46 protein-coding genes and 2 pseudogenes are annotated in these 57,671 nt (G+C 60.9%); 16 read left to right on the top strand and 32 right to left on the bottom strand.

The window, feature by feature from the left end:
* Nucleotides 1-30: 30 nt before the first annotated feature.
* Together C7401_RS09695 and C7401_RS09690 are read left to right on the top strand one after the other, a co-directional pair.
* Entirely contained in the window at nucleotides 31-1,395 is a 1,365-nt protein-coding gene (locus C7401_RS09695; RefSeq protein WP_112171177.1) for a dihydrolipoyl dehydrogenase family protein, read from the top strand.
* A 284-nt stretch (nucleotides 1,396-1,679) separates the two neighbouring features.
* The gene (locus tag C7401_RS09690; RefSeq protein WP_244314849.1) at nucleotides 1,680-2,819 is read left to right on the top strand and encodes an L-dopachrome tautomerase-related protein; all 1,140 of its coding nucleotides are present in this window, start codon (nucleotides 1,680-1,682) and stop codon (nucleotides 2,817-2,819) included.
* A gap of 247 nt (nucleotides 2,820-3,066) precedes the next feature.
* Here the strand turns inward: C7401_RS09690 and C7401_RS09685 are convergent, their stop codons facing one another.
* The 8 genes from C7401_RS09685 to C7401_RS09650 form a co-directional block, all read right to left on the bottom strand.
* Nucleotides 3,067-4,758 (bottom strand): FAD-dependent oxidoreductase, encoded by a 1,692-nt coding sequence (locus C7401_RS09685; RefSeq protein ID WP_112171176.1) that lies wholly within the window; start codon nucleotides 4,756-4,758, stop codon nucleotides 3,067-3,069.
* A gap of 169 nt (nucleotides 4,759-4,927) precedes the next feature.
* Nucleotides 4,928-5,935, bottom strand: coding sequence for a zinc-binding alcohol dehydrogenase family protein (locus C7401_RS09680; protein ID WP_112171175.1), 1,008 nt, complete (start codon nucleotides 5,933-5,935; stop codon nucleotides 4,928-4,930).
* Between the two features lie 38 nt (nucleotides 5,936-5,973).
* On the bottom strand, nucleotides 5,974-6,828 hold the full coding sequence (locus C7401_RS09675; protein WP_244314847.1) for an alpha/beta fold hydrolase: 855 nt from the start codon (nucleotides 6,826-6,828) through the stop codon (nucleotides 5,974-5,976).
* A 40-nt stretch (nucleotides 6,829-6,868) separates the two neighbouring features.
* Nucleotides 6,869-7,588 (bottom strand): hypothetical protein, encoded by a 720-nt coding sequence (locus C7401_RS09670; protein ID WP_112171173.1) that lies wholly within the window; start codon nucleotides 7,586-7,588, stop codon nucleotides 6,869-6,871.
* A gap of 10 nt (nucleotides 7,589-7,598) precedes the next feature.
* Complete coding sequence (locus C7401_RS09665; RefSeq protein ID WP_112171172.1) at nucleotides 7,599-8,630, bottom strand: alcohol dehydrogenase catalytic domain-containing protein; 1,032 nt, start codon at nucleotides 8,628-8,630, stop codon at nucleotides 7,599-7,601.
* Between the two features lie 8 nt (nucleotides 8,631-8,638).
* Nucleotides 8,639-9,358, bottom strand: coding sequence for a hypothetical protein (locus C7401_RS09660; protein ID WP_112171171.1), 720 nt, complete (start codon nucleotides 9,356-9,358; stop codon nucleotides 8,639-8,641).
* A gap of 89 nt (nucleotides 9,359-9,447) precedes the next feature.
* Nucleotides 9,448-10,323 (bottom strand): alpha/beta fold hydrolase, encoded by an 876-nt coding sequence (locus C7401_RS09655; protein WP_112171170.1) that lies wholly within the window; start codon nucleotides 10,321-10,323, stop codon nucleotides 9,448-9,450.
* 36 nt (nucleotides 10,324-10,359) lie between these two features.
* Nucleotides 10,360-10,821 carry an SDR family NAD(P)-dependent oxidoreductase gene (locus C7401_RS09650; RefSeq protein ID WP_112171169.1) on the bottom strand — a complete coding sequence of 154 codons (462 nt, stop codon included), beginning with the start codon at nucleotides 10,819-10,821 and terminating at the stop codon, nucleotides 10,360-10,362.
* Between the two features lie 116 nt (nucleotides 10,822-10,937).
* Between C7401_RS09650 and C7401_RS09645 the strand changes: the two genes are divergently transcribed.
* Nucleotides 10,938-11,903: a GlxA family transcriptional regulator gene (locus C7401_RS09645; RefSeq protein WP_112171458.1), complete on the top strand. Its 966-nt coding sequence runs from the start codon at nucleotides 10,938-10,940 to the stop codon at nucleotides 11,901-11,903.
* An 875-nt stretch (nucleotides 11,904-12,778) separates the two neighbouring features.
* Here C7401_RS09645 and C7401_RS09640 read toward each other — a convergent pair.
* The 6 genes and pseudogenes from C7401_RS09640 to C7401_RS09610 all read right to left on the bottom strand — a co-directional run bounded on the left by C7401_RS09640 (nucleotide 12,779) and on the right by C7401_RS09610 (nucleotide 26,220).
* Nucleotides 12,779-13,695: pseudogene (locus C7401_RS09640) on the bottom strand (DUF72 domain-containing protein).
* A gap of 10 nt (nucleotides 13,696-13,705) precedes the next feature.
* Complete coding sequence (locus tag C7401_RS09635) at nucleotides 13,706-16,852, bottom strand: error-prone DNA polymerase (RefSeq protein WP_112171168.1); 3,147 nt, start codon at nucleotides 16,850-16,852, stop codon at nucleotides 13,706-13,708.
* A 14-nt stretch (nucleotides 16,853-16,866) separates the two neighbouring features.
* A complete protein-coding gene (locus tag C7401_RS09630) occupies nucleotides 16,867-18,342 on the bottom strand; it encodes a Y-family DNA polymerase (protein WP_112171167.1) in 1,476 nt (491 codons plus the stop codon).
* Entirely contained in the window at nucleotides 18,263-18,979 is a 717-nt protein-coding gene (gene imuA / locus C7401_RS09625; protein ID WP_112171166.1) for a translesion DNA synthesis-associated protein ImuA, read from the bottom strand. The genes C7401_RS09630 and imuA overlap by 80 nt, the downstream gene beginning before the upstream one ends.
* A gap of 349 nt (nucleotides 18,980-19,328) precedes the next feature.
* Nucleotides 19,329-22,991: a VPA1269 family protein gene (locus C7401_RS44310; RefSeq protein ID WP_116611087.1), complete on the bottom strand. Its 3,663-nt coding sequence runs from the start codon at nucleotides 22,989-22,991 to the stop codon at nucleotides 19,329-19,331.
* A 757-nt stretch (nucleotides 22,992-23,748) separates the two neighbouring features.
* Nucleotides 23,749-26,220, bottom strand: a complete 2,472-nt coding sequence (locus C7401_RS09610; RefSeq protein ID WP_112171163.1) for a VPA1269 family protein — start codon at nucleotides 26,218-26,220, stop codon at nucleotides 23,749-23,751.
* 1,821 nt (nucleotides 26,221-28,041) lie between these two features.
* Here C7401_RS09610 and C7401_RS09605 point away from each other — a divergent pair.
* Nucleotides 28,042-30,186, top strand: a pseudogene (locus tag C7401_RS09605) (error-prone DNA polymerase); the annotation flags it as partial.
* A 14-nt stretch (nucleotides 30,187-30,200) separates the two neighbouring features.
* On the opposite strand, the gene C7401_RS09600 reads toward C7401_RS09605, so the two are convergent.
* Both C7401_RS09600 and C7401_RS09595 read right to left on the bottom strand, forming a co-directional pair.
* On the bottom strand, nucleotides 30,201-31,130 hold the full coding sequence (locus C7401_RS09600; protein WP_112171162.1) for a dTDP-4-dehydrorhamnose reductase family protein: 930 nt from the start codon (nucleotides 31,128-31,130) through the stop codon (nucleotides 30,201-30,203).
* 11 nt (nucleotides 31,131-31,141) lie between these two features.
* Nucleotides 31,142-31,348: a heavy-metal-associated domain-containing protein gene (locus tag C7401_RS09595; RefSeq protein WP_112171161.1), complete on the bottom strand. Its 207-nt coding sequence runs from the start codon at nucleotides 31,346-31,348 to the stop codon at nucleotides 31,142-31,144.
* A gap of 162 nt (nucleotides 31,349-31,510) precedes the next feature.
* Here C7401_RS09595 and cueR point away from each other — a divergent pair, with 162 nt between their 5' ends.
* From cueR to C7401_RS09580, 3 genes are all read left to right on the top strand, one after another.
* Nucleotides 31,511-31,936, top strand: coding sequence for a Cu(I)-responsive transcriptional regulator (gene cueR / locus C7401_RS09590; RefSeq protein ID WP_112171457.1), 426 nt, complete (start codon nucleotides 31,511-31,513; stop codon nucleotides 31,934-31,936).
* A gap of 292 nt (nucleotides 31,937-32,228) precedes the next feature.
* The gene (locus C7401_RS09585) at nucleotides 32,229-32,378 is read left to right on the top strand and encodes a DUF3563 family protein (protein WP_112171160.1); all 150 of its coding nucleotides are present in this window, start codon (nucleotides 32,229-32,231) and stop codon (nucleotides 32,376-32,378) included.
* Between the two features lie 274 nt (nucleotides 32,379-32,652).
* Nucleotides 32,653-32,949: a hypothetical protein gene (locus tag C7401_RS09580; RefSeq protein WP_258396961.1), complete on the top strand. Its 297-nt coding sequence runs from the start codon at nucleotides 32,653-32,655 to the stop codon at nucleotides 32,947-32,949.
* Nucleotides 32,950-32,995: 46 nt separating this feature from the next.
* Here the strand turns inward: C7401_RS09580 and C7401_RS09575 are convergent, their stop codons facing one another.
* Together C7401_RS09575 and C7401_RS09570 are read right to left on the bottom strand one after the other, a co-directional pair.
* Nucleotides 32,996-33,841, bottom strand: coding sequence for a 23S rRNA (adenine(2030)-N(6))-methyltransferase RlmJ (locus tag C7401_RS09575; RefSeq protein WP_112171158.1), 846 nt, complete (start codon nucleotides 33,839-33,841; stop codon nucleotides 32,996-32,998).
* A 194-nt stretch (nucleotides 33,842-34,035) separates the two neighbouring features.
* Complete coding sequence (locus C7401_RS09570) at nucleotides 34,036-35,007, bottom strand: potassium channel beta subunit family protein (RefSeq protein ID WP_112171157.1); 972 nt, start codon at nucleotides 35,005-35,007, stop codon at nucleotides 34,036-34,038.
* A gap of 279 nt (nucleotides 35,008-35,286) precedes the next feature.
* Here C7401_RS09570 and C7401_RS09565 point away from each other — a divergent pair, with 279 nt between their 5' ends.
* Together C7401_RS09565 and C7401_RS09560 are read left to right on the top strand one after the other, a co-directional pair.
* Nucleotides 35,287-36,090 (top strand): 3-hydroxybutyrate dehydrogenase, encoded by an 804-nt coding sequence (locus tag C7401_RS09565; RefSeq protein ID WP_112171156.1) that lies wholly within the window; start codon nucleotides 35,287-35,289, stop codon nucleotides 36,088-36,090.
* 29 nt (nucleotides 36,091-36,119) lie between these two features.
* Nucleotides 36,120-37,373: a DUF3734 domain-containing protein gene (locus tag C7401_RS09560; RefSeq protein ID WP_112171155.1), complete on the top strand. Its 1,254-nt coding sequence runs from the start codon at nucleotides 36,120-36,122 to the stop codon at nucleotides 37,371-37,373.
* A 94-nt stretch (nucleotides 37,374-37,467) separates the two neighbouring features.
* Here C7401_RS09560 and C7401_RS09555 read toward each other — a convergent pair whose 3' ends face one another.
* A complete protein-coding gene (locus C7401_RS09555; protein WP_112171154.1) occupies nucleotides 37,468-38,667 on the bottom strand; it encodes an amino acid aminotransferase in 1,200 nt (399 codons plus the stop codon).
* Between the two features lie 260 nt (nucleotides 38,668-38,927).
* Here C7401_RS09555 and uvrB point away from each other — a divergent pair, with 260 nt between their 5' ends.
* The 6 genes from uvrB to C7401_RS09525 all read left to right on the top strand — a co-directional run bounded on the left by uvrB (nucleotide 38,928) and on the right by C7401_RS09525 (nucleotide 45,174).
* A complete protein-coding gene (uvrB, locus tag C7401_RS09550; RefSeq protein ID WP_112171153.1) occupies nucleotides 38,928-41,009 on the top strand; it encodes an excinuclease ABC subunit UvrB in 2,082 nt (693 codons plus the stop codon).
* A 274-nt stretch (nucleotides 41,010-41,283) separates the two neighbouring features.
* Nucleotides 41,284-41,832 carry an iron transporter gene (locus C7401_RS09545; RefSeq protein WP_112171152.1) on the top strand — a complete coding sequence of 183 codons (549 nt, stop codon included), beginning with the start codon at nucleotides 41,284-41,286 and terminating at the stop codon, nucleotides 41,830-41,832.
* A 114-nt stretch (nucleotides 41,833-41,946) separates the two neighbouring features.
* On the top strand, nucleotides 41,947-42,300 hold the full coding sequence (locus tag C7401_RS09540; protein WP_181565541.1) for a cupredoxin domain-containing protein: 354 nt from the start codon (nucleotides 41,947-41,949) through the stop codon (nucleotides 42,298-42,300).
* Nucleotides 42,301-42,375: 75 nt separating this feature from the next.
* Nucleotides 42,376-43,221, top strand: coding sequence for an FTR1 family iron permease (locus tag C7401_RS09535; protein WP_112171151.1), 846 nt, complete (start codon nucleotides 42,376-42,378; stop codon nucleotides 43,219-43,221).
* A 20-nt stretch (nucleotides 43,222-43,241) separates the two neighbouring features.
* Entirely contained in the window at nucleotides 43,242-44,645 is a 1,404-nt protein-coding gene (locus tag C7401_RS09530) for a 4Fe-4S binding protein (RefSeq protein ID WP_112171150.1), read from the top strand.
* Nucleotides 44,646-44,766: 121 nt separating this feature from the next.
* Nucleotides 44,767-45,174, top strand: coding sequence for a GlcG/HbpS family heme-binding protein (locus tag C7401_RS09525; RefSeq protein WP_112171149.1), 408 nt, complete (start codon nucleotides 44,767-44,769; stop codon nucleotides 45,172-45,174).
* Nucleotides 45,175-45,474: 300 nt separating this feature from the next.
* Here the strand turns inward: C7401_RS09525 and hemP are convergent, their stop codons facing one another.
* From hemP to C7401_RS09505, 4 genes are all read right to left on the bottom strand, one after another.
* A complete protein-coding gene (gene hemP, locus C7401_RS09520; RefSeq protein ID WP_112171148.1) occupies nucleotides 45,475-45,747 on the bottom strand; it encodes a hemin uptake protein HemP in 273 nt (90 codons plus the stop codon).
* Between the two features lie 162 nt (nucleotides 45,748-45,909).
* Entirely contained in the window at nucleotides 45,910-46,395 is a 486-nt protein-coding gene (locus C7401_RS09515; RefSeq protein WP_112171147.1) for an SRPBCC family protein, read from the bottom strand.
* Nucleotides 46,396-46,433: 38 nt separating this feature from the next.
* A complete protein-coding gene (locus C7401_RS09510) occupies nucleotides 46,434-46,832 on the bottom strand; it encodes an OsmC family protein (protein ID WP_112171146.1) in 399 nt (132 codons plus the stop codon).
* 197 nt (nucleotides 46,833-47,029) lie between these two features.
* Entirely contained in the window at nucleotides 47,030-47,911 is an 882-nt protein-coding gene (locus tag C7401_RS09505; RefSeq protein WP_112171145.1) for a pirin family protein, read from the bottom strand.
* 121 nt (nucleotides 47,912-48,032) lie between these two features.
* Here C7401_RS09505 and C7401_RS09500 point away from each other — a divergent pair, with 121 nt between their 5' ends.
* Nucleotides 48,033-49,118 carry a LysR family transcriptional regulator gene (locus tag C7401_RS09500; protein WP_224042433.1) on the top strand — a complete coding sequence of 362 codons (1,086 nt, stop codon included), beginning with the start codon at nucleotides 48,033-48,035 and terminating at the stop codon, nucleotides 49,116-49,118.
* Between the two features lie 416 nt (nucleotides 49,119-49,534).
* Here C7401_RS09500 and C7401_RS09495 read toward each other — a convergent pair whose 3' ends face one another.
* The 9 genes from C7401_RS09495 to C7401_RS09455 all read right to left on the bottom strand — a co-directional run bounded on the left by C7401_RS09495 (nucleotide 49,535) and on the right by C7401_RS09455 (nucleotide 57,257).
* Nucleotides 49,535-49,954, bottom strand: a complete 420-nt coding sequence (locus tag C7401_RS09495; RefSeq protein ID WP_112171144.1) for an ExbD/TolR family protein — start codon at nucleotides 49,952-49,954, stop codon at nucleotides 49,535-49,537.
* Nucleotides 49,955-49,972: 18 nt separating this feature from the next.
* Nucleotides 49,973-50,719 (bottom strand): MotA/TolQ/ExbB proton channel family protein, encoded by a 747-nt coding sequence (locus C7401_RS09490; protein WP_112171143.1) that lies wholly within the window; start codon nucleotides 50,717-50,719, stop codon nucleotides 49,973-49,975.
* 47 nt (nucleotides 50,720-50,766) lie between these two features.
* Nucleotides 50,767-51,498 carry an energy transducer TonB gene (locus C7401_RS09485; protein ID WP_112171142.1) on the bottom strand — a complete coding sequence of 244 codons (732 nt, stop codon included), beginning with the start codon at nucleotides 51,496-51,498 and terminating at the stop codon, nucleotides 50,767-50,769.
* A gap of 279 nt (nucleotides 51,499-51,777) precedes the next feature.
* A complete protein-coding gene (locus C7401_RS09480; RefSeq protein ID WP_112171141.1) occupies nucleotides 51,778-52,026 on the bottom strand; it encodes a (2Fe-2S)-binding protein in 249 nt (82 codons plus the stop codon).
* A 325-nt stretch (nucleotides 52,027-52,351) separates the two neighbouring features.
* Nucleotides 52,352-53,212: a glutamate racemase gene (gene murI / locus C7401_RS09475; protein WP_373864430.1), complete on the bottom strand. Its 861-nt coding sequence runs from the start codon at nucleotides 53,210-53,212 to the stop codon at nucleotides 52,352-52,354.
* A 71-nt stretch (nucleotides 53,213-53,283) separates the two neighbouring features.
* Nucleotides 53,284-53,763: a bacterioferritin gene (bfr, locus tag C7401_RS09470; RefSeq protein WP_112171140.1), complete on the bottom strand. Its 480-nt coding sequence runs from the start codon at nucleotides 53,761-53,763 to the stop codon at nucleotides 53,284-53,286.
* A 201-nt stretch (nucleotides 53,764-53,964) separates the two neighbouring features.
* The gene (locus C7401_RS09465; protein WP_112171139.1) at nucleotides 53,965-55,488 is read right to left on the bottom strand and encodes a fumarate hydratase; all 1,524 of its coding nucleotides are present in this window, start codon (nucleotides 55,486-55,488) and stop codon (nucleotides 53,965-53,967) included.
* Nucleotides 55,489-55,557: 69 nt separating this feature from the next.
* Nucleotides 55,558-56,199, bottom strand: a complete 642-nt coding sequence (locus C7401_RS09460; protein ID WP_112171138.1) for a TIGR00645 family protein — start codon at nucleotides 56,197-56,199, stop codon at nucleotides 55,558-55,560.
* 161 nt (nucleotides 56,200-56,360) lie between these two features.
* Nucleotides 56,361-57,257 carry a DMT family transporter gene (locus C7401_RS09455; protein ID WP_112171137.1) on the bottom strand — a complete coding sequence of 299 codons (897 nt, stop codon included), beginning with the start codon at nucleotides 57,255-57,257 and terminating at the stop codon, nucleotides 56,361-56,363.
* Between the last annotated feature and the right edge of the window lie 414 nt (nucleotides 57,258-57,671).

Genomic DNA, 57,671 nt, shown 5'->3' with positions numbered 1-57,671 from the left:
GAGCTCGCGCTCTTCATTGAGGAGCTGTACATGCCTGATATCAAACATTTCGAATATTTATTTCTCGGCGGCGGCAAGGGTGGCAAGTCGCTGGCGATGGATCTGGCGCGTAAAGGCAGGCGCGTCGCGCTCATTGAGCGGGGAATGATCGGAGGGTCATGCATCAACGTCGCGTGCATTCCCAGTAAGACGCTGATCCAGAACGCACGAAACATGCAGGTCTGGCGCACAATGTCTGCCGAGCCTGACCTGCGGGTGGACATGACGAAAGTGCATGCGAACGTTCGTGCTGTTGTGGACGGCATGGTTGGCATCAATCGTCGCTCGTTTGAGCAGTCCGGGCTCGAGCTTGTGCTCGGAACAGGCCGGTTCGTCGCACCGCGACGAATTCTCGTTCGCCTGAATGACGGCACCGAACAACTCTTCTCTGGCGACCAGGTATATATCAACACGGGAACCGTCGCGGTGATTCCGGACATTCCAGGATTGCGCGGCTCCCGGCCAATGACCCATATCGAGGCACTGAACCTGGAAAGTCTGCCGGAGCATCTAATCGTGCTCGGGGGCGGCTATATCGGCCTGGAAATGGCTCAAGCATTTCGTCGTCTTGGCAGTCAGGTTACGCTCGTCCACAATATGCCGCGCGTCGCAATGCGTGAGGACGAGGACGTCAGCCGCGAGATTCAGAGCGCATTCGAGGAGGATGGAATCCGCCTGTCGCTGGCCACGACAATCACCCGCGTCGATGGAATTTCCGGCGAGAAGGTCACTATTGAATTCGATGATGGCGGTTCGATCGAGGGCAGCCATCTCCTCGTCGCAGCCGGTCGACAACCGGTGACCAACGACCTCGGGCTGGATCTCGCTGGAGTAGATCTCGATGAGCGTGGCTACATTAAGGTCGACGATAGGCTTGCGACGACCGCAAAGAACACGTGGGCTATTGGCGAGGTTGCTGGATCGCCCATGTTCACGCACGCTTCATTTGATGACTATCGCGTGCTCAAAGCGCGGATCGAAGGGCGTTCATCTAGCACGGCGTCGCGCGTCGTGCCTTACGCTCTTTTCACCGAGCCGGAACTCGGCCGCGTGGGCATCAACGAATCGGACGCAAAAGCACTCGGAATCACTGTGCGGGTGGCGCGTTTGCCGATGATGGCGGTTCCCCGCGCCCGCACCAATGGCACCACGCGTGGATTCATGAAGGCACTCGTGGCCCCCGATTCTGGGCGCATCCTTGGCTTTACGATGGTTGGCTCCGGGGCAGGTGAAGTCACGTCGGTTGTCCAGATGGCCATGCTCGGAGGTCTGCCGTACACCGCAATACGTGACGCAATTATCGCTCACCCTCTGCTTGCGGAAGGGCTGAATCTACTCTTCGCCACGCTTGACTAGGCTCGCTGGAGCGGCCGTCCCCGGAACTCACATGCAGGATCTGTTGACTTGTGCATTTCAGCCCCGGGTGCGTCGAGACTGTTGTCGTGCGTCCTCTTCCCAAACACGAGGGTACCGAGCGCTCTCTGGAGTACGTTGACGTCGCGGGACTTTCAAAGTCTCTTTGATTCTGAATATTGTCGCGGGCACTTATTCGCAGGTCACTCGGTACAGCAGAATTCTTCAATAGGCGTGCTGGATTGATTGCGTGTACTGCCTATTGCACCGGGAAAAAGGAGAGTCAAATGCGGAAAAGAAAACGACTGGCGCTTGCGATCGTGGGCGCGATGGCCAGTTTCGCGACACAAGTAGCAATTGCGGATGATGGTTCGACGAGGGCCCACAAGGAAGCTTCAGTGGTGCAACTTGTCAGCGTTCGTTCAAGTGAGAAAATGCCATGGAATGCAGTGGTTGTCGACTCAAGAAATCGGGTCATCGTGAGTTCACCCCGCTGGACCGGGAGCGTGGGTCCGGCAGTTGCCATTGCAGGGGAACACGGTGAATTGACGCCGTTTCCGGATGCGTCGTGGAACGATTGGAAGCCGGGCTCGGATGCATCTAGGCGTTTCGTCAGCGTCAATGCGATCCACGCAGACGCTAGCGGAGACTTGTGGATCGTTGATACCGGTTCGCCGGATTTTGGTGGGAGTCCGATTGAGAGCGGCGCCAAGATCGTACGAATCGATCCACGCACAGACGCGATCATACGAGTCTACATACTGCCTAAAGGTGCGCTCCGCACACACACCTACGTTGACGATATCCGGATCAATGGTACGCATGCCTATCTCACGGATGCCGGTGAGGGGGCGTTGCTTGTGCTGAACCTCGAAGACGGATCGGTACACCGGCATTTCGACAGCGCGGTGTTCACCCATGCCAGAGCGGATGACAAGATCGTTGTCAATGGCAAGGTGCTTGCAGGTGCAGATGGAAAGCCATTGAAGGTCAACGCTGATCCGCTAGAACTAAGTCCCGACGGCAGAGTGCTGTACTTTGGGCCACTTTCGGGGCCGATGTCCCAGATCGAGACCAGATATCTCGATGATGAATCCCTGAGCGAACAGTTACTCGCGGAGCACGTGACGCCATGGTTTGCCGATATGCCACCGGTCGGGGGCACCGCAATGGACGCAGACGGCAGTCTCTATTACACACCGCTCGCCGATAATTCATTGATGCTCCGAGCGCAGGACGGAACCATCTCAACGGTGATTCGAGATAACCGGCTGCGCTGGGTCGACGCGCCTTTTATCGATGGGCACGGCAACATATTCCTCCCTGTGCCGCAAATCGATGGTGCACCGGCCTTTAATCACGGGAAGTCCACAATGAATATGCCCATCGAGCTTTATCGCCTTCGTCTGCCCGATGCCAGAAGTTGAGGGGGGCGCGGTGTGTTCCCATACCGGAGACTGTCCGCTATGGGGCGATTGCCGCGCGCCCTCTGTTGAAGGGCCGCGGATCGACCATGCTACGAGCCCGACAAGGCAAGAAATTTGCCTCATCGGGTTGCTCAACGATTTCTTGGCCCTCCCGACGCCAACAGGTCGAAAACACGCCAGCAGTCGCGAATAAGTCCGGCAACAAATAATCGGCGTTTCGACGGTGCAGATAGCGGCGGCGTGATTGTCAGAGAGAGGGGATCTGACGTTCGAGATATTGATGAATTTGCGCAACCACAGAGGCTCCATCGCCAACGGCCGCTGCTACGCGTTTCGCGGAACCGCGACGCACGTCGCCTGCGCAAAATATGCCATTGACGCTGGTTTCGTGCTCAGAGGAACCGGTGGAGGCCGCGGTCCCAGTCAAAACGAAACCGCCGGGGTCAACCGCTACGCCGCATCCACTGAGCCATTCGGTGTTTGGGTGGGCGCCGATGAAAAGGAACACATGTCCTATCTCACGGGTCGTCCGATCGGATTCCTCGAGAATTTCAACAGTTTCGAGATTTGCGGACCCGTGAAGGGCGGTGATGGTGGCGTTGTAATGAACCTCAATGTTCTTGAGCGTCGCGATGCGTTCAATCAGATACTGCGACATGCTGGCGTTCAGGTTTCGCCCGCGAACAAGCATGACAACGCGCCGCGCATGTGAGGCAAGATAGACAGCTGCTTGTCCGGCCGAATTCCCTCCACCGACGACGATGACGTCCTGTCCAGTACATATCTTTGCCTCAACTGGAGACGCCCAATAGTATGCGCCTCGCCCTTCAAAGCGTGCGAGCCCATCGATATCCGGTCTGCGGTATGCGGCGCCAGATGCGATGACCACGCTGCGGGATCTGATGGCTGTCTTGTTTGCGAGCTGCAACTGAAACGGCGACGAAGCGCAGTCGAGAGATGTAACCGCTAGGGGGATTGCGAAGCGGGCACCGAATTTTTGAGCCTGAACGAAAGCTCGTGCCGTAAGTGAATGCCCCGAAATGCCCGTCGGAAATCCGAAGAAGTTTTCGATGCGCGCGCTTGCGCCAGCCTGTCCGCCTGGAGCTTGTGGGTCAAGCACAACTACGCGAAGTCCTTCGGACGCGGCATAAACGGCGGTTGCCAGGCCAGCGGGCCCGGCGCCGACTATAGCGACGTCGAAAACTTCATCAGTTCCGAACTCGGGCAGCCAACCCAAGGCTTCCGCAAGTTGTGCTTCCGTGGGAGCGTGGAGAATTACGCCATCCGGGCTAAGAACGATTGGATATTCGGGGCGATGATGAGACCACTTCTGAAGGAACTGCGATACTTCCCCATCCACGTCGGCGTTGACTACCGTGTGGGGAATATTGTTGCGAGAGAGAAAGCTTTGGAGCGCATTTAGTTTCTGCGTAGGCGCGTCAGTTACGAGAACGATTCCACTGCCACTTTCGATGAGGCCTACGCGCCTGAGGATTAGAGCACGCATGATTCGCTCGCCGAGTTCTGCCTCGGCAATGAGTAGCGAGCGTAGCTGCGCGGGCTGCAGGTGTATGGCGCGAACCTCGCCGATTGCATGACCATCAACGAGACAGCGGCTTCCGGAAAGCTGTCCGGCTTCACCGACGAAATTGCCAGGCCCCTGTTCGTTGATGACAATCGCGCGATCGAAAGCATCCCGGCGCGTTACCCGAATCTCGCCGGTGAGTACGACGTACATTCCGAATCCCGGATCGCCGATCTCGAACATGGACGAGCCGTCTGGCCATACCCGGACTTCTCCGAACCGCGCGATGCGGGACACTTCGTCGTCGGAGAGCGTCGGATACATCTGCTCTCGACGTGACGAATTGACGGAGCGTTGTGTCACTGGAGCGGGTAGTTCGCCGGAACGACCATCGAAATCGCTCGGAGGTTGCATTGATAGTTCCTGAGTCGGGGAGGAAATCGTTGGTTAGTCGACACGGAAGCCGCGGCTGGCATGTGGTGATGTTTAGGAACCACTCGCGAGCCGCGATCCGTATTTAGAACTGGAGGGGCACAGCGACGCGATCAGAGCCGGATTTGAAGAGGGAACTTACTCCCGTCTGTCAAAAGCCTTCCAAAACGATCTTGCCGACGGCCTTGTTGCTCTCTATCTGTGCGTGCGCCTTTCGCAGATTGGTAGCGTTGACGATTCCGATGTGTTGCCCTAGCGTTGACGTAAGCGTTCCCTGGTCGATGAGAGAGGCAACACGATCAAGCAGGAGATGTTGCTTGTCCATGTCAGCAGTCCGGTACATCGACCGGGTGAACATGAACTCCCAGTGAAGCGAGATTGACTTGCGCTTGAGCGGCATCGCGTCAAGTGTAGAGGGATCATCGATCAGCGCGAGTTGGCCTTGCGGCTTGAGCAGATCCACAATCTGCACGTAATATGAGTCCGTATGCGTCAGGCTGATGACGTGATCGACTTGCTTGATCCCGAGCTCTTCCAGCTGCGGACGCAGTGGCTTTGCGTGATCAATGACATGATTGGCTCCGAGCTCACGTACCCAGGCCTGTGAGGCTGTTCTCGATGCCGTGCCAATCACAGTGAGTTCGGTCAATTTGCTCGCCAGCTGCACTAGGATCGAGCCCACGCCGCCGCCTGCGCCGATGACGAGCAGCCTTTCACCTTGCCCGCCGCGCTCTGCAACCTTGAGACGCTCGAACAACAATTCCCATGCAGTAATGGCTGTCAGGGGCAACGCAGCCGCTTGCGCAGCAGAAATGCTGGTGGGGCGATGCCCAGCGATGCGCTCATCCACGAGTCCAAATTCTGCATAGCTTCCCGGGCGTGTGATGTCGCCGGCATACCAGACCCCATCGCCAGGCTTGAAACCCCTGACCTCCGCTCCAACCGATTCCACAGTTCCTGCTGCATCCCATCCGAGAATACGCGCGCCAGGTGGCTGCATGCCTTGGCGCAGTTTGCTGTCTACCGGGTTTACGGAGATGGCTTCGATTTTTACGAGAAGGTCACGGGGGCCCGGTTCAGGCTTTGGCAAATCCACTTCGTACAGCGCCTGCGGATCATCGATAGGCAGGCCTGCCTGCGAGTAGACGATGGCTTTCATATAACATTCCTTGATGACTGAGGTGGGACGAACAAGCTCTATTCGCCGCGCAAGAATTCACGTACGTGTGCGGTATAGGTCGATGCGTATTGGAACAGGGCACCATGGCCCGCGTTCGGATACACAATGAGCGTTGCATTCGGCAGATCTCTTCCGAGAACAAAGCTGTTTTTCGTTGGGATCATGATGTCGTTGTCGCCATTGGTAACAAGTACCGGATGGCCGATCTTCGCCAGCTTCCCACGCACATCGCCCTTCCAGTTTGCCCACGCGATCATGGCCTGTAGTTGTGTCCCTGCTACGTCTGGGCCTGCCGGTAGGTCGGGCTCTGCGCTGCGGGTGTCAAGGCGATTGACAAAGGCGGACGCCGCCGCCCTACCATCTGCCGTAGAGGGAAAAAACAGGCGCTTGAGCTTCTCGCTCATCGGCATGTCGCCATCGGTGTAGATCGCGACAAGTTCGGGGCGATCCATGCCTGCCCCCTCGCCGCCTTCGGGGGCGGAACCCGAAAGAATGATGCGTGACACGCGGTCCGGCATCTCGATTGCGATCTCCTGCGCCAGGAAGCCACCTAATGAGAAGCCGAGGATGTGGAGCTTGGGCACGTCGATCGCATCAATGAACTTCATTGCGTGCGCGGCCATTTCGGCAATCGTTGCTGGGACAGTTCCAGTCGAACGGCCAACCCCAGCGTTTTCGAAGAGGATGATTTCTCGATCCTCGGCGAGCGCATCGACGATTTCCGGATCCCAGTTGTCAAGCGTGCCGGTGAAGTGTTGAAGGCAGAGCAGCGGCAGGCCGCCGTTGCTGTTGCCGAAACGGCGCATGGCGTAACGGAGACCAGACACTTCGACGAATTGAGTTTCGACGCCGGATGAGCGATTGGTATTCACGGATATTCCTCCGGAGCGCAGACTGCGCCCCGTCAAGTTTTTAGGTGAGACTGATATTGCTCAGGTCGATCGATACGACGAGTGGGTCCGGGAGCGAGGAGCCGTCCGGGAGCCGGGGGAAGATGCGCCGCTTGGTCGGGATGCGGATTCCAGAAACCGTGGTGTAGTCGGTTACGTAGTGCGCACCGGGTGTGTTCCCTGCAATTTCCACGTCATAGTCGAGACGTCGGACAAGATGGTCAGCGTCGACATAGATTGCCTGGACTTTACTGAATACCTCTAGCGAATCGGGGTAACGCACGATCACCTTGCGCCAGATTTCGTCCTGCTCCTTCCACTCGCCCGCGTCTTCACATTCGACGCCGGGCCATGCAAGGACGAACGGCGTGTTCAGATACGTCCACATTGCGCATCCCGCAAAAAATGCGAGCTGCAGTGAATTCCAGGGCGTTTCGAGCGTGTGGCCAGCAAAGGACGAGCGTGGCTTGTTGGCTGTTTCGACGATGTTCTGCGATTCGTCGAGAAGTGCAATCGTATCGCCGGTGAATTCCGTGCGTGCCGCGAGCGTGCCGAACGGCGCGTGCGATGCCCATTGGCGATCGGTCGCTACGGTGACAGTCGTCTGATCGAGTATTCCGCCTTTACCTTTTAGTGCCCACAACGCACCGCCTTGCGAGAGGTCGGCATGAATTTTCGTGAACTTGCGCCATTGCGTGAGTCCGCCATGGGCATCGATGATTGTTTGCGCGAGAGAATTCATGCGAGGCTCCTCAGTGTGTGGGTTTCATTACAAGGACCGCGCGGAAGCGAACGTCACCGCGCATCATGCGGTCATAGGCTGATTGCGCCTGCTCCAGCGGAAATGTTTCGATCAGCGGACGGATGTTCCGCTGTTGCGCGAACGCAAGCGTTTGTTCGTTGTCTGCGACGGTGCCGGTCAGCGCGCCAACTACCGAGCGGCCACCGAACACGAGATCTATGGCGTTCACCGTAATGGGTTCGCTGGCGATCGCAACGACGACGAGCTTCCCGCGAGGAGAAAGCCCAGGCACCATCTCCGACATGCCAAGGCCGGTCGGTGCGGTAGCGAGGATGACCTTTGCACCACCGAGGTTATGTAGAACCTCAGCGACGCTTTCGGCCTTGGCATCGATGTACCGATGTGCGCCAAGGTCGCGCGCCAGCGGTGCCTTGTCGGCACCACGCGCAATCGCGACGGTATAAAAGCCCATACTGTTGGCGAACTGAACCGCAAGGTGGCCGAGTCCACCAAGTCCATGGACAGCAACGATGTCTCCAGCCCGAGCCCCAGCGTTACGAAGTGCGTTGAAGGTAGTTAGACCTGCGCAGAGCAGCGGTGCGGCTTCTGCGGCCTCCAGGTCGTCAGGGACGCGAACCAGTCCGCGCGCCTCGGCGATCATGATTTCAGCGTAGCCGCCGTCGACGGTCATGCCAGTGATGACCGGCTTTTCGCAATTTACGATGTCGCCTTGCCGGCACGATGGGCACGTCCGATCTTCGCCAGCAAGGAAGCCCACTCCGACTCGTTGGCCGAGCGACCAACCCTCGACACCTTCGCCGAGTGCTTCGATGCGTCCTACAACCTCATGGCCGGGCACGAGTGCGCTGGCGCTTTCGGCTCTTTCAGGCTCAATGGTGGCGCTGTCGGAGTGACATACCCCGCAGGCCTCGACACGAATGCGGACTTGTCCGTAGCGGGGTTCAGGAACGGGGCGCTCTGCGAATTCGAGTTTTCCCGAGCCTACTGCGACGGCCGCACGGTACGTGGCTGGTTGGATCATTTGGGTTCTCACTCAAAACGGAAGTCAGAAAGATCAACACCGACGATCAACGGCTCCGGCAGGGCGATGTTGTCCGGGGTGCGAGGGTAGATACGCAGACGCGTCGGCATCCGGATGCCTTGGACGGTGACGTAGTCACTCAGATAACGTGCGGCGGCATTGCGTCCCTGGATATCGACTTCGTAGTCGTGGCGGCGGAGAAGTCCATCTGCATCGAAGTAAAGCGTCTGCACGGTGCTGTGCGTTGCGATGCTCGGTGCGAATTCGACCCGGAGACGTCGCCACGGCAGGCCATCGACAATCCAAGGATCAATCTCCTGCGCCACCACGCCTGGATATCGCAACAGGAACGGAGACGTCAGATAGGTCCACATGGTGTAGCCCGCGAAATACGCGAGCTGCGCATTAGACCAGGGCGTTTCCATCTCGTATCCTTCGAACGACGCCCGCGGATGATTGAGGGTCTCCACGATCGAGTCGTCAGCTCGTCGAATCTCAACGAGCGAGGGGGTATAGATCGAATGATCTGACGATGGTGCGAACGGCTCGTGTGACACTCGTTGTTCGTGAAGATCAACGGTGACACGCGAGTGCGTCAACACGTTTTCGCACTGTTTGAGTTTCCAGAGCGCGCCGATGTGATGAAGCTGGGCAGACACGCGGCGAAAGCTACGAAATCGGTCAAGACCGCCGGCAGTCGCGATGGCCTTGTCGATGAGGTTTTCCATTAGTAATCCTTATTTCATTTCAGATTGGTCCGATTTTTCCACTACTTGAAAAGATCGTGCCTCAGGGTCTGTCTAAACTGTGCGCGGCGTCAGCAGGAGAGCTTTTGCGAGTAAGCTAGAAATGCCACGATGTGAGCTGCAGATGCCTGCGGAAACTGGAGTTGAGGTCCATGTCCCGACTGTGGAAATGTGACCAGGTGAAGACTGGGGAACTGGGCGTTCAAGGCATACCAGTTCTCAACTGGAAATACGATGTCGTGATCGCCGCCAATGTGTAAAATCGGAATCGAAGCGGCGCGCAGCGCTTGCAGGACCGGCGGTGCTGGGAAAGCGGGATTTCTAGGGCCTTCACCGAGTTGATCCGCGGCCCAGCTATAGGGCACTTCAGGACTGACGTCGGACGTGCGGGCGGCGAGACGTCGTGAAGCCTCTTCTGCAGCCGCGCGGCTTTTCGCTGAAGTGGGTTCGAAGAAAAGGCTGACGAAGTCTTCGAAGTCGTTCTCGCGTTTTGCAAGCGTGTAGAACAAGGGCTCACCTGTTTTCACCAGCGGCCCGGGTGGTGTGGTCGCGATAAGCACCGCGTGACTCGCAATTTGCGGAGCTTGCGCCAATACAATTTGTGCAGCTACGCCACCGATAGACCAGCCACCGATGATTACGCGACCAAGCTCGAGTGCACCGATCAATTCGATGGCGTCTCGCGCCAGTGCGGCGGGGTTGTAGGTACGCTCGCCGGTGGACTGTCCGAGTCCACTGTAGTCAAAAATGACGACTTCGAACCCTTTTGCGGCGAGACTGTCAAGGAACAGAGGATCCCAAGAATCCATTGTGCCCCTAAAGCGTACGCAAAGTACGAAGGGCTTACCGCTACCAAAACGTCGATACGCTAGGCGTCGGTTCGGTAGGTCGGCGAAGCGTGTTACCGCACTGAGAGACGGGGAATCAACTTCGGGAGTTGTGCTCATCCGTATTCAACTGGTTGTTCAAGCGATTCTGCGGAGCTAAAACGGGACTGGACTGCCATTTATTCTGCCGGAGCTGGTCACGACGACGGCTGAACGGCAGAGGTTGGCCGAGCCACCACTCGAGGCGAATTTCCTGACTGCCGCGCAGGACACTTCACACTCAAGTCCAACGGACTTGATCAGCGAATCGGCCTGCACAGCAGAAAACGCGTTGTCTACTCCTTCATCTGTGACACTGACAACCAGAACGACGCTGGCATCCTGATCGATCTTTTCGGCGATCAATGCGACATCGGAGGGAGATCGTCGATCGGCGGCTACGACCTCAACTGCGCGGCGGGTCTGGGTGGTCAACTCCTCTGCGAGTGCGTTCAGACTCGCGCGATCCCGATCGATCAGAATGAGATCGTGACCGTTGGCTGCAAGGTAATCCGCATAGGCGGCACCAATAACAGACAATGCGCCGCTCACCACTGCAGTTCCGCGTGAAGCCGTCATTCTTATTTCCTCGTTGGAAAATCTATCGACGATAGGAGCCTATGATCCTGGGGAATCACGTGTTTCTCCAACGACATTTATAATCAGGTTTTCGGTCATGGCCCGCGGTGACAATGATGCATCGAATTGGTTACTTTTTGACTGATGGCTTCCAGGTTATGGCCATCGGAACACAAACTGTTTTCGAGATTGCCAACGTAGTGGCGCGAGAGCAGATTTATAGCGTCACAAATTATTCACTTGCAGGTGGGGAAACCAAGGCGTCACTAGGCGTATCCGTGAATACGCAGCCGGCCGACTCTACCGCGGTGGCGGACACGTGGATGGTCAGTGGAATCGTCAATCCGATCGGACGATCCACCGATCCTGAAGAACTCCGATTCGTCATCGAAGCGTCTGAGCGCTCGCGGCGCACGGCGGGCCTTTGCACAGGTGGATTTGTCCTTGGAGAAGCGGGTCTTCTCGACGGGCGGCGCGCGACGACCCATTGGGCGTTTGCGGCGGCGATGCAAGAGCGCTGGCCTAAGGCGGAAGTGGAGGCAGACCGGATCTTCATCGTCGATGGCCCAATATGGACTTCAGCTGGACTGACGGCGGCGATGGATCTCGCGCTGGGTATGGTGGAGAAGGACCAGGGTCCGGATTTTGCCAATTCGGTCGCGCGTGCGCTCGTCATGCATCATCGTCGGTCCGGTGGCCAATCGCAGCATTCTGAAATGCTGGCGCTTGCACCAAAATCGGACAGGATTCACTTAGCTCTTGAGTATGCGCGAGTGAATCTGTCAAAGCCTTTGCGTGTCGACGATCTCGCAAAGGCCGCACACTTGAGCCCTCGGCAGTTCGGCCGCATTTTCCTCGCAGAGACTGGCGAGTCGCCCGCCAAAGCCATCGAGCGACTTCGCTTGGAGGCGGCGCGGAATATGATTGAGCGAGGTCGGCATCCGCTGGAGACGATTGCCCGCGAGACAGGGTTTCGCGACAGGCGCCATCTGCGGGAAGTTTTTGTTCGTGGGTTTGGTGTATCTCCGCAGTCATTAAGGCGGGATGCACGATGCGATGAGCCCTCTGAGGCGGCGGAATAGCCGGCTAACGAACCGCTTGCTCTCGTTGAACAGCGGAACACTCAGCAAGGTCATAACCGCGCCGTTTGAAACTTTGCGGTTCCTGCCTTGGCCCAGGCGAGAGCAATGCGATGCGCCAACGTTGCTCGGAGGACAATTTGATCAAACGGCTGCACGGGAGGGAACCGGGCGACTTCTGTTCTGGACCCCGGTCTTACCGCAAAAGCTCGGTGATAACGACAGCTTTGTCATCGCGCGCCCTCAACGTCAGTGGCGCTTTGTTGCGGATCGCGGCCCGCATCGACCGGCGCGGGCTGGACAGGTCCTACGTCGATCCGCGCGTGATCCGCGCAAGATATGCTGAGCGGGGCACCGGCAATACATCATTTATCGTCGTTCCTTCGCGCTGTGCCGCGAAATGTTCGCGTGGGGCGCCGTTGATCGGCTGCGCGCCTTCTCTTATACCTCGCACGGCCGTTGCGCGCTTCGCTCGACAAGTTCGCTTGCCGCCCGCGATGATCCAGACGGCGCGGTTCAGCATGTTGCGGGACGAACGCGGACCCACGGCTATTGGCTTGACAAGGTCAGGAACGCCGTGGCGACGTTGTACAAAGGCGCGATCCACGATTTCAACTACTGAAAGTGCTCGCCGCTCACGCACCGATAGGCGCCGTCATGCAACAGACGGAGACAGCACTAAAGACGCGTCTGAAATTACGCGGCTCGCAGCGCGAGAGGGCAAGATGACGCTGTTGCGCGGGACTGGATACCGTGATGCCGCAAACGCGTTCGAGATGACCCGTGTCGTTCTTTGATGTCCTTGAGGAAAGGCGGCTTTGTCGCGAAAAGCGGTCGCTCGACTTGGCGATCCCGATGGGCCGGTCTTGGCCGCACGTTCATTGCGCGACCGGCACTGCGGCGTCGCCAAGAAGACCTTTCAGCGTACGCGCATTTCGCTGACCTTGGTCCTCGTAATGGTTGTTGAACACGACGTGCGTCTGCGCGACGGTTGCGGCAAGCATCTCTAATGCGTATGGAGAACTCGCGAAGCTTGTCGTCGCTGTAGTCGTAGTTGAAACGATCACTTGCAGCAGTTGCGCCTTTGATGTTCCACGTCTCGTGGTTGCGGCCGTGCAGGCGGACCAACGCGAGGTCGGGGCTCGTTACCTCCCAAACTGCGGGGATCGAATTCGCGGTGCCTTGCGGCTCGTCCACGATCACGTTCACAAGTCTTCTTTCGCACTCGAAAGCGAGTGTCGAGTCTCTGTGTTTCTCGTCGAACCAGCTCCGGTTGCGAAATTCGACTGCCATCAGATGTCGCCCGGCGATGATGTCGGCACAAGGCTCGACGTGTGCCCGGCCATCGGGACCTGAAATTACCCAGGGCGCGAACTGGAAGTGGACGGCGCCGAGCTTTCCGGCTTCGTGCAATGGCGCGATCGCTTCGAAATACCGTCACCAAAGCTCCTTGCGGACGTCCTAAGGCTTGTCCTTGTAGTAGAGATTTTTCTTGCCGTTCTGTGGGAGTGCCGGTTGCATGTCCTTCGGGAACATGTCTCGAGGCGTCTGGTGCCGAGTGAACAGGCGGAAAGCCTTGATGTTGAACACGAATCCGGGCGGTGTGCGCTCGACACACAGGACGGAGTTGCTTCCGTTGGGCATGGAGTGTAGCTCGAGTCGACCTCCACCAGCGTGAACTGGCTGGCATAGAAGCGCAGTCGCGCCTCCGCGCTGTTGCAGCCGAGGGATAGAAGCGCTTGCTGTTGATGAGCGCGGGATCTGTCCAAGATGTGTTGCCAACACGGATGTTCATTGGCTCTCCATCAGCAGAAGTTACGACTCATGGTAGGGAGTTCGCCAAGCAGCTTACTGCAGTCTACCAGGCGGTTTGCAACGAGGTGGCGAACCTCGCCTTCCTTTTGCCAGACGCCGTAGACGGCAAGCAGTGACGAGCCAAGTGCTTCGCGCCGGAATTTTTCCAGCACCGACTGCCAGATGATGATATTTACGCTTCCGGTTTCATCCTCAAGCGTCATGAACATTACCCCCTTTGCGGTGCCGGGCCGCTGCCGGACGGTGACGATCCCGCAGGCACGCGCGAGTTGTCCATTGCGATAACCCATGAGCGTCCGGAAGGCGACGAGGCGCATCTTCGTGAGCTTGGGGCGGAGCAGGGCGACCGGATGCCGGCCTAATGTGAGACCTGTTGAACGATAGTCAACGACGATCTCCTCGCCTTCGGTCATCGGAGCAAGTACCGGGGTTTCATCGTCATCAGTGGCGCCGCGCAGGAGGTCGCGATCAGGAACCGCTGCAACTGATTGCCAGAGCGCGGCACGGCGATCACCGGCGAGCGAACGAAGGGCATTCGCAGACGCGAGGATTTCAAGGTCGCGACGATCGAGCTGGGCCCGTCGCGCAAGATCCGATACATCAAGGAACGGGCGCACCGCCCGAGCCATCTCGATGCGCGCGGCCGCTTCCTCCTTCATGCCGCGAACAAGCGACATGCCGAGGCGCAACGGGCCGTCGGTCGATGCGCCTTCGATCGTCGAGTCCCAGTTGCTCAGCGCCACATCTACCGGCAGCACCTGCACTCCATGGCGCTTGGCATCCTGAATAAGCTGCGATGGAGAGTAGAAACCCATCGGCTGGCTGTTGAGCAACGCGCATACGAAAACCGTAGGCTCGCGGCATTTGATCCATGCACTCGCATAGACGAGCAGTGCGAAGCTCGCAGCGTGGCTCTCCGGAAATCCGTATTCGCCGAAACCATGGATCTGCGCGAAGATTTGCTCGGCGAATTCCTTATCGTATCCGCGCTCAAGCATGCCGTTCACGATACGGTCGTAATAGACGCCAAGTCCCCCCTTGCGTCTCCACGCGGCCATGGCACGACGAAGCTGGTCCGCCTCGCCGGCGGAGAAGCCGGCGGCGAGCATCGCAACTTGCATGACCTGCTCCTGGAAAATCGGCACGCCGAGCGTGCGCGCGAGCGCCTGCTCCATCTGTGGGCTTGGAAATGTCACGGGCTCGATGCCCTGACGTCGGCGAAGGTATGGATGAACCATGCCGCCCTGGACGGGGCCAGGGCGCACAATTGCCACCTCGATCACGAGGTCGTAGAACCGACGCGGTTGCAGACGAGGCAGCATGCTCATCTGCGCCCGCGATTCGATCTGGAAAACGCCGACTGTATCTGCGCGGCAGATCATTTCGTATGTGGCGGAGTCTTCTGGGGGGATGTCCTGAAGCTCAAAGACTTCGCCGCGTTTCTCCGAGATGAGATCCAGCGCGCGACGCACGGCTGACAGCATGCCGAGCGCGAGTACGTCGATCTTAAGCAACCCCAAGGCTTCGATATCATCTTTGTCCCACTGGATGATCGATCGATCTGCCATTGCCGCATTCTCGATTGGAACGAGGCGTGAGAGCTTGCCCCGGCTGATCACAAAACCACCGCTATGCTGCGACAGGTGGCGTGGAAAGCCGAGCAGCAGGGCGGCGAAATTCGCCCACTGCGCAATCAGTGGCGCCTCGGGATCAAGTCCAGCCTCTGCGAACCGGATCAGCAGGTCCTGACTTGAGTCAAACCATTGGTGGGCCTTCGCAACACGATCGACAATTGCCGGATCGACGCCCAGCGCCTTGCCGGCTTCACGCAGTGCGCTTCGGGGCCGATAGGTGGTGACCGCAGCTGTCAGCGCTGCGCGATCGCGTCCGTACTTGCGGTAGATGTACTGAACGATTTCGTCACGTCGCTGGTGCTCAAAGTCGATATCGATATCCGGAGGCTCCCCCCTCTCCTTGCTGATGAAGCGCTCGAAGAGCATCGATGATCGTGCAGGGTCGACCTCGGTTATGCCCAGGCAGTAACACACTGCCGAGTTGGCGGCAGAGCCTCGGCCCTGGCAAAGGATCCCCTCGTTCCGAGCGAAACGCACGATGTCATAGACCGTGAGGAAGTACGGCTCATATTTCAGGTCGGCGATAAGTGCGAGTTCGTGCTCGATCTGCGTCTGGACGTTTTTGGGGATGCCTGCGGTCCAGCGCCGATGTGCGCCGATATATGTTTCCTGACGCAGATAGGCCTCAGGCGTGAAGCCGTCTGGCACAAGTTCGTCGGGATATTCATACCGCAGTTCGTCGAGCGAGAATGTGCAGCGCCGCGCGATTGCAACGGTTTCAGCGAGTGCTCTGGCAGGATACAGGTTCGCGAGGCGCAGGCGGGCTCGAAGGTGCTGCTCGGCGTTTGGCGCGAGGTCATATCCGCAATCAGCAACGGGTCGGCCAAGCCGGATTGCCGTGAGGACGTCCTGAAGCGGTTTGCGTGAGCGCACATGCATGACCGGAGCGCCCGTTGCAACGATGGGCACGCCATGACGCACGGCTATCTGTTCGACCACACCGCGGTGGATGTCATCCATCGCGCGAGCGTGGAGCGTCAGCGCGACCCATGCACGCTCACCGAATGTAGTGGCGAACCATTCCATCTGCACATCAAGGCGCGCCTCGTCTGCCGGATATTCCGGGCTGAGGATCGCAATGCATTCGGGGAGCGACTTTAGATGGGCGTGAGGAGGCTCTGGATGGTCAAGATCTCGCGTCGCCAGACGATAGCTACCTTTGTCGGCACGCATGCGGCCGAGCGTGATCAGTTCGCTCAGGTTGCCATAGCCCTCGCGATTCATCGCTAGCGCGGTAAAACGAAGCGCGGGCAAACCATCAGCATTGGTCAATCCAAACTCGGAGCCGACGATGAAGGGAATGCCCGCTTTCTTCGCCTCAACGTGCGCGCGTACGACACCCGCGAGCGAGCATTCGTCGGTCACTGCGATCGCGGTATAGCCTAATTGCGCTGCGCGCTCGGAGAGATCGTCCGCGTGCGACGCTCCGCGGAGAAACGAAAAATTTGAGACGCATTGAAGCTCTGCGTAATCGGGCAGTGCGCCATAGGGCGAAGCCAACATCACTCGCTCCGGGGCTAGCCGAACAGGCCATGCAGAAACCAGCGCGGCTCTCGTTCATCGCTGACGCCAACGCGCTCGCGATAAATCCAGTAATGCATATGGTTCTCTGCTTCGGCGACAAAATAATCACGGGTTACTGTTTCTTCGTCCTGCCAGCCGCATTCGATCCGTTCACCCGGAGAGACCATCCGCAGTGGTGTCCCGTAAAACGGTCGGTGCCCACGCATGATGAGTTCTATGGGCTTGTCTAGCAGCCACGAGGGACGCGGCAGGTCACGCGGCAACTCTCGGCCCGCCCTTGCGTAGTCGCTTGAAATGGGCACCCATCGAGCAGCGATTTCGGGTCGGAAGTCCGCTATCGGATTGGGGCGCAAAACGTTTTCTGCTCCCAGTCGTGCTGTCAGCAGTTCCATTAGTCGTGCGTGATCCTGGATGGAGCCACCCGGTTCCGGAAATAGCGAATCGCTCGGTGCCTCAGCCTCGCGCACATCCTTCGCTTTGAGCCGCAGCGCGATAACGGGCGCGGCAAGTTCGACCCGTGCAAGCCGCTCCTTCAGGAGACGAACGAGATGCTCCTCGTGCCAGGTGGGTTCTCCGAGTGCAATCTCAAGCTCGGTTGGTGGAATCGCTTTGCGCCCGCGCTCATGCTCTAGCGAAAGGACAAAACGGGCTATTGCCAGCTTGCGCGAGGCTAACCAGCCTGTCATCTGGAGGGTGAGTCGTCGCGCGGCAAAAAGCGTCGCTTCGACGTGTTCGATGCGATCAGGGAGTTCTATCCGCTCATTGAAGATCGGCGGCATGGTTATCCACTCATGTGCTTCAGGGGCTGCTGCCGTTGCGCGATCAAGCACGTCGAGAACGGCTGTGCCGCATCGCTTCTTCAATCCTGCGCGCGGCAATCGCATCACGTCAGCGATCGACGTGCAGCCCAGTCCCTCGAACCACTCCGCAAATTTGCGCGCTGCCGGTACAGCGGTCACCGGGACACTCATAAATCGACGGGACAAGGTTCGAATCGAGACTGCAAAGCCGCCGTCAACCCGTGCAAGAAGCCAGGCGGCCTGTGCCGTGGGCGCGACGGATATGGAACCCGTCACTCCAAAGGCCGTAATTGCGCTGCGAATGCGCTGACGCAAAGAGCGCAAACCACCGAAAAGCCGCAAGCTTGCCGTGACGTCCGCAAGCACGACATGCTCCTCGGTTACGACGACATTGGGTGTGAACTGAAGAAGAGCAAACGCAACACTCCTGACTGTCTGCTCTTCGCGTGCCACGTCGCGCTCCCTCAGGTCCGCATTCGGTGCGAGGGTGAGTACCCCGCCTCGGCGCATGCCTGCAACTATCCCGTGAGCGTGCGCCGTCGCGTCTAACGCGAGTACGCGGCCCTTTTCCAGCACCACGACGCCAGCGTCATGCGCTGGCGTGTGCCACGTCGGGCAAAAGCTCTCGATGGGCAGGCGCGGCAGATGAACGCCGATCCAGTGGTGCATTTCGGTTCAACAGGACAGGTGAAGGTGACAAGGGGACGAAAACGGGCTGATCTCGGTGAGGTCCGCGACGCTTGACGAATGAGATATTCAGCCCACCCTTGACCGCTTCCAACGCTATGCGCAGCGGCGCCGGAGATGTTGAGCTTGCTGCCGCAATAGGGCGGAAAAGGAAGAAAAGCGTTTCCGACCGCTGCGCAGACAGCTGCAATCGCCTCAGGGCTTCCGGACGGATGTGCTGCTGCCAGAAAAGCAGGGTGCCGACAGTCCCAGCCCGCAGAATTTGCTCGGCGGCCCACAATGCGTCGGCGTTCGAGGATGGAGACAGCACGCGGATGTTTTCGACATTGAGTCCCCACCATGAAAAGGCGGTTGGTTGGAGCGTGTGGGGTGGCTGCAGCAGCATAACTGACCGCTTCGTCGCTGCACCCAGCGCTGACTTGAGCAAGCGGAGCTCGCCACAGCCTGGCTGTTGTAGCAAAATCTCGCTCAAAGATCCAGTGGGCCAGCCGTGACCCGGCAATTCAGCGTCAAGCGCCTCGTACCCACTGGCCACTGTTCGGGCTCGTGCCGATGCTAGCTGCGACGCACGCCATAGATCCGGGTGGATATCTTCGATCTGCGCAAGCGGCAAAGCCATTTCCGCCCCCTAATACTGTACATTCATACAGTATCGTACCGGCGAATATGCGTCTGCGCAAGCCGTTATGAAATAGATTCTCCGGTCGTGGTTCAGGATGGCGCTTGAATCTTCGTGGGCCACCGCTGCCACGCGCGGGTACACGATTAGATAGCATTCGGGCCAGAAATTGGGGGCAAGCTACAAAGCTTTTTGCACGGTTAGGCCGCCAAAGGTGAGATCTTACGGGACGGCTGCTTTTTGATCGTCGATCCACAACGTCAAATTTAGGGCGCGATAGCGAATCTAAAAGCTCAAGAGCCTTTCCCTGTTCCAGCAACGTAGTGGTCCGTTTTTCGGTGAACAGCTATCAATCGGGCGTGTCTGGCCCAGATAGATCGGCAACGGTTCGCTTTCCGGCGGCGTCAGCGAGTACCTCATCCACCCAACTCAAGAAGCTATTCCGATTTTCATCCTCCACGCATAGTGGTGACGAACCGTCCAATGAATCTTGAATCCCTTTAATGCCAACGAGGCGTTCAGCAAATGAAGCCATCAGATAAGCTGCGTTATGACGTGTCCGATCATCAGGAATATCAATTAATAGATAGCGCGATCCTTCCGTTCTCAACACGAGATCCATAAATCTGACACACGATTCACGCGCGCCAATACTGCAGCGTTCAATCCCGCCTAACATAATCGCGCTATCCAATATGTTCTTGACAAGCGAAAAGTCTCCCCCGCTTTCGAGGCGTACCTCAATCTGACGCCTGATCTCCTCACTTTCGCCAAGCGAAAGCAATGTCAGTTCTTCATCTTCTGAGTCAGCAAACGACGCATCGTCCGTTACCATTCCTGATGCCAACTTCTCCGACTCCACAAACATCTTGTAGCGGTTTGTCCACTCGAGAATCAGCACTTCAGATTTCTTGTCGATTGCGGAAATCTGCTCCTTTAGCAATTCGGCCTCAAGCGCGAGCTTCTTTCGGCCATTGGTGTCCAGATCTGACGTATCTCGCCACGACAATTCATGCAAAGCGTCTTGGACGCCGTTTCGCGTTCTACCGATACCTCTCAATTCGAGCATAATTTCGTTCATTGCTTGGGCTTGCTGTATGAGAAATGCCGGACCGGTACTGAAGAATCGGCAGTTTCCACATCCTCCGATGATTGCGGAAAAACGTGGTTTCGCGCGGGCGTCGGAATCGTCAAGGTTAGGAATGGCAACATGGCATCCCGTTCCACCAAGGGGGCAGATACCGCCGGGGACAATTTTCCAGCCCCAAAACTGGAGCAGAAGATCCGCGTCGCGATGCCGAGCGTATTGACGATTAAATGTCCACTTTTTTTCCTGATGAGCGAGCGTGGCGCGGTGCCGATCCCAGCCGTACACAGTCTGGTTTTCAGAGATATTTTTAATAATTAATTCGGTAACTCCGCGGGACTCGGGGCGATTGTAGTGCGCGGTCATCACAGCGGTGAGGTGGGCGACGACCAGTTCCTGCACAATGTGAATAGGCACTCCCATCTCGATCAACCAGGAAATCCCCGCCAGTCGAACGCTATAAATATCATACAGACTGACTCTGCCACCCGTAGTCTTTCGGGTGAGTTCAACTGTTTCACCTTTAGCTGCGAGGCGATCTTCAGTCTCGGCACAGAGCGCGTCGAACAATTCTGTAATTTTCGCGTGCGAAACGGGAAGGTAGTGCTTCGTTCGGCCTTTGTCGTTCCGGAAAAATTCCGTGGAAAGGTCAAGGAAAAGAGGGGTGAATGCAGGAAGAAATTCGGAATGTTTCTGATTGACCGCAACCTCATCAGAACGTGAATCATTGAAAAATACCGGAGTTGGATGTGGGTAATGCGCATTAATCCATTCCGTCTGCGAGCGCAGAAGATCATATGGCAGCCTTATCCATCGAGCTGTTTCGACTCCAAGACTACCTGCTTCGTCCTCGGACAGGAACGGCCACGGAAGCTCATAGCCCTTGCGGTCGCGGGGCGCCCACATTTGGGTCTTGTTTGTGGAGACGAAAATGCAAGGCTCAACGACCCCCAATAGGCCGTCCGTGAGGGGTTGTATGACGCCACTCGGTCGACCGTAACGCTGGAGATGTGACGAGCCATCCGCGTATCGCCATGCGGACAAGGGATGCGTGTTCGTCACATACGATTGAGTCAAAAAACTCCAGATACATTCGTCCATCAGGCCTCTATCCAACCATCGCACTTGCTTGGGACGCAACGGAACGATCAACAAAAGCGCTAACAGGCGCGCTCGTGTTGGACACCACACTATCTCGGCTTCGCTATTGAAACTGTCTCGCTTAATAAAAGTATCGTTAGGACATGCGGTCTTCGCCCACTCAAAAGTTGGATCCCCATCCTCATCAGGATCGAGGAGAATCTCAATCATGTCCTCTTGGACCGAACGTGGCAGACGCGGTCGCGGGCTCTTGGGGCCTCTGTCTATCGAGAAAGGATTCTTGATTCCCTCGAACGGATCAGCAGGCAAGTGCAGTCCCGCGTCCGGCGAAACAAGCAATGCTTTCGCTACAATTGAGAAAGCACGCGCCACTTCATGCCAGTACGACCACGCGGTCGATTCGCTTATCTTCTGGGATGCAACCCGATTTTTAAGATGAGAGAAAAAACTCCCTGCACAAAGCGGTGCGTTAGAATTAAGGAGATCGTTGGCCTCAATATCGCCGGGGGTACGAAATCCTCTTTCTTCTACCCAGTCCACGATCGTCCGCATTGCCGCATTGAAATGCTGCTCCCCGGAAGCACTTGAGTTCTCGAAGATCTGGGTGAATCTGTTCCACTCGCCGCCCAACCGTCCGGCAGACGCTCTCAACTCGGCGGGACTTCTGGGCTTGTGCCGCGTCTCAGGTTCGTTGCGGGGCTTACTGCTGATTGGAACCTCGAACTCGGCCCTAACCAATGCGCGGGCGGATTTCCTGCCGTCAAGAAGCGACAGAGGCCAGGGCGGAAGATCCCTCCTCGATAACTGTATTGCCTCAATGGACGATCGGTAGAGAACCATTGAGCTTGTTACACCTCGCTTAAGAAGATAGTTTGTTCGTTCTACTATGTTCTCCGGAAAATCAAAAGGCGAGCGGATCGTAGACGTGAAAGTGACACCCCGAATCAAACGACGATCGGAAGTCGTGAACGGTGAGTCTGTAAGGGAAAAGACCTTATCAAGCGTTTCAGCGGCAGCCCTACATGGAATCGTATCGTAGGAAAGCAGTATCGAACGATTTAGCGCTAGGGCTGCGAGAAGAACTTCCGCTGCGTAAGCTATGTGCAAGACCTTGTAAAGTGCGATTTCGTGAGTTGTCTGAAGTGGAGTTACCCCGAGCTCATCCAGCAGTTTGAGGGGCGCGACGTTACGCGAAAGAACTTCATTGCGTGGGAACTTATGATCAAATGTAAATCTTGCTATTTGCAGCAAAAATTCCAACGCATTTTCGATTTCGAGAGGGCGAAGCTTCTCTAAAAATCTATTAACTTCAGTGGAATTGAAAAATGATAGATTATGAGATTTATATTGAAACCTGACTGTAATATCGCGAGATTTATGCAATTTTAAAAATATATCGGATAGGGTATCGATTCTTCCAGGTAGATCCAAATCAGGTATTTTTGATACGAGTCGTGCAATACCGATCCACGCTTTTCCGCGTTCCTGGTAACCGATATTTAGCCCAAATCGGGCAAGCGCCGATCTCTTCAACTTAAACTCGATGTCGGGGAGCTCGAAGGACAATTCGTCATTGGCGACGAAATCTTCACCGAATTCGGTGAGAAGTCGCGTTGCGAGGGCTGTTAGTGATTGCTTGATATACTCCGAGCCAAGATCCTCAGAAAGTTTCAAAAGGTCACTTGAATTCAATGAGCTATCCAGAATAACCACCTTCTGGCTCGTGTTGAAAAGGACCTCCGACTTAGACCAATAGCCCACGGCTCTATCGAGTACGCTAAGGTCTCGTGTGACCGCGGAAGCATTGAGTTCAGCTTTGTCCATCGTATGTAGCTCCCTACAGCGAGCACGAAGATGCTCGAGCGTCAATTATCATCGCCAAGTCCCGCGATCCACTCCTTCGCCGACTCCCATTGAGCGGGTGTAAGTAGGACCCTCAAATCGCTAGGCGCGCAGGCGACAAGACACGTGAGGTTGTCCCGTCGCTCCACGCGCAAGGCCGCCACCTCCCCTTTGAAAACAGTTCGCAAAGCGGAGAGAAGTGGCACAGGCATATCGGACGTTTGGGGGAGAATCTCGATTGGTAGCGAGAGATCCTCAGTTGGGCCGAGTGCAAATGCGGACGTGAGAGAAACTGGACGTGTCTTCGTTTCTCGTTCTAGCAAGAGCGATAAATTCTTGTTCTCCGTAACGAGCCTGGTGTTGTCATCGCGTAACAAGTCGATGCAAAGTCGGACCTTCGGGTCTAATCCTTCAGCCGGATAAGCGTCGGGTTGCCGGGGATGAGCCGATTGAGGATTGCTTCGCCGCGGATCGCGATGCCGTTTAGACAAGTGCGCCGCATACTCACTCATTCGCGCGGCGATATACAGCTTAAGCTCGCTATTGTTCTGTATCGTTTGGGGCCGAGGTCCTCCAAATTGTTCCGTGGCCACTGCTGCAACGCGGCTGTAGTTCATTGTCCCTTTGGCTAGCTCGATTTGGTCGCACGCCTTCTTTATCCGTTCAAGGCTCGATCGAGCCTTGGGGCCGACCTGCTCGAACAGCCTCATGTAAATTGCCTCGGCTGTTTCGTTCGATCTCAATTCTTGTTCCCCTCTATGAAACGGTCAGTGGATGGGACCAGCGAGCCTTCGGGCGAAGGCGATCGGGAAACGATCTCTGATGCGAGTTGTAAGAATGCGCGCTGCTGCTTTCGGTCGAAAGGAAGAGGGCCGCGGCGGTCAATCGCTTCTTGCACGGCACGTCCTCCGACCATGCTTTCAGCCATCGTCGCTAGAGCGTGAGCCGCTTCGGCGCGTGCGCGAGGATCACGGATATCCATTAGAAGCGATCGCGATCCCTCCGCGCGAAGGATTCGTTCCATGAAGTCACAGCAAACGTCCTTTGATAGAGAAGATGCGTGTTCAAGGCCGCCGTGAATGGTTGCGGCATCCAGGATGTTTAGCGCCAGCGCGAACTCCCCGGCTTCCTCAAGTTTGATTTCTATCTCATGCTGAATGTCATCGCTCGAGCCAGAGGACACTAAACGGGTCTTGGCGAGTGATTCTTCTTCGATAGCCGAACCCGTGTCGTTCGAATAACTGAGTTGTTCCATCGAGTCAGAGAACATACGATAGCGATTGACCCATTCCAGTATCGTCGGTTCACACAGTCGGTCAATAGCCGCGATCTCGTCCTGTAAGCGCTCCTTCGCAATGGCAAGTTCACGCCGCTCATCCTCTCTCAGGCCGGGGACGTCGTCCCATGAAATCTCCGAACGTGCCTGTACGAGTGCCCGACGGCTGCGGGCGTGCATCCGAAGTTCGAGCATCAACTCGTTCATTGCGAGTGCCTGATCAACGATAAACGCAGGCCCAGTGCTGAAAAATCTGCAGTTACCGCAACCTCCCTCAACCGGAGAATAATGCTCCGTTGACTGGTCGGGATCTGATGACTTGTTTACATGACCAACTTCGCAAAGCGCGCCACAAACCGGGCAGATGCCGCCAGGGACGAAGATCCAGCCAATGTACGTGTCGAGCAACCCGTTTCCGCGATGCTCTTTCTGATGATAATTGCAGGACCACACTTCGGGACGAGTGGAAAGCCTCTCGCGCTGTTCGCGCCAGCGATGAACGTTCTGCTTCCGCTGAAGTGAAGCGATGATCGTTGACTTGAGCGTTTGTCGATCAGCCCGTTTATAGTGGAACATCATCACGGCGGTCGCGTGGTCCGAGATATATTCCTGAACGACACTAACCGGGACGCCCGATTCGATGAGCCTCGAGATTCCCGCGACCCTTAGCCCGTGGAGCTCATACGCGTGAAGCCGCCCATTAACCGCTCTGCTCGAGGTGCTCGGTTTGGTGAGCACAACATGTCGATCTTCGAGCGCGTACCGTCGCTCTGTCTCAAGAGATAGCGCCGAGAAAGCCTTCCCAATCAGATCCCTTGAGACTGGTATATGAAACCCGTTTCCGGACGCGTCTTCGACGTCTCTCATTGCCGATAAGTCGGCGAAAAGAGGGGTGAAACACGGAAGTTGATCGAAGTACCTTTCATTCACTTGGCTCCGGTCCTCCCACGTATCAGCGAAGCTCACAGGACGAGGGTTAGGAGCGTATCGATTCATCCAGCGGATTTGCTCGAAGATGATGGAGTACGGGCGGTTCAGCCAGAGTGCGACGTCTTTGCCAACTTGCGTAATGTGTGCTGGCTCGATATATGGCCATGCCATGTCGTAACCTCGTCTGCTCTCTGGCGACCACATCGGTACCTTGGAGGTATTGATGAACAGCCCCAACTGGGCGCTCTTGACGAGCAGGTCGGAGAGATTCTGCAGCACGCCAGATGGTCTTCCGAATCGTTCCAGATGGGAAGTTCCGTCCTTGTATCTCCAATTCTTAAGTGGGTGCTCATTTGGAACATAGCAACGTTGGTCGACGCTCCAGACCTCCGTGTCGAACAGGCCGCGATCCAGCCATCTAACCTGCTTCACACGTAGAGGAAGCATCAGTAGCAGCGCGAGAGCGTTGGCGCGAGAGGGACACCAGACTTTCTCCGCGAGTGTCTTACCGTCGATCTGAGGATAAAACCAGTCCTGTTTGAAATATGATTTAATCCACGCGTAGGTCGGTACACCGTCTGGGCCAGGATCAAGCAAAACGTTCAATAGCGCTTCTTGTAACGTTTCCGGCAGGCGGTTCTTCGAAGTTGGGCTTCCAAATAAGCATCGAAACGGGTTTTGGTGCGGTTCGAAGGGATTTTCCGCAAGGGGCAGTGCAGTATCGGCTGAGAGCTTGAGAGAATTGACTACAAGGGAAAAAGCGCGCGAAGCGGTGTTCCAGTAGATAGACGCGGTCCCTTCCTTGAGACTTCCCTCTCTAATGCGCGCCCAAAGCCACGCATTGAAAGTATCATCGCGATCCGGCGCGCAGGGGTCGAGAATGTCGGAAGCCCTGATCTCGTCGGGTGAACCTATACCGCGTTCTTCGCACCAGCCAAGTAGGCTTTGAACTTGCGCGCGTTGGTGCTTTTTTCCGGATGCACTGGTCTCGTCGAGAATACGCATGAAGCTTTGCCATCCAGGATGCGCAAGCCCGTTTGTGTCGCTGCCTGCCGGCGATTCGTTACCGCTACTTCGCATCGTGGGCTCCAGGCTTCGCTAAGAGGTCCAATGTGCGGGAACATCGAGAGTCAGCCTTGTTTCAGGAAGCTCAACTCCGGAAACGCCCTTGATAATCTGCCGTCGTACCTCAGAGGGCGACAAGTGGTAGTAATCCTCTGTGCTTGTCAGCCGGGCGTGACGCAGAAGTACCTGGGTCATGTCCTTGGAAAGCCTTAAAACTGTCGCGCAGTAATAACCCGCGAGGTGACGCAACGAATGCGGTCCAAGAGAAAGATGCTCAAGGCCAAGACGCTGTATGGCCCGATCCCACACCTTCTTCAACGCCGGTATCGTCAGCGGCATCCCAAACGTGTTTCGGTCAAGCTGGATGTAGAGCCATGGATGAAACGGCCACTTCTTCGGCTTGCCGTAGAAGTTCTCGCGGAGATACTCGTTGAGGCATTTTCGAAAATAGATTCCGATGCGTGGATCGATCCAATGCGCCTCATAGCCAAACATTTCGGTGGTAGCTCCAGGGCTATCGTGGAATGTCATCCCTTTGAAGCCGACGCGCATTCCACCGTGCCCACGATACTTGTTGCGGGGGCGCAGGCAATATAGGTCTGGGAGCGAGGCACGGAAGACGGTGTTCTTCCACTCTTTTTCAAGGTAGGCAGCGCGAGTGGCATGATGGCGATGCCCCTTGCTGTCCTCCCAGCGCCACTCTCCGGTCTCGGGATCATCAAGCCGGATACGAGCTTCACCGAGCGGACTCGTACCCATAACGTCAGCGAGAAATAAATGAAGTGGCTCGGACTCTCGCATCCCCAGTCCAAAAAGCTGCAAAAACAGCATCTTGTCCCGCGGGTTCGGAGTCGACTCCACGAGATCAACGAACCGATCGAGAGGGAACGACTTCGGGGACAGGAAGTCTCTCCGCTTCTTGCCGCCATGTGCGTCTGGAGCAACTGGAACGACTACCGTTTTATCGTGCTTCCGCCCCGGGAATAAGTGAAGAAGAAGATCAAATTTGGTCCGCCGCTGGAATTCGGCGTACTTCTCCCAGTTGCTTAAAAGGCGGGCCTCGACTTGAAGCAACGGAGACGCTCCGTGAAACGTAACCTGGAACTTGTCAAACTCTCTTAACGCAGAAATGTAGCGTTGCACGGTCTTATAACCAACCGGCCTCCAATCAAGGCCGAGGCCCATTTCCGCTTCTGGTCGATCAGTGCCTTTCTGTTTTGCCGCTAGGAAGCCAATCACTAGATCGACGGATTCGCTTTCCGAGAGCGGTCGGTCGCCGAACTTCGCGAGGCAGTATTCGAAAAGTCCGAGGACGGCCCGAAGCATTTCATCAAAAAGTGATTGCTTAATGCCCGCGTTCAGTAAGAACGCGACCCATTGATTAATTAGAAAGCCGGGAGAGCCGTTCAAGAAAACGAGCGGAAATTTCGTATTGGGGAACTCGACCGTCCATACATACTTGATCGACCAGAACCGCTGGTGGGCCACGGGAGCCTCGCTCGCTATCAGTAGTATCAGTACACGATAGGATTCCCGCAACGTAGATACAAGAAAAACGCACAAGCGTTTTTTAAGTGATTGACGAAAAACCGTAGGTTCACCCCGTGTGGACAACTTCGCTGTACACAGGTCAAGCCTGTGTACAGCCGGCTTTTTGGCCGGTTCCGAAGTTGACCACACTTGAGACTGGCGCGCCCGCTTCGCGGGCTTGCCCCATTTTAAAAATCCCGATATCGGGAGGATATCGAGGGATATCATAACGACGTCGATTTCGAGCATCAGCGCCGCGAGGAAGTCATCCAGTACATCTATCGCAAGTACGGCACGCGCCGCGCCGCGCTGGCCGCGACGCTCATCACCTATCGCTCGCGCAGCGCGCTGCGCGATGTGGGCAAGGCGCTCGGGCTCGACAACACGCTCGTCGAGAAGCTTTCGGGCGCGCATCAGTGGTGGGACGGCCCCGATTCGATCGCGCGCCATCTGGAGGAGGCGGGTTTCTCGCCCGACTCGCACGTCACGCAGCAGCTCATCCGCCTCACGCGCGAGTTGCGCGGCTTTCCGCGCCATCTCTCGCAGCACGTGGGCGGTTTCGTGATCGCGCGCGACAAGCTTTCGCGCCTCGTGCCGATCGAGAACGCGGCGATGAAGGACCGCTACGTGATCGAGTGGGACAAGGACGACATCGACGCGCTGCGCCTCCTGAAAGTGGATGTGCTCGCGCTCGGCATGCTCTCGGCGATCCGGCGCTCGCTCGAATTCGTCGCGCTTCGGCGCGGTTTGCCGCAGTTTCGCGTGCAGGACGTTCCGCGCGAAGACAAGGCCGTCTACGAGATGTGCTGCCACGCGGACACGGTCGGCGTGTTCCAGATCGAGTCGCGCGCGCAGCAGAGCATGCTGCCGCGTTTGAGGCCGCGCGAATACTACGATCTCGTGATTCAGGTGGCGATCGTGCGGCCGGGGCCGATTCAGGGCGACATGGTGCATCCGTACCTGAAACGCCGGCATGGCGAGGAAAAGGTCGAATACGCGAAGGAGGAGTTGCGTCCGGTGCTGGAGCGCACGCTCGGCGTGCCGATCTTCCAGGAGCAGGTGATGCATCTCGCGATGGTCGCCGCCGACTACACCGGCGAGGAAGCCGACAAGCTGCGCCGCGCGATGGCCGCATGGCGGCGCGACGGCGACCTGCGGCCGTATCAGGCCGATCTCACGAAGCGCATGCGCGCGAAAGGCTACTCGCAGGAGTTCGCCGATCGCATCTGCAAGCAGATCGAGGGCTTCGGCGACTATGGCTTTCCGGAGAGTCATGCGGCGAGTTTCGCGCTGCTCGTCTACACGAGTTCGTGGCTCAAGCGCTACGAGCCCGCGGCATTTCTGGCAGGACTGCTGAACAGTCAGCCGCTCGGCTTCTATTCGCCTTCGCAGCTCGTGCAGGACGCGAAGCGCCACGGCGTGCAGGTGCGAGCGCCCGATATCGCGCTGAGCGACTGGGAGTCGGTGCTGGAGCGGCGCCACCGGCCCGGCGAGCGGCTCGACGCTGCCACGGCGCACGCCGATGCCGCGCTGCGCCCGCAACGGCTGCGCGCCGCGTTACCGGATTACCGGCCGGAACTCGCGCGCCGCCTTGGCCGTCACCTCGCACACGTGCGCTGCGCGCGGCGCTTTCGCATCGCCTTGCCGGCGCATCGCTATGGGCGTCGCGGCCCGGCGGTGCGGCTCGGCTTCAGCCTGATCAAAGGTTTTTCGGAGGATGCGGCACGCCGCGTGATGCAGGCGCGCGCCGAGGCCCCGTTCACCGACGTCGACGATCTCGCGCGCCGCGCGGCGCTCACGCGGCGTGAGCTGGAGGCGCTGGCGGCGTCGAATGCGCTCGCGAGCATCGCGGGCCACCGGCGCGAGGCGTGGTGGGCCGTGACCGCGCAGCATGCGGTGCCGGCGCTGCTGCGCGACGCGCCCGTGGCCGAGGCGCCGCTCGCGTTGCCGCGTGCGTCCGAAGGCGCGGAGATCGTCGCCGATTATGCGAGCCTGCGCCTCACGCTGAACCGGCATCCGCTCGAACTGCTGCGGCAAGGTCTCGCGAAGCAGCGCTTTCGCACGGCGGCGCAGCTCGCGCATAGCCGGCACGGCACGCTCGCGCGCGTGTGCGGCATCGTCACGGTGCGGCAGCGGCCCGGCACGGCGAAGGGCACGATCTTCGTTTCACTCGAAGACGAGACGGGTTCCATCAACGTGATCGTGCATGCGGCGCTCGTCGAGTCGCAACGCAAGGAGTTGCTTGGGTCGTCGCTGCTGGCGGTGGCGGGCGTGGTGCAGCGCGAGGGCGAGGTGGTGCACCTCGTCGCGCAACGGCTGGAGGATCACAGCCGTCTACTTGGCCGGCTCGCCACCGAGAGCCGGAATTTTCACTGAAGCGCGGCCCGCCGCTACGCGTTTGGCTCGCCGTTCTGCGGATTCTGCATGAAGGCGTCGAGTACCGCGCGAATCGCCACGTCGAACGGCGTGCGGCGGCCCATGCCCAGCGCTTCGAGACGGCCGGAATCGAGGTGGCAGTCGCGCGGGCGGGGCGTGGTGTCCGTGGGCGTGGGCTGCGCGAGGAGCCGCGCCTCGACGCCGAGCGCCTGCGCGAGTTGCACGGCAATGTCGTGCTTCGTCATCGGCTCGTCTCCGGACCATTGCGCGACGCCGCGCACGGGTTCACCGTCCGCGCAGCGCAGCAGCAGCTCGCGAATCACGAACGCCACGTCGGGCGTGAAAGTGGGGTAGCGCGTGGCCCATGCGTCCATCGGCGCGGCCTGCGCGCCGGGCTGCGCCGAGGCGACGATGGCCGGCACGAGGCTCGTGACCGCCGACTCGTGCCAGCCGACGATCGGCCCGTACAACAGGGGCAGACGCAGCACGAGCGCGTTATCGCTCGCCTCGATGAGGGCGCGCTCGCCTTCGAGCTTGCTGTGGCCGTACGCGTTGAGCGGGTTCGGCGTGTCGTCGGCGCGGTAGGGCGCTTGCGTGCCGTCGAACACATAATCGGTGGAGATCGAGAGCACCCAGGCGCCGCGCCGCCGAGCCGCCGTGGCGATGCTGCGCACCGCGTCCACGTTGAGCGCGCGCGCGGCCGCCGGGTCATGCTCGCAAATATCGGGACGGCGCTCGGCCGCCGCCAGCACGATGGCGTCGGGCGCCTCGCGCTCGACGAATGCGTTCACGGCCTGCGCGTCGCGCACGTCGAGCACGGTTTGCTGCGGGCCGCCGTGGCGGAACGCGGTGGGCACGACCTGCCAGGGCGTTGCGGCGGCGAGTTCGCGAACGACGGCGCGCCCGAGCAGACCCGACGCGCCAATCACGGCGACCTTGAACATGGCGCGCTCCGTCAGGCGCTGGCCGTGCCGACCACGGTGTAGCCGGCTTCGTCGATCGCGGACTTCAGGACTTCGGCGCTCTGGTTCGATTCGACCTTCACGCGGCCCGAGGCCAGATCGATCTCGACTTTGGCCTGCGCGTCGTGTTCGTGGATCGCGCGCGTGACGGCGCCTACGCAGTGCTGGCAGCTCATGCCTTCGACGTTGAACTGGATCATCGTGTCTTCCTTTTTCAGAGAGTGAGGCGGGGTACGACTGGATATGAGGCCGCCGCCGGATTATGCCAGCGGGGGCCGGTTGTCGCGCTGGACCTTCCCATCATGGGAAGGTGTACGATCAAGGAATCGATCGGATCAACGATCAAACAGTGGGAGAGCAGCGTGAACATTGGCGAAGCGGCAAAGGAATCGGGCGTCACGGCGAAAATGATTCGCTACTACGAAAGTGTCGGATTGCTGGCGCCCAAGGGGCGTACGGACGCCGGCTACCGCGTCTACGGTCAGGAGGAAGTGCATTCGCTGCGCTTCATCCGTCAGGCGCGCCGTCTGGGCTTTCTGGTCGACGACATCCGGCGCCTGCTCGCGCTTTGGCACGACCGCTCGCGCGCAAGCGCCGAGGTCAAGTCGATTGCGCTCGAGCACGTGGCCGAACTCGACCAGCGTATCGCCGAGCTGACCCAGATGCGCGACACGCTCTCGCATCTGGCCGCGCACTGCCAGGGCGACGACCGGCCCGACTGCCCGATCATCGAAGGCCTCGCCGACGCCGCGGCGCTGGACTGCCCTGAGTGCGCCCATTCGCACTGATTGCAGGTGCAACCGCCGTGGGCAAATTGACGCAACCTCGCAGCGCTTGCGCACCGAATTGGTGCTTTTGCGGGCAGCTAACGCCGAACGCCCGTGAATCTGCTTGAAAATGTGTCGATAAAACATGATGTTGCCGATTCGTATCTCGGTGTCATTCCAGATTGGAATGCACGGCATTCGTGCAATTCACTAGCCAATCCCGGTGCAACCGTTATAATGCGGGTATTCCCTTACTAGGGTTATCCCTGATGCAAATCCACCGGGGATCGCCGAATCCTTGGAGCACACCATCATGTTTGCGTACCTTCTTGAAAAGCTGAGCAACTGGTTTGAAACTGCCGAACGTCGCCGCCGCGAAGCGTATCTCGCTTCGTCGTCCGATATCGTGCAACTCGAACAGCGCATCCGTTCGATCGAATCGAACGGCTACAACTCGCTGTAAGCCAGATTTGCTGGCTACGTTGTAAGCCGGTTCAAACGGCAGCTATCAAGCCCCGCATTGGCGGGGCTTTGTCATTTCTGCGCCGTCGATGGAAGAGAGTCTGAGCCTTGCCACTGGGGTAAGGTAAAGTCTTTTTGCGACAAGCCGTCATAGCAATGGAGTCGCTTTCTTTCGGGGGCAGCACATGGTGCAGGACCACAATTCCCACCCGTCGCATCGCGCGCCGCGTTTTTCTGTTGTTTCTGTTGCGCGCGCCGGGCTGATTGGCGCCGTCATGGCGTGGGCGAGCGCCAGCGCGCTCGCGGGGCAGCCGCTCGTGCTGGATACGCAACGGGGCATCAGCGACGGCCAGTCGGGGCTCGTGCTGCAAAACGCGCCGCTCTCGCACGAGCCGATGGTGCAGGCAGTGCAGCCGGCCGGCATTGCGCCGGATTCGTCGCAACCGTATATCGTCGCGCCGTACGTGGAAGTGCCCGGCGGCGGGGGCGGGCGGACGAATCCGCCGCCTCGTCCGCCGCGGCCCCCGCATCGGCCTTCGCCGCCACGCCCGCAACCGCTGCCCGCGCAGTAATGACGCCGGGCGCGCCGGGCTCGGCCCGGCTAGCGCAGCGCGCGGCTCAGTCGCCGCGCGATTCGATGCGAAATTGCGCGCCGGCGTCCTCGCCGAGCGTTTTCACGAGCCACGGCAGCGCTTCTTTCATCGCCGCCTGAAGCGTGAAGGGCGGGTTCAGGATGAACATGCCGCTGCCGTACAGGCCGAAGCCGTCTTCGGGCGGGTTCCTGACCGAAAGCGTGACGTGCAGCCAGTTCTTCTCCTGTAGCCGCTTGAGCTGCTCCGGGAAGCGCTTCGACTCGGGCCGCGTGACCTGCGGATACCAGACCGCATAGGTGCCCGTGGCGAAGCGCTTGAGACTTTCCTCGACGCACGTGAGCGTGCGCGCGTAGTCGCGCTTGTCCTCGAAGGAGGGGTCGATCAGCACGAGCGCGCGGCGCGGCGGCGGGGGCAGCAGCGTCTTGATGCCGTCGAAGCCGTCGCCCGCGTAGATCATCACGCGGCGGCCCGCGTCGTGAAAGCGGTGGCGCAGCACGTCGATTTCCGTGCTGTGCAGCTCGAACAGCCGCATGCGGTCCTGTTCGCGCATGAGCCGCCACGCGAGATAGGGCGAGCCGGGATAGAAGCGCAATTCGCCGTCGGGGTTCAGGGCCGCCACTTCGTCGACATAGTCCGCAAGCGCGGAGGGCAGGTCGTCGCGGCCCCACAGTTTGCCGATGCCGGTATTGAACTCGGCGTTCTTCGTGGCGTAGCCTTCGCGCAGTGCATACGCGCCTGCGCCCGCGTGGGTGTCGATGTACCAGTACGCCTTGTCCTTCTTGCCGAGGTAATGCAGCAGTTGCACGACGACGGCGTGCTTGAGGACGTCGGCATGATTGCCGGCGTGAAAGGCGTGACGGTAGCTCAGCATGATGGGGCGGGACGCAGGGTCCGGTGAGAATGCGGTGAAAGCGCGATGAAAACAATAAGACAGCAGCGGCGGCGCGCCGCGAGGTCGCGCGAGGTCGCGTATTGTACGCCACCGCAAGCCGCCCCCGCCGTGCGCGCACGGCCTGCCGGCCACTGCGTCAGCCGTTTCGTCCGGCCGTTGCGTCAGTCGCTGCGTCAGTCGTAAGCGTCGCCGACGATCGCCTCGATCTGCGCCTTCACGTCCGGCGTGATCTTTTCCGCCACTTCGCGCGCCTTCATGTTCTCGCCGATCTGCTCCACGCGCGAGGCGCCGGTGATGACCGTGCTCACGTTCGGATTCTTCAGGATCCACGCAAGCGCGAGTTGTCCCACGGAACAGTCGAGCTGTTTCGCGAAGTCGGCGAGCTTGCCGACGATCGCGTTCTTGTCAGGGTCCGTGACATTCTTGCGCAGCCAGTCGTAGCCTTGTAGTTCCGCGCGGCTGCCGGTGGGCACACCGCCGCGGTATTTGCCGGTGAGCAGCCCCGAAGCGAGCGGGCTCCACGTGGTGAGGCCAAGGCCGATGTCCTCATAAAGCCGCCGGTATTCGTCTTCCACGCGCTGGCGGTGGAACAGGTTGTACTGCGGCTGTTCCATGACAGGCTTGTGAAGATGGTGGCGTTCCGCGATTTCCCATGCGGCGCGAATCTCGTCGGCGCTCCATTCCGAGGTGCCCCAGTAGAGCGCCTTGCCGCGCGAGATCATGTCGCTCATCGCCCACACGGTTTCCTCGACCGGCGTGTTCGGGTCCGGGCGGTGGCAGAACACGAGATCGACATAATCGAGCTGCAAGCGCTTGAGCGAGCCGTCGATGGCGTTCATGAGGTACTTGCGGTTGAGCGTGTGATACTGGTTGGGCGCTTCGCTCAAGCCCCAGAAGAACTTGGTCGAAACGACATAGCTCACGCGCGGCCACGCGAGTTCCTTGAGCGCCTGCCCCATCAGCTCTTCCGACTTGCCGCCCGCGTAGACCTCGGCGTTGTCGAAGAAGTTGACGCCCGCGTCGCGCGCCGCCGCGAGCGATTCGCGCGCGAGTTTCGCGTCGACCTGATTGCCGTAGGTGACCCACGAGCCGATGGACAGTTCGCTAACTTGCAGGCCTGAGCGGCCCAGTCGCCGGTAGTTCATGAACGCTTCTCCTCCAGTGCGGTATTGAGTTCGCAAAGCTAGCACGAGTTCGCCATTTGCGCCGGGCGGGCATGCGCTACGCGCGGCGCCTTGCAGTGCGGCAACGGCGCGGCGAAATTCAGTTTTGCTTGTCCTCCTCGATGCTTCACGCAAGCCGCTTCATGCACAATAGCCGCGTTGGCCGCGACGCAACATCCGGCCGGATGGCATAAGCCATTCGTCAGGTTTGACGGCGCGCGAGCCGGGGTTTCACACTGTTCAACAACCTGGAGGTGTCCGATGTCGTCTCTCTCTCTGAATACGAAACTCGATGGCAAGGTTGCAGTCGTCACCGGTGCGGCCAGCGGCATCGGCAAGCAGATCGCGCTCACGCTCGCGCAGGCGGGCGCCGCCGTCGCGATCGCCGACCTCAACCAGAGCGGCGCCGACGCCGTAGCCGAGGAAATCAAGGGCGCGGGCGGCAAGGCCATCGGCGTGGCCATGGACGTCACCAATGAAGACGCGGTGAACCAGGGCATCGACCGCGTGGCGGCCGAACTGGGTTCGGTGGACATCCTCGTGTCGAACGCGGGCATCCAGATCGTCAATCCGATCGAAAGCTACGCGTTCTCCGACTGGAAGAAGATGCAGGCTATCCACGTCGACGGCGCCTTCCTCACCACCAAGGCCGCGCTCAAGCACATGTACAAGGACGATCGCGGCGGCGTCGTGATCTACATGGGCTCGGTGCATTCGCACGAAGCTTCGCCGCTGAAGTCGGCCTACGTCGCGGCCAAGCACGCGCTGCTCGGTCTCGCGCGCGTGCTCGCGAAGGAAGGCGGCAAGCACAACGTGCGCTCGCATGTGGTGTGTCCGGGTTTCGTGCGCACGCCGCTCGTGGAAAAGCAGATTCCCGAACAGGCGAAGGAACTCGGCATCAGCGAGGAAGAAGTCGTCAAGCGCGTCATGCTGGGCGGCACGGTGGACGGCGTGTTCACGACCGTCGAGGACGTCGCGCAAACGGTGTTGTTCCTTTCGGCCTTCCCCTCGGCTGCGTTCACGGGTCAGTCCTTCGTTGTGAGCCACGGCTGGTTCATGCAATAAAACACGCATTGGATGGAGGAGGCGCGGTTATGGCGCAACGCAAGAAGGGGCAGGCCCAGTCGGCTGCCGTGGGGGAGGAGACTGCGGTGCATGGCGGCGCGGCGGCGCGTCCGCACGTGACCCACTGCGGCAGCGAATCGCAGCAGTGGGAAACGGTCGCGCTTACGCTCCAGGGCGGTGGCGCGCTCGGCGCGTATCAGGCGGGCGTGTACGAGGGGCTGTTCGAGGCCGGCATTTCGCCCAACTGGATCGCCGGCATTTCCATCGGCGCGCTCAATACTGCGCTCATTGCGGGCAATGCGCCCGAGCATCGCGTGGCGCGTTTGCGCGAATTCTGGGAAACGATCTGCCAGCCTGCCTACAGCCCGCCGCTGCCGCCTTTCATCGAGCACGCGCTCTTCAATGCGAACGCTTCCGTGCGCAAGACCTTTACGGCCATGCAGGCGGCGGGCGCGATCGTGGAGGGGCAGAAGGGATTTTTCGTGCCGCGCTTTCCGCCGCCGTTGCCCAATGCTTCAGGGCATCCGGAAAAAGCGAGCTACTACGACACGAAACCCCTGAAGGCGACGCTCGAGCGCCTGTGCGACTTCGACCGTATCAATTCAGGCGAAACGCGGGTGTCGGTGGGGGCGGTCAACGTGGGCAGCGGCAACTTCGTGTATTTCGACAACACGACCACGCGGCTGCGGCCCGAGCATTTCATCGCATCGGGCTCGTTGCCGCCGGGTTTCGCGGCCGTGGAAATCGACGGCGAGTATTACTGGGACGGCGGCCTGATGTCAAACACGCCGCTCTACGAAGTGATCCAGACCACGCCGCGACGTGACACGCTGGCGTTCCAGGTCGATCTCTGGAGCGCGCGCGGGCCGGTGCCCGACAACATTGTCGACGTGCAGGGCCGCATGAAGGATATCCAGTATTCGAGCCGTACGCGTCTCGTGACCGATATCCTGCAACGTTCGCAGCGCTATCGTCACGTCTTGCGCGAAGTTCTCGATCGCATCGCGCCCGAGCACGCCAACGATCCCTGGGTCGCGCTGGCGGACGAGCTTTCGTGCTCCAGGAAGTACAACGTGATCCACCTCATCTACCGGCACAAGGAGTACGAGGGGCACTTCAAGGACTACCAGTTCGGCATTTCGACCATGCGCGAGCACTGGACAAGCGGCTTGCAGGACATTCGCGCCTCGCTCGCACAACCGGGCTGGCTCGACAAGCCCGACAACGATTCGGGCTTCGTCACGCACGACATCCATCGCGACATGCGCGGCCACGGCGGTTGAGAGCTTGTTGAGCGTTTGTTGATCGTCCCGCCAAAACAAAAGGCGTCCGTTCTTGCGAACGGACGCCTTTTTCATGCTTGCTTGCGCGTTGGGCTTACTTCAGCACTTGCGCGACTGCGCTCGCAACGGCGTCGAGGTTGCGCGTGTTCAGCGCGGCCACGCAGATGCGGCCCGTGCTCACGGCATAGATGCCGAACTCTTCGCGCAGACGGTCCACTTGCGCGGCGGTCAGGCCCGAGTACGAGAACATGCCGCGCTGCACGTTGATGAAGTTGAAGTCGCGGTCCACGCCGGCGGCCGTGAGGCGCTCGACGAGGCCCGTGCGCATCGCGCGGATGCGGTTGCGCATTTCGCCGAGTTCCGCTTCCCACATCGCGCGCAGGTCGGCCGAGCCGAGCACGGCTGCGACCACCGAGCCGCCGTGCGTCGGCGGGTTCGAGTAGTTCGTGCGGATCACGCGCTTGAGTTGCGAGAGCACGCGCGCCGATTCTTCCTTGCTGGTCGTGAGGATCGACAGTGCGCCCACACGCTCGCCGTACAGCGAGAACGACTTCGAGAACGACGACGACACGAACACGTTGAGTTCCGAAGCGGCGAAGAGGCGCACGACTTCGCCGTCTTCCGCGATGCCGTCACCGAAGCCTTGATACGCGATGTCGAGGAACGGCACGAGACCGCGTGCCTTCACGGCTTCGATTACCTGCTTCCACTGGTCGATCGTGAGGTCGACGCCAGTCGGGTTGTGGCAGCACGCGTGCAGCACGACAACCGTGCCGGCGGCGTAGCCGTTCAGCGCGCTCAGCATGCCTTCGAAGTTCACGCCGTTGGTCTGCGCGTCGTAGTACGGGTACGCGATGACGTCGAAACCGGCGCTTTCGAAGAGGGCGCGGTGGTTTTCCCAGCTCGGGTCGCTGATCGCGACCTTGGCGTTCGGGTTCACGCGCTTCAGGAAGTCCGCGCCGATCTTCAGTGCGCCCGTGCCGCCCAGCGCCTGCGCCGTGACGACGCGGCCGGCCGCGATCAGCGGCGAGTCGTCGCCGAGCAGCAGCTTTTGCACGGCGGCGTCATAGGCGGCGAGACCTTCGATCGGCAGATAGCCGCGCGGCAGGCCGGCTTCCACGCGCGCCTTTTCGGCCTCGCGCACCGCGCGCAGCAGCGGAATCTTGCCTTCCTCGTTGGTGTACACGCCCACGCCGAGGTTCACCTTGGTCGCGCGAGCATCGGCGTTATAGGCTTCGTTCAGACCCAGAATCGGGTCGCGGGGGGCGAGTTCGACAGCGGAAAAGAGGGACATGATCGTTCGGCAAAAGTGAAGGGAGATCGGTTGGGCCACACGTGCCGGCCACAGAACGCGTTATTGTAGCGAATCCTCAAGCCGGATTTCCGCCGATTTGGCATCCGTTGCGCCGCCCGGCCCTTGCAGCGCCGCCTGAGGCGCCCCATCTAGCTCCGTAGCGGGCCCGAAGCCCGCTCCAGGCCCGCTCTGGCATGCCGACCGGCAAAATCAGGCGAGGCGATAGAATAGTTGTTTGCTCCGCGCACAGGATGTCACCCATGTCCGACCACATCGTCGCCGACGCGCCCGCGCTCGACGAGTCGAAGTTCGTCCAGTACGAGGGCTCGCCGTTCCAGCTCTACCAGCCGTACCCGGCGGCCGGCGACCAGCCGACGGCCATCGCAACGCTCGTGGAAGGCGTGGAGGACGGGCTCTCGTTCCAGACGCTGCTCGGCGTCACGGGCTCGGGCAAGACCTACACGATGGCGAACACCATTGCGCGCCTGGGCCGCCCGGCCATCGTGTTCGCGCCGAACAAGACGCTCGCCGCGCAGCTTTACGCCGAATTCCGCGAGTTCTTTCCGCGCAACGCCGTCGAGTATTTCGTCTCGTACTACGACTATTACCAGCCGGAAGCCTATGTGCCGCAGCGCGATCTCTTCATCGAGAAGGATTCGTCGATCAACGAGCACATCGAGCAGATGCGGCTTTCCGCCACCAAGAGCCTGATGGAGCGGCGCGACGTGGTGATCGTCGCGACGGTTTCGGCGATCTACGGTATCGGCAATCCGTCCGAGTACCACCAGATGATTCTCACGCTGCGTCACGGCGACAAGCTCGGCCAGCGCGACGTCATCGCGCGCCTGATCGCGATGCAGTACACGCGCAACGAGCAGGACTTCCAGCGCGGCACGTTCCGCGTGCGCGGCGACACCATCGACATCTTCCCGGCCGAGCACGCCGAAATGGCCGTGCGCGTGGAACTGTTCGACGACGAGGTCGAAACGCTGCAACTGTTCGACCCGCTCACGGGCCGCGTGCGCCAGAAGATTCCGCGCTTCACGGTGTATCCGTCGTCGCACTACGTGACGCCGCGCGAAACCGTGCTGCGCGCCGTTGAAACGATCAAGACTGAATTGCGCGAGCGGCTGGAGTTCTTCCACACCGAAGGCAAGCTCGTGGAGGCGCAGCGGCTGGAACAGCGCACCCGCTTCGACCTGGAGATGCTTCAGGAACTGGGCTTTTGCAAGGGCATCGAGAACTACTCGCGGCACTTTTCGGGCGCGCTGCCCGGCGAGCCGCCGCCCACGCTCGTCGATTACCTGCCCACCGACGCCATGATGTTCCTTGACGAGTCGCACGTGCTGATCGGCCAGTTCAACGGCATGTACAACGGCGACCGCGCGCGCAAGGAAAATCTCGTCGATTACGGCTTCCGGCTGCCTTCGGCGCTCGATAACCGGCCGCTCAAGTTCAACGAGTTCGAGCGCAAGATGCGCCAGGTGGTGTTCGTCTCCGCCACGCCCGCCGACTATGAAAAGAAGGTGACGGGGCAGATCGCCGAGCAGGTGGTGCGGCCCACGGGCCTCGTCGACCCGACGATCGAGGTGCGCCCGGCGTCGACCCAGGTGGACGACGTGCTCTCGGAAATCAACGCGCGCGTCGAAGTGGGCGAGCGCGTGCTCGTGACGACCCTCACCAAGCGCATGGCCGAGCAGCTCACCGAGTTCCTCGCCGACCACGGCGTGAAAGTGCGCTACCTGCATAGCGACATCGACACGGTCGAGCGCGTGGAGATCATCCGGGACCTGCGGTTGGGCACCTTCGACGTGCTCGTGGGCATCAACCTGCTGCGCGAGGGGCTCGACATTCCGGAAGTCTCGCTCGTGGCGATTCTCGACGCCGACAAGGAAGGCTTCCTGCGCGCCGAGCGCTCGCTGATCCAGACGATCGGCCGCGCGGCGCGCAACGTGAACGGCAAGGCGATTCTCTACGGCGATCGCATCACCGACTCGATGCGCAGAGCCATCGACGAAACCGAGCGCCGCCGCGCCAGGCAGATGGCCTTCAACGAGGCGAACGGCATCGTGCCGCGCGGCGTGGTCAAGCGCATCAAGGACATCATCGACGGCGTCTACAACGTCGATGAAGCCCGCGCCGAACTGCGCGAGGAGCAGGAGCGCGCGAAGTTCGAGGACATGTCCGAGAAGCAGATCGCCAAGGAGATCAAGAAGCTCGAGAAGCAGATGATGGACTACGCGAAGAACCTCGAATTCGAGAAGGCCGCACAGGCGCGCGACCAGCTTGCCGTGCTGCGCCGGCGCGTGTTCGGGGCGAACGTGGGGGATCATCCGATCTGAGCGATTACCGCTCGTTGCGCTGCCTCCTTGCCTTCGATCGCCTTTCGGGTGTCGAAGGCGCTGAAACCGGCCTGCCAAAACACCGTAAGGCTGTGTTAACAAACCGCTGCTAAAACCCTGTTGCATTAAGGTTTTTCGCGCCGCCGAATTTGTCCCTCATCTGCATCGGTGTTAAACTTCGCTATTATTGAGAATTGTTCGCATTAACGTTTTTAGCTGCATGCGGACCGGCTCAGTTGGATGTAATCCTCATATATAAAAACCAGGAGTTTCGATGCGGATCCACTCTCTCTTGCGCGGTACCGCCGTCATCGCGGCCGCCACGGCGGCGTTTGCGGCCCATGCGGCTGAATACCCGATCGGCAAGCAGCAAATCCAGGGCGGTATGGAAATCGGCGCAGTCTATTTGCAGCCGATCACGATGGAGCCGGAAGGCATGATGCGCAAGGCGTCGGATTCCGATATCCACCTGGAGTCGGACATCCACGCGGTGAAGAACAACCCGACGGGCTTCGCGGAAGGCGACTGGATGCCGTATCTGCAAGTGCATTACGAACTGACCAAGCCGGGTTCGAGCTACGTGCAAAAGGGCGACCTGATGCCGATGGTCGCGAACGACGGCCCGCACTATGGCGACAACGTCAAGCTGGCGGGCCCCGGCAAGTATCACCTCAAGCTGATCGTGGAAGCGCCGATGCAGACCGGCCACATGGCGTTCGGCCGTCACGTCGACAAGGAAACGGGCGTGGGCCCGTGGTTCAAGCCGATCACGCTCGAATACGACTTCCCGTTTGCCGGTATCGGCAAGAAGGGCGGCTATTAAGCGGAAAAATTAGCGGCCCAATGAGCGGGCCGCGAAGCGGATAGCGCAAATGGCAGCGGCGCTCGCCTCGTGCGGCGCCACTGCATGAAATGCAGCAAGGAGCAGGTAAGACCAATGACTGGAATCCGGAAGTTTGCGGCGCTCGCGCTCAGCGCGTCTTTTGCGGTGTCGCTTGCTGGCGTGGCCACGCTCGCGCACGCCGAGGATCTGCCGACGTTCAAGCTCGAAATGAACGACGGCAAGCTCAATCCCGCGCGCATCGAGGTGCCGGCGGGCAAGCGCATCAAGATCGAGGTGCGCAATACGGGCAAGGGCGCGGCCGAGTTCGAGAGCGTCCAGTTGCGCAAGGAAAAGGTGCTGGCGCCGGGCGCGGACTCGTTCGTGGTGATCGCGCCGCTCGATCCGGGCGAGTACAAGTTCTTCGACGATTTCCACCAGCAGGCGCAGGGCGTGATCGTCGCCAAGTGAGCGCTGCCGGGTGAAGGCAATTGTCGCGAAGTAGTAAGGCCGCCGGCGCGTAGGGCCGGCAGCAGGAGGTGTTGAATGGGTCAGGTGATGTTCATCGTATGGCGGGAGAGCGTTGAGGCGCTGCTCGTCGTGGGGATTCTCTATGCGTGGCTGAAGAACGGCGACGCGGACGCGCGGCGCGGCTTGCCGTACCTGTGGGGCGGCGTGGCGCTCGGCATTCTTGCCGCTATCGGCCTCGGCGCGGCGCTGGTCGGCTTCACCGAGGTGCTCTCGGGCGACGCGCAGGACTACTTCCAGACCGGCATGGTGCTGGTGGCGTGCGTGCTGATCGTGCAGATGGTGCTGTGGATGAAGCAGCACGCGCGCACGCTCAAGCGCGAGATGGAGCAGTCGCTCGAAGCGAGCACGCGCGATTCGAACTGGTGGGGCGTGCTCGTGCTCGTCGCGCTTGCCATCGCGCGCGAAGGCAGCGAAACGGTGATCTTCCTCTACGGCCTCGGCTTCGGCCAGTCGGGCCACGTGGACGCGAGCCAGTATTTCGCCGTGCTGATCGGCCTCGGGCTGGCGTTCCTCACCTTCTACATCCTGCAACTGGGCGGCAAGTACTTCTCGTGGCGGCACTTCTTCCGCGTCACCGAGATCATGCTGCTGTTCCTCGGTGCGGGCCTGTTCCAGACCGGCGTGGACAAGCTGATCGACAAGGAATTCCTGCCGACGATCATCGACCAGGTGTGGAATTCCTCGGCGATCCTCGACGACTCGAGCACCTTCGGCTCGCTCGTCGCGACGCTTACGGGCTATCGCGCGCATCCGGCCCTCATGAACCTGATCGCCTACGCGGCGTACTGGCTCGTGGTGTGGTTCCTCGTGCGGCGCGCCACCGGCCGCGCGACCGCAGTCGGGAAGAGGACGGCAGCATGAGTTGTGCATCCCAGCGCCCGATGCAGGCAGCGGGGCGCCCTGGCAAGCTCGCCCAGGCGGGCCAATGGATGCAACGTCACGGCGCGGCGATCCGCGCCGTGCAGTGGGTCGTGGTCGCCGTTTATGCCTTCCTGATTCTCGTGCCGGCGGTCATGCCGCTGCCCGGCGACACGGCGCACCTGTGGAACAACCTCACGCTTGCCGCGCAGTTCGTGTTCTGGGGCATCTGGTGGCCGTTCGTGCTGCTTTCGATGGTGATGCTCGGGCGCGTGTGGTGCGGCGTGTTGTGCCCGGAAGGCGCGCTCACCGAGTTCGCGAGCAAGTTCGGGCGCGGCTGGGCGATTCCGCGCTGGATGCGCTGGGGCGGCTGGCCCTTCGTGGCCTTCGGGCTCACCACGATCTACGGACAGATGGTGAGCGTCTACCAGTACCCCAAGGCGGTGCTGCTGGTGCTGGGCGGCTCGACCCTCGGCGCGATGGTCATCGGCTTTCTGTACGGGCGCGAGAAGCGCGTCTGGTGCAAGTATCTCTGCCCCGTGAACGGGGTTTTTGCGCTTCTGGCGCGTCTCGCGCCGTTTCGCTACAAGGTCGACGAAGACGCCTGGCGCAATTCCTATCAGCACGGCGAACACGGCGGCCACCGCGTGATTCCCGTGAACTGCGCTCCGCTCGTGCCGCTGCGCAACATGAAGGGCGCCGCGCAGTGCCACATGTGCGGCCGTTGCAGCGGGCACCGCGACGCCATCTCGCTGTCGTGGCGCTCGCCCTCGGAAGAGGTGGTCGAGCTCGGCGACAGCCAGGCGAGCGCCTGGGACACCGCACTGATTCTCTACGGCCTGCTGGGCGTGGCGATCGGCGCGTTCCACTGGACCGGCTCGCCGTGGTTCATCGGCATCAAGCAGTGGCTCGCGGGCTGGCTCATCGACCGCGACATCACCTGGCCGCTCGACACCAACGCGCCGTGGTTCCTGCTCACGCATTATCCCGAGCAGAACGACGTGTTCTCGTGGCTCGACGGCACGATGATCGTCGGCTATATCGTCGCGACGGGGCTCGTGTACGGCACGGCGCTCTTCGCGATTCTCGCCGCCTCGACCGCCGTGTTCGGACGTTTCCAGATGCGCCGCCTGCATCACTTCGCGCAGTCGCTGATTCCGCTCGCGGGCGCGGGCGTGTTCCTCGGCCTGTCGGCCACGACGCTCTCGCTGTTGCGCGCCGAGCACGTGCCGCTCGACTGGGCGACGGAGGTGCGCATTGCGATCCTCGTCATCACCAACGCCTGGAGCGCGTGGCTCGCCTGGCGCGTGACGGGGCGCTACAGCACGCGCCTGTGGCAGCGCGCGCTCGCGCTCGCGGGCTTCGCCGTGGCGCTCGCCGTGGTGGACAGCGCATGGTGGCTGATGTTCTGGGGCTGGACGCGCTGAGTTTCGGGCGCATTTTCCGCACCGTCTTCCGGCGCGTTCTGCGCTACTCTCCTTGCATCGTCATGTGGCTTTGGCGCCGGGCTGGTCCCGGCGCGGCCCGCCCGTACAAGGAGAAACCGTTATGCGAACCCGCGCAGTTCTGACTGACGAAGACGTCGTGAAGATGGCCGATGCGGCCGTGGCGCACGCACGCGCCAACCAGTGGAGCGTGACGATCGCCATCGTCGACGAGGGCGGGCATCTGCTCTATCTGCGCCGGCTCGACGGCGCCGCGCCCATCACCGCCGAGATCGCCATGGCGAAGGCGCGCACCGCGGCGCTCGGCCGCCGCGAAAGCAAGGTCTACGAAGACGTCATCAAGCAGGGCCGCACGGCGTTTCTCAGCGCGCCTCTCACCGGCATGCTCGAAGGCGGCGTGCCCGTGATCGTGGACGGCGACGTGATCGGCGCGATCGGGGTATCGGGCGTGAAGTCCGATCAGGATGCGGCCGTTGCGCGCGAGGGCATCGCGGTGCTCGGGGCGGGGTAAGCGCGGCCGCTACGCCACGCCTGGCGGTGGCGCAAAAAACAAAAGCCGCGGACAGATGCCGCGGCTTTTGCCTCGGGCGGCTCACGCTTCGCGCGCCGCCCCGATCAGGTATGAGAACAAAAAAATGGCGTGGCTTGCTGCGACGGCTGGCTTAAAGCTTGAAGGATGTCTGCACGAAGGGGTCTAGATCTCGCGTGCAAGCCGTCGTTGCTGGCTAATGCCCAACGCCTCTCGGTGGAGGCGGTCCCCACAATACCCGGTTAAAACCTGTTCGAATCCTGCTTCTGTCCTGCCTGAGACTTACTTCGTCAGGATCAGCTTGCCGAGCCGCGTGGCCCGCAACTGATACGTCTCGCCGTTGTGCTTGATGCTCACATGGCTGCGGCCCTGAAGCAGCGCCGCGCTTTCCAGCGTTCGCTCGCCGCCCGCCGCGCCGCTTGCCGTATCCGCGCTCTTGCGCGGCTGCGATTGCGGCTGCGCATGTGTCGCTGCGGGTTTCGGCCGTGCGCTGGTCAATGCCGAGCCGCCGGTGCGGCGGACGCTAAGAGTGGTGGAGCGGTTGAAGTCGGTCATGAACGTGACGTCTTTGTCTCGATTCGATGGAGTTATTCTAAATGATAATCGTTCCTATTTTCAACTGTCCGAAATTTATCGAAATTTACTAGCGATAGCCAGAGGGGGGGCGGACAGGCACAGCGGCGCCCCGCGAGCGCGAGGGCCGCTGCATGGCGTCGGTCAATGCACGGCGTTCGGCAGGTCGCCGTTGCCTTGCACGAACTGACGGATCAGACGCACGGTGTCGATGTCCGACTCGCGATACGCCGACTTCACGATCTCGGAGGTTTGCCGGTCGTCCTCGGTGTCGGCGGTCGGCAGCGTCGTGCGGTACTCGAAGCGCAGAAAGAGCTGTAGCGCGTCGGGTTGCTCGATCGTCATCGTGAGCGAGCCGCCCACGTAGTCGGCCGTCGCCAGGATGTCGTAGCGCACGCTCTCGTTGGCCGTGAGCGTGACGCGGTCGCGCACCGTGGCGTGGCCGTAATGCAGTTCGCGCTCCAGCGTGCTGTCGGTGCGCGAGAGGATCGTGCAGCTATCGAGACCGATCACGAAGAGTTGCGGCTGTTCGGCGCGCAGCACGAGTCCTTCCCAGAGCTGGTCGCGCGTCATGGCAACCACCAGCGGGTTCAGCGGGTCGTTGATCTGGATGAGGTGTTCGAAATTCAAGGCGGCGCCTTCCTGTGTCTATGTCCTTGTGCCGGCGCTCAAGCGACGACGAGACCCGAGCGTATCGTGATCGTGTTGGTGAGGACCTTGTGGACCGGGCAGGCGTTGGCGATCTGGAGCAGGCGCTCGCGCTGCTCTTCGGTGAGCGCGCCTTCGAGCGCGATCTGGCGATCGATCGTCGTGCCTTCGTTGCCGGTTTCCATCGAGAGCTTCACGCGTACGCCTTCGAGCGGCCACTCCTTGCGCTGTGCGTACATCTTCAGCGTGATGGAGGTGCAGGCGCCGAGGCTCGAGAGCAGCAGCGAGAAGGGCGACGGTCCGCGATCGCCGCCGCCGAGTGAGGCGGGTTCGTCGGCGATCCAGGTGTGTGTGCCGTCGTCGAACTGGACCTGGTAGTTCGTCGAGCCAATGTGTGCGGTGACTGCGGGTTCGGCCATGCGCTCCTCGCGGGAGGGACGGTTAAAGGGGACGGGCGTGCGCCGACCGGCGCGCGCCCCCGGAAACCTTATTGTGACGGAAAGCGGGCAAGCCTGTGGTGATGAGGCGGCGCGACGGCCGCGGCCGCGCGCGCCTGGCGTGCACCTGGGTGTGCGCGTGGCGTGCGCCTCGTGCGCTTCGCGCGCCCGGTGCTCGTCTAGTGCGCGATGCGCCCCATGCGACCGGCCTGATAGTCGAGCACGGCCTGGCGGATCTCCGGCTCCGTGTTCATCACGAACGGGCCGTAGCGTACGACCGGCTCGTTCAGCGGCACGCCACCGATCAGCAGGACTTCGAGCGGCGCGCTCGCGTCGGCGGGCGCGGCGAGCGTGACCGTGTCGCCGTCGCGCGCGAAGGTCACCATCTGCTGCGCCTCGACCGCCTGCGCTTGCGGACCGTACAGCCCCGTGCCCGAAAGGCCGTAGGCGAACACGCGATACTCGGGCGGCACCGGCTGCTGCACGCTCGCGCCGGGCGCGATCGTGAAGTGCTGGTAGAGGATGGGCGTGCGCGTTTCGATCGCGGCCTTCGCGCCCAGCGCCTCGCCCGCAATCACCTTCACCGTGACCTTGCCGTCCGTCGAGCGGCCCACCGGAATCTGCTCCGTGGGCAGTTCCTGGTAACGCGGCGCGATCATCTTGTCGCGCGCGGGCAGGTTCACCCACAGTTGCAGGCCGTGCATGCGGCCGCCCGTGCGCGTGAATTCGGGGTCGGGCATTTCACTGTGGATCACGCCCGCACCCGCCGTCATCCACTGCACGTCGCCGGGGCGCAGCGTGCCCGAATGGCCCGCCGAGTCCTTGTGGCCGAAGCGGCCCGCGAGCATGTACGTGACGGTTTCGAAGCCGCGATGCGGGTGGTCGGGCGCGCCCTTGGCTTCGCCCGGCGCGTAGTCGGTCGGGCCCATTTCGTCGAGCAGCAGGAACGGATCGAAGTCCATCAGCGTGCGGGTGGGGAACGGCCGATGAACGATGAATCCGCCACCCTCGGTGGTGCGAACCGCGGGATAAACGCGTTCGATCGTACGGGTCGTGGTCATGGATATCACCTCGAATTGTGGGAATTGCGTTATATGCGAAACAAACAGCTATTATAGGTACCCAATTCGGGCTGTTTTACGGCCTCATCGCAATGGATTGTCCCATCGCTGGAACGACGACATGAAAATCGATTCGCATAACCTCAACGACCTGATGTACTTCTCGCAGGTGATCGAGCATGGCGGATTCTCGGCCGCCGAACGTGTGCTCGGCATCTCGAAGTCACGTCTGTCGCGGCGGGTGAGCGAACTCGAGGCCTCGCTCGGCGTGCGCCTGTTGCAGCGCTCCACGCGCAAGCTCGCGCTCACCGAGGCGGGCGAACTCTTCTACCAGCATTGCCGCGCGATGCTCGCCGAGGCGCAGGCGGCGGTGAACGTCGTACAGTCGCTGCGTTCGTCGCCGCGCGGCACGGTGCGCGTGAGCGTGCCCGTCACGCTGTCGCAGACGATCTTTTCGCAGATCATTCCGGAATTCATGCATCGCTACCCTGAAGTGCGGGTGGTGATGCGCGTGACGAACCGCGTGATCGACCTGTTCGAAGATTCCGTGGACATCGCGCTGCGCGTGCGCTCGGAGCCGCCGGAGAACGCCAATATCGTGGTGCGCCCGCTGTGGCGCACCGAGCAGATGCTGGTGGGCGCGCCGAGCCTGCTTGCGCAGAATGCGCCGCCGCTCACGCCCGACGACCTCACGCGCTTCGAAACGCTCGACACGCCCACGAGCGACGGCCGCCATGTGTTCCAGCTGATCGCGCCCGATGGCACGCGCCACGCGCACGAGCACGAGCCGCGCCTCATCACCGCGGACCTCACGACGATCCGCGAGGCAGCGCTCGCGGGCCTCGGCATCGCGGCCATGCCGGAGATGATGTACGGCGCCGCGCTCCGCTCGGGCAAGCTTTCGCCGGTGATGCCGGGCTGGACGCTGCCTGTGCCGCAGCTTTATGCGGTGTTTCTCTCGCGCCAGGGCATGGTTCCCGCCGTGCGGGCCTTCGTCGATTACCTCGTGGAAGTGCTCGACGCCGACAAGAGCTTGCAGCAGGAATGCCCGCTGAGGAGCGAGATCGCCGCGCTCGCGGCGCACGCGGGCGGGCAGGGCGCGGCCACGGGCACGACATCAAGCACAACAACAAGTACACCGAATGTTCAGGGCGCACGGGCCGGGTTGCTGCGCACGAAGTCCGCAAGCAAGATCGAAACGGCGTGAAGCTTTGCGAACATGCACGCGCGTGCGCTTGTATGAAGCTTTGCCCTGAAGCACCGCCGTTGCGCGTGCCGTTCAGCTTCGGCTCAAACGCCATTTGTTTTTAGGCATTCAAGCGCTGCCGGCCATCGCTACATTCAATGGCTCAACGCTTGAAGGCCAGCGGCGAGAGGAATATATTGAAGTCCTCCTCGCCAAGCACCGGTCTTGAGTGGGGATTGATGGCCGCTATCATAGTGAGCCTTCAGGGCCGAAAGCGCAGTCCGTGTTGCCCACGGCAGTCGCATGTGCCGGCGTGAACCGATCGATTGTCGGGGAGTCGCCGCCACAGCCCGAATGCGCCGCGTGCGCACGAAAAAAGGCCTTCATCTGACGATGAAGGCCTTTTACTTTGTGCCGCCGTTTTGGGCTGGCGGTATTCAGTGGTGCGCGGGATCGGTCACGAAGCCGAGCTTCGTGAGGCCGCCGCTCTGGGCCGCCGACATCACCTGGGCCACGCGTTCGTATTGCACCTTGCGGTCCGCGTTCAGGTGCAGTTCCGGCTGCGGCGTGGTTTGCGCCGCGGCGGCGATCTTCTGGTTCAGCGCCGCGTCGTCGACCTTGTCGCCATCCCATAGCACGGTGCCGTCCGCTTCGATCGATACGTTGATCTGCGCGGGCTTCGCGTCTTCCTTCTGGCTGCTCGCGTGCGGCAGGTCGATTTTCACGGCGTGACGGATCACGGGAATCGTCACCATGAAAACGATCAGGAGAACCAACATGACGTCGACGAGCGGCGTCATGTTGATTTCGTTCATCAGGCCATCGTCGTCGTCGCTGGCAAAGGGGCTCATCGCCATGTTGCTTGCCTCCGCTCTTTAGTGGCTGCGCGCGGCGACACGCAGGTTGCCGGTGCTGCCGTCCTTCGCGCCGCTGCGCGAGGTCGAGGTGAGACGGGCGCCCGTCACGAAGAACGCGTGCAGGCCGTGCGCGAAGCGGTTGAGCTTCGTGACGATCGCCTTGTTGGCGCGGGTGAGGGCGTTGTAGCCGAGCACCGCGGGAATCGCGACGAAGAGGCCGAACGCGGTCATGATGAGCGCTTCGCCCACGGGACCGGCCACGGCGTCGATCGAGGTCTGACCGGTTGCGCCGATCGTAAGCAGTGCGTGATAGATGCCCCACACCGTGCCGAACAGGCCGACGAACGGCGCCGTGCTGCCGATCGAGGCGAGAATGGCGAGGCCGCTTTGCATCTTCGCGACGGAATCGTCCATCGTGTCTTTCAGGCAGCGCGTGACCCAGTCCGACACGTCCATGCGGTCGTGCAGATGCGGTTGCGTCTGGTGATGGTGATCGGCGGCTTCCTGGCCCGAGAGGGCGAGCGCGAGGAACGGGTTGTCTTCGCGCGTGCCGCTGCCGAGCTTCTTCACGCCGTCGGCGAGATCGTCCGAGTGCCAGAACTGCTGCTCGGCATTCTTCGTGAGGCGCTTCAGGCGCGCCACGTTCCAGCCCTTCACGACGATCACGCACCATGACAGCACCGACATGATCAACAACGCGAGCGCGATGCCGCGTGTCACGAAATCCCCTTGCGCCCAGACGTGGGCGATACCGTAGTTCTGCATTCTCAATCCTCTTTATTCAATTCATGAAGGCGTGTGGCTTCAGCCGGTCAATCGTGCAGGCTGAAGTCGAATGGTTGCGTGTAGGCCGCGCGCACGGCTTCGCCGTTTTCCAGGTACGGCTTGCACGAGCTTTGGCGCATGGCGTCGACTGCGGCGTCGTCGAGGCGGCTATAGCCGCTCGACTTCTTCAGTTCGATGTTCTCGATCTTGCCCGTGAGGCCCACGACGAAATGCACGAAGGCCGTGCCGGTCTCGCCACGGCGGCGCGAAAGCGTCGGATAGTCGGGCTGCACGATGCGGCAGTCGAGGTGCGAAACGTTCTTCGGCGCCGAGAGCGCCATGGTCGGCTTCGCGTCGGTGGCTGCGGCGGCCGTCTGCGCGGGCGCGGGCGGCGTGGGAGCCGGCGGCGCGGGCGTGGCGGGAGCGGCCGATTCGATCGCGTGCTGCGAGGGCGCTTCGGCCACGGGCAGCGGAGTCGGCTTGGGCTTGGGCTGAACCTTCGGCTTTTCGCGCGTCACGTGCGGGACGGGCTTGGGCGGAGGCGGCGTGGGCGTGGACTGGATCGCGGCCGGTGCGGCCACGGGATCGGGCTTGAGCAGTTCGGCCGTAATCGTCTGCGACTGTAGCGCAACGGGCGTCACGGGCTCGCGCTTCATCAGCACGACGGCGATGAGCGCGGCGTGCAGCGCGAGCACGATGGCGCTCGCGGTGACGACACGGCGATTGACGCGAACGGCGGGAGACGGCAGCGTGCCAGCGGTGGTTTGGAAAGCCTGCATGTTTAGCGTGGCTGCCATGCGGACGACGGCGCGCGGACGATCCAGCGAGTCCTGCGCAACGTGTCGGGCAGCTTTATTTGCGAAAGATCAACAGCGATATACACAACGTCGTGACGAAACCGATCAGCAATTCCATAGCGACCTCCTTTGAGGTTCACGAGCGGTAGCTGGCTGGTCGCGAGACGGGCTTGCTGTCGGCGGCGGTTAGGTGTCCGGCGCGCCCGGCTGTGCGGGCGGACGGTACGGGCGCGCATCGGTGACAGGATGCGCGCCATGACATCAGGCTGCCTTGCGCTCGTAAAACGTGAGCGGCACGACATGCGGGACCACGGCGGGGGCGTGCGGCACCCCGCAGCGGCTCGCGCATACGCCGCTTTGCGCCATCACGTCGCGAACGGATTCTTCGCACTTGCCGCAGCAGGTCGCGACGCCGAGCTCGAATTGCAACTCGTCGAAGGAATCCATACCTTCCGCGATGGAGGCACGGATCGTCCGATCGGAGACAGACTTGCAAACGCAGACAATCATGATGGACCGCAATAGAGAGAGTTAATGCGAATTATTATCATTATGTTTGATGGGTTTGGCAAGCGGCCAGACGGAATTTTTGTAACAAAACCGGATGCTTAGCAGGGGTTTTGCTTTAGGTCAGATGCTGGCGATGCCGGGGCCGGATGCCGGAGACGTGGTTGGCGGGCAGACAAGCGGTTGCCGCGGCGCCCAGGCTCGTGGGCATGGGGCGGGCGCTGGAGGCCGCCTGCGATCGTTTGAGAGCGCGCTGCGGGGACGCGCTCGGGCAGGCCGTGGATGAGAAAACGGGGTTGAAACGTCAGCGGGCCGTTGAGCCGAGGGCTCAGGCCGCGTTGGCTTCGAGTTCGATCGTGCGCCGTGACGGAATCGCCACGCGTTCGACTGCCGCGTCGAGGCCGAGCAGGGCGGCGGCCAGTTCGCGCAAATGCGCGCCGTCGCTCGTCGAGCAGAAGCGGATCGCATCCGCGTGCGCACCGGCATCCCCGCCGCTTGCGCGCAGGCCGTGCTGATCGAGCACGCGCTCGAGCTGCCGCGCGATGGCGACGCTGGTGTCGATGAGCGTCATGCGTTCGCCGACGATCGAGCGGATCGCGGCGTCCAGAAACGGGTAGTGCGTGCAGCCGAGCACCAGCGTGTCCGCGCCGGCGTCGAGCATGGGCTCGACGTACGCGCGCAGCAGCGCGAGCAACTCGGCCGAACCGATATCGCAGCGCTCCACGGCCTCGACGAGGCCATGGCCCGGCTGGCACAGCACGCGCAGGTCGGCCGCGTGACGCTCCACGAGCGCCTGAAAGCGCGCGCTGCGCAGCGTCACCTGGGTCGCGAGTACGCCGGCCACGCGCGACTTCGAAGCGAGCGCCGCCGGTTTGATGCCCGGCTCTACCCCCACGAGCGGGATGGAGAGCCGCTCGCGCACGAGCGCGATGGATTGCGCCGTGGCCGTGTTGCAGGCCACCACCAGCGCCTTGGCCCCTTGCGCGACGAGCCATTCGCAGATAGCCAGCGTGCGGTCGGCAATGAAGTCGTCGTCGCGCTGGCCATAGGGCGCGTAGCGCGAGTCGGCGACATACACGAGCCGCTCGGCGGGCAGCAGCGCGCGCACGGCGCGCAGCACCGAGAGACCGCCGAGACCGGAGTCGAAGATGCCGACAGGCGCGGCGCTGGAAGAGGCCGGAAGGTTCAAGAGGCTGGGCGCTGGAGTGTTGAGGCGCACCCGCAAGGCGGACGGGTGCGCGACACGCGAGGGGCGTGCGATCAGGATTCTACCGAACCCATTGCCGATTGCTGGTAATTCTGGATGCCGACCTTGTCGATGAGGTCGAGCTGCGTTTCGAGCCAGTCGATGTGTTCTTCGGTGTCGTCGAGAATTTTCACGAAGATTTCACGCGAAATGAAATCACGCACCGATTCGCAATAGACAATGGCTTCCTTGCAGGTGGACTGCGAAATCTGCTCGAGCTTCAGATCGCACTCGAGAATTTCCTTGGTCTCTTCGCCAATCAGCAGCTTGTGCAGGTCTTGCAGGTTCGGCAGACCGTCGAGCATGAAAATGCGTTCGATCAGCCAGTCGGCGTGCTTCATTTCGCCGATCGATTCGTCATATTCGTGCTTGCCGAGTTTCTCGAGGCCCCAATGCTTGTACATGCGGGCATGCAGGAAATACTGATTGATAGCCGTGAGCTCGTTCTTGAGCTGCGCGTTCAGATATTCGATGACTTTCTTGTCGCCTTGCATGATCTTTCCTTTCTTGGTGTGGCGGAGACTGGTTTCCAACAATAAACGCTCAATACGCAAAAGCCAAGGGCTAATCCGGGTGCAATTGAGGCATTTATTGGCGATTAACCGGGTGCTGAGAATTAGTCTCAGTACGATTTGCGTGACGCAATAAAAAACCGGGGCGCGTGGCCCCGGTTTTTAACAGGCATTAAGCATGCATCAAACCGTTGCGACCGGAATCTTGCCGATCTTGGCCTGCCATTCGGCGGGGCCGGTCTTGTGGACCGAGGTGCCCGACGAATCGACCGCGACCGTCACCGGCATGTCCTGCACGTCGAACTCGTAGATGGCTTCCATGCCGAGGTCTTCGAATGCGAGGACCTTCGAGCCGCGGATCGCCTTCGAAACGAGGTAAGCCGCGCCGCCCACGGCCATCAGGTAAGCGGCCTTGTGCTTCTTGATCGCCTCGATCGCCACGGGGCCGCGCTCGGCCTTGCCGACCATCGAGATGAGACCCGTTTGCGAGAGCATCAGCTCCGTGAACTTGTCCATGCGGGTGGCGGTGGTGGGGCCTGCCGGGCCGACCACTTCGTCGCGCACCGGATCGACCGGGCCGACGTAGTAGATCACGCGGTTCTTGAAGTCCACCGGCAGCTTCTCGCCCTTGGCGAGCATGTCGGCAATGCGCTTGTGCGCGGCGTCGCGGCCCGTGAGCATCTTGCCCGAGAGCAGGAGCGTCTGGCCCGGCTTCCACGAAGCGACTTCTTCCGGCGTGAGCGTGTTCAGATCGATGCGCTTGCTGGTTTCCGTGTTCGGTTCCCAGTTGACCTTCGGCCATGCGTCGAGCGAAGGCGCTTCGAGCTTGGCCGGGCCCGAACCGTCGAGCACGAAGTGCGCGTGGCGCGTGGCGGCGCAGTTCGGGATCATCGCGACGGGTTTCGAAGCCGCGTGCGTAGCCGTGGCCATGATCTTCACGTCGAGCACGGTGGCGAGACCGCCCAGGCCCTGCGCGCCGATGCCGAGCGCGTTGACCTTCTCGTGCAATTCGACGCGCAGCTCTTCGATCCAGTCCTTCGGGCCGCGCTTGATGATGTCCTGGATGTCGATGGATTCCATCAGCGATTCCTTCGCCATCAGCATCGCCTTTTCAGCGGTGCCGCCGATGCCGATGCCGAGCATGCCCGGCGGGCACCAGCCCGCGCCCATCGTCGGCACGGTCTTGAGCACCCAGTCGACGATCGAGTCGGACGGGTTCAGCATCACGAACTTCGACTTGTTTTCCGAGCCGCCGCCCTTGGCTGCAACCTGAACGTCCACCTTGTCGCCCGGCACGATCTCGTAGTGGATCACGGCCGGCGTGTTGTCCTTGGTGTTCTTGCGGCCGCCTTCGGGCGGGTTCACGATCGACGCGCGCAGCACGTTGTCCGGGTTCAGGTAACCGCGGCGCACGCCTTCGTTGATCATGTCGGTCACGCCCATCGTGGCGCCGTCCCAACGCACATCCATGCCGACCTTCACGAAGATCGTGACGATGCCGGTGTCCTGGCAGATCGGGCGCTTCCCTTCGGCGCACATGCGGCTGTTCGTGAGGATCTGCGCAATGGCGTCCTTCGCGGCCGGGCTCTCTTCGAGCTCGTACGCGCGGCCGAGTGCCTCGATATAGTCCTGCGGATGGTAGTAGCTGATGTATTGCAGCGAATCCGCAATGCTTTGGATGAGGTCTTCCTGTTTGATGACGGTCATGGCTAGCTTCTGTGGGGACGGGTGTTTTGAATTTTGAGTCGTATTGAATCTTGGGGCCGCGCGCGCCGTTCAGTCCGATTCGGCGTGCTCGGGAACCGCGCGAGGGGCTGCGGCATGCCCGCCTGGCACCGGATGGCGCGCGGCGAGGTCCTGATAGTGTTCGGGGTGCGTGTGCGTGGTGATGCGGTCGATCCACGCCATCACGAGCGCGGAGACGAGGAACGCCACGTGGATGATCACCTGCCACATCACCGTATGCGTCGAGGCGGCATCGGGATTGATGAAGGTCTTGAGCAGGTGGATCGACGAAATGCTGATGAGCGCCATGGCGAGCTTCACCTTGAGCACGCCGGCGTTCACGTGGTCGAGCCACTCGGGCTCGTCGGGGTGGCCTTCCAGGTTCATGCGCGAGACGAAGGTCTCGTAGCCGCCCACGATCACCATGATGAGCAGGTTCGAGATCATCACCACGTCGATCAGGCCGAGCACGGCCAGCATGATGCTGGTTTCGTCGAGCGTGGTGGCGTGGCTCACGAGGTGCCACACTTCCTTGAGGAACAGCAGGCAGTACACCGCTTGCGCGACGATCAGGCCCAGATAGAGCGGCACCTGTAGCCAGCGGCTCATGAAGATGACGCTGGGCAGCGGACGCATGCGGCGACGGGCTTTACCGGGAGCGGCGGCGGAATGCTGGGGACGTGCGGCGGACATGGGCAATCACGGTAGCGAATACGGGCGGGGCCGTTCAGGCGGGGCCAGATGGCGCTCGCAAGGGGCCGGGCGGGCGCTATTGTACAGCGTCGGCGCAAGGGCCCGCCCGGATTCCGGCAGCGCTGCCCGCGCCCAATGCTTTCAGACGGATTACAAAACCGTCACGACGCCACCGGCGGCACGCGCCGGGTCTTGAGGCTCGCGAGCGCGATGCCGGCCACCACGCAGGCGAGCGCGATGCCGTGCGCGGGCGTGGGGCGCTCGTCGAGGAAGGCGATGCCGTAGACGGCGGCGGCCACCGGCAGCACGGCCGTGAACACGCCCGCGATGCTGCCGGGCACATGGCGGATGCCCATCATCCAGAGGCAGAACGAGAACACGCTCGCCGAAAGCCCGTACCAGAGTGCGAGCCACCAGACGCCCGCGGGCACGCTCGCAAAATCGAACGACAGTGCGGCGGGCAGCCCGACGGGCAGCATCAGCAAGAAGCCGAACAGATGCGTGTAGGCACAGATGTCGAGCGGCGCCAGCGTTTGCGTGAGGCGGCGCGACAGGATCACATAGAGCGACTCGCAGCCCACCGCGCCGAGCACCATCAGGTTGCCGGTGAACGAACTCGCGCCCGCGTCGCCGCTTGCACCCACATGCGCGAGGTTGATGACCGCAATGCCCGTGATGGCGAGCGCAATGGAGGCGAGCGCCCGCGCGTCGGGGCGCTCGCGCAGGAAGAGCCACGAGAAGAGGGCGATCACGGCGGGAATCGTGCTCGTGATGACGCCGGCCGCGACCGCGCTCGTGCGATGCACGCCGCCCAGCATGAGCAGCGTAAACCCGAATGTCCCAAACAGCGCCTGGAGGAACAGATTGAGCCATTCGCCGCGCTTCACGCGCTGCATCTTCGTGCGGCGCAACAGCGGGCCGAGCACCGCGAGGGCGATCACGAAGCGCAGCAGCGCGAAAAGCGGAACGGGGATGAAGGCGACAATCGACTTGCCGATGCCCACGTTGCTGCCCACGAGCAGCATCGAGGCGACGAGAAAAAAGGAATAGCGGTTCAAGCTGGAATCCGGGTACGCAGTTCAGTTAGCATTCTAAATGTCTGCTTACCTGGGTGCCATCGTGCGCCGCCGGCGGTTAGGTCCACCAGCGCGCGTAAGTGGCCGGTAAGTTGCTACGCTTAATCTAGCCGGCGTGGGCGCGCGCGCAGAGCGCATGGCGTCCATGCATGCTGCAATGCCACAATGACGGCTTGCAGCGCAAGCTAATAGCGTCGCGCCCGCATGCGGGCGGCGGCGCACGGAGACGGCGCGCGCGGGCATTGAAGATGCTCACGCGTGTCCACGAGTTTGACGTTTCATCTTCACCAAGGGGTTGTCGATGTCTGCGATTGAATCGGTTCTTCAGGAACGCCGGGTCTTTGCGCCTTCAGAACAAACGGTGGCCAGTGCCACGGTGTCCGGCATGGACGCCTA

This window comes from Paraburkholderia unamae, from assembly GCF_003268775.1.
Classification (GTDB): Bacteria; Pseudomonadota; Gammaproteobacteria; order Burkholderiales; family Burkholderiaceae; genus Paraburkholderia; species Paraburkholderia unamae.
Note: the sequence above shows the minus strand (reverse complement) of the source record. Positions and strands in the feature narration are given on the sequence as shown.

Excerpts from the sequence above, each read along its gene's own strand:
- C7401_RS09695 (WP_112171177.1), top strand. The coding sequence starts at position 31 with ATGCCTGATATCAAACATTTCGAATATTTATTTCTCGGCGGCGGCAAG.
- C7401_RS09690 (WP_244314849.1), top strand. The coding sequence starts at position 1,680 with ATGCGGAAAAGAAAACGACTGGCGCTTGCGATCGTGGGCGCGATGGCC.
- C7401_RS09685 (WP_112171176.1), bottom strand. The coding sequence starts at position 4,758 with ATGCAACCTCCGAGCGATTTCGATGGTCGTTCCGGCGAACTACCCGCT.
- C7401_RS09680 (WP_112171175.1), bottom strand. The coding sequence starts at position 5,935 with ATGAAAGCCATCGTCTACTCGCAGGCAGGCCTGCCTATCGATGATCCG.
- C7401_RS09670 (WP_112171173.1), bottom strand. The coding sequence starts at position 7,588 with ATGAATTCTCTCGCGCAAACAATCATCGATGCCCATGGCGGACTCACG.
- C7401_RS09665 (WP_112171172.1), bottom strand. The coding sequence starts at position 8,630 with ATGATCCAACCAGCCACGTACCGTGCGGCCGTCGCAGTAGGCTCGGGA.
- C7401_RS09660 (WP_112171171.1), bottom strand. The coding sequence starts at position 9,358 with ATGGAAAACCTCATCGACAAGGCCATCGCGACTGCCGGCGGTCTTGAC.
- C7401_RS09655 (WP_112171170.1), bottom strand. The coding sequence starts at position 10,323 with ATGAGCACAACTCCCGAAGTTGATTCCCCGTCTCTCAGTGCGGTAACA.
- C7401_RS09650 (WP_112171169.1), bottom strand. The coding sequence starts at position 10,821 with ATGACGGCTTCACGCGGAACTGCAGTGGTGAGCGGCGCATTGTCTGTT.
- C7401_RS09645 (WP_112171458.1), top strand. The coding sequence starts at position 10,938 with ATGCATCGAATTGGTTACTTTTTGACTGATGGCTTCCAGGTTATGGCC.
- C7401_RS09635 (WP_112171168.1), bottom strand. The coding sequence starts at position 16,852 with ATGTTGGCTTCGCCCTATGGCGCACTGCCCGATTACGCAGAGCTTCAA.
- C7401_RS09630 (WP_112171167.1), bottom strand. The coding sequence starts at position 18,342 with ATGCACCACTGGATCGGCGTTCATCTGCCGCGCCTGCCCATCGAGAGC.
- imuA (WP_112171166.1), bottom strand. The coding sequence starts at position 18,979 with ATGGCTTTGCCGCTTGCGCAGATCGAAGATATCCACCCGGATCTATGG.
- C7401_RS44310 (WP_116611087.1), bottom strand. The coding sequence starts at position 22,991 with ATGGACAAAGCTGAACTCAATGCTTCCGCGGTCACACGAGACCTTAGC.
- C7401_RS09610 (WP_112171163.1), bottom strand. The coding sequence starts at position 26,220 with ATGCGTATTCTCGACGAGACCAGTGCATCCGGAAAAAAGCACCAACGC.
- C7401_RS09600 (WP_112171162.1), bottom strand. The coding sequence starts at position 31,130 with ATGTTCAAGGTCGCCGTGATTGGCGCGTCGGGTCTGCTCGGGCGCGCC.
- C7401_RS09595 (WP_112171161.1), bottom strand. The coding sequence starts at position 31,348 with ATGATCCAGTTCAACGTCGAAGGCATGAGCTGCCAGCACTGCGTAGGC.
- C7401_RS09585 (WP_112171160.1), top strand. The coding sequence starts at position 32,229 with ATGTTTGCGTACCTTCTTGAAAAGCTGAGCAACTGGTTTGAAACTGCC.
- C7401_RS09580 (WP_258396961.1), top strand. The coding sequence starts at position 32,653 with ATGGCGTGGGCGAGCGCCAGCGCGCTCGCGGGGCAGCCGCTCGTGCTG.
- C7401_RS09575 (WP_112171158.1), bottom strand. The coding sequence starts at position 33,841 with ATGCTGAGCTACCGTCACGCCTTTCACGCCGGCAATCATGCCGACGTC.
- C7401_RS09570 (WP_112171157.1), bottom strand. The coding sequence starts at position 35,007 with ATGAACTACCGGCGACTGGGCCGCTCAGGCCTGCAAGTTAGCGAACTG.
- C7401_RS09565 (WP_112171156.1), top strand. The coding sequence starts at position 35,287 with ATGTCGTCTCTCTCTCTGAATACGAAACTCGATGGCAAGGTTGCAGTC.
- C7401_RS09560 (WP_112171155.1), top strand. The coding sequence starts at position 36,120 with ATGGCGCAACGCAAGAAGGGGCAGGCCCAGTCGGCTGCCGTGGGGGAG.
- C7401_RS09555 (WP_112171154.1), bottom strand. The coding sequence starts at position 38,667 with ATGTCCCTCTTTTCCGCTGTCGAACTCGCCCCCCGCGACCCGATTCTG.
- uvrB (WP_112171153.1), top strand. The coding sequence starts at position 38,928 with ATGTCCGACCACATCGTCGCCGACGCGCCCGCGCTCGACGAGTCGAAG.
- C7401_RS09545 (WP_112171152.1), top strand. The coding sequence starts at position 41,284 with ATGCGGATCCACTCTCTCTTGCGCGGTACCGCCGTCATCGCGGCCGCC.
- C7401_RS09540 (WP_181565541.1), top strand. The coding sequence starts at position 41,947 with ATGACTGGAATCCGGAAGTTTGCGGCGCTCGCGCTCAGCGCGTCTTTT.
- C7401_RS09535 (WP_112171151.1), top strand. The coding sequence starts at position 42,376 with ATGGGTCAGGTGATGTTCATCGTATGGCGGGAGAGCGTTGAGGCGCTG.
- C7401_RS09530 (WP_112171150.1), top strand. The coding sequence starts at position 43,242 with ATGCAGGCAGCGGGGCGCCCTGGCAAGCTCGCCCAGGCGGGCCAATGG.
- C7401_RS09525 (WP_112171149.1), top strand. The coding sequence starts at position 44,767 with ATGCGAACCCGCGCAGTTCTGACTGACGAAGACGTCGTGAAGATGGCC.
- hemP (WP_112171148.1), bottom strand. The coding sequence starts at position 45,747 with ATGACCGACTTCAACCGCTCCACCACTCTTAGCGTCCGCCGCACCGGC.
- C7401_RS09510 (WP_112171146.1), bottom strand. The coding sequence starts at position 46,832 with ATGGCCGAACCCGCAGTCACCGCACACATTGGCTCGACGAACTACCAG.
- C7401_RS09505 (WP_112171145.1), bottom strand. The coding sequence starts at position 47,911 with ATGACCACGACCCGTACGATCGAACGCGTTTATCCCGCGGTTCGCACC.
- C7401_RS09500 (WP_224042433.1), top strand. The coding sequence starts at position 48,033 with ATGAAAATCGATTCGCATAACCTCAACGACCTGATGTACTTCTCGCAG.
- C7401_RS09495 (WP_112171144.1), bottom strand. The coding sequence starts at position 49,954 with ATGGCGATGAGCCCCTTTGCCAGCGACGACGACGATGGCCTGATGAAC.
- C7401_RS09490 (WP_112171143.1), bottom strand. The coding sequence starts at position 50,719 with ATGCAGAACTACGGTATCGCCCACGTCTGGGCGCAAGGGGATTTCGTG.
- C7401_RS09485 (WP_112171142.1), bottom strand. The coding sequence starts at position 51,498 with ATGCAGGCTTTCCAAACCACCGCTGGCACGCTGCCGTCTCCCGCCGTT.
- C7401_RS09480 (WP_112171141.1), bottom strand. The coding sequence starts at position 52,026 with ATGATTGTCTGCGTTTGCAAGTCTGTCTCCGATCGGACGATCCGTGCC.
- bfr (WP_112171140.1), bottom strand. The coding sequence starts at position 53,763 with ATGCAAGGCGACAAGAAAGTCATCGAATATCTGAACGCGCAGCTCAAG.
- C7401_RS09465 (WP_112171139.1), bottom strand. The coding sequence starts at position 55,488 with ATGACCGTCATCAAACAGGAAGACCTCATCCAAAGCATTGCGGATTCG.
- C7401_RS09460 (WP_112171138.1), bottom strand. The coding sequence starts at position 56,199 with ATGTCCGCCGCACGTCCCCAGCATTCCGCCGCCGCTCCCGGTAAAGCC.